General features: G+C 33.5%; 57 protein-coding genes, 1 tRNA gene and 3 riboswitches (2 of these 61 only partly in view). Of the genes, 50 read left to right on the plus strand and 8 right to left on the minus strand.

The genetic code is table 11. The features are described 5' to 3' along the window. A protein-coding gene (gene modA, locus AC0LWJ_RS00875; protein ID WP_474239585.1) for a molybdate ABC transporter substrate-binding protein crosses the window boundary here: on the minus strand, positions 1–576 show its 5' portion. 249 nt of this gene lie to the left of the window's left edge; the window shows 576 of its 825 coding nt (coding positions 1–576); the start codon lies at positions 574–576; its stop codon lies off the left edge, out of view. A gap of 195 nt (positions 577–771) precedes the next feature. Then, positions 772–896, minus strand: a riboswitch (molybdenum cofactor riboswitch). Between the two features lie 33 nt (positions 897–929). After that, positions 930–1,508 carry a 4Fe-4S dicluster domain-containing protein gene (locus AC0LWJ_RS00880; protein ID WP_474239587.1) on the minus strand — a complete coding sequence of 193 codons (579 nt, stop codon included), beginning with the start codon at positions 1,506–1,508 and terminating at the stop codon, positions 930–932. Positions 1,509–1,782: 274 nt separating this feature from the next. Between AC0LWJ_RS00880 and AC0LWJ_RS00885 the strand changes: the two genes are divergently transcribed. Continuing rightward, positions 1,783–2,919 carry a GerMN domain-containing protein gene (locus AC0LWJ_RS00885; RefSeq protein WP_474239589.1) on the plus strand — a complete coding sequence of 379 codons (1,137 nt, stop codon included), beginning with the start codon at positions 1,783–1,785 and terminating at the stop codon, positions 2,917–2,919. 10 nt (positions 2,920–2,929) lie between these two features. On the opposite strand, the gene yyaC is transcribed toward AC0LWJ_RS00885, so the two are convergent. Next, positions 2,930–3,451 (minus strand): spore protease YyaC, encoded by a 522-nt coding sequence (gene yyaC / locus AC0LWJ_RS00890; protein ID WP_474239591.1) that lies wholly within the window; start codon positions 3,449–3,451, stop codon positions 2,930–2,932. Positions 3,452–3,523: 72 nt separating this feature from the next. Here yyaC and AC0LWJ_RS00895 point away from each other — a divergent pair, with 72 nt between their 5' ends. The 8 genes from AC0LWJ_RS00895 (at position 3,524) to AC0LWJ_RS00930 (ending at position 10,394) form a co-directional block, all read left to right on the plus strand. Then, positions 3,524–4,219, plus strand: a complete 696-nt coding sequence (locus AC0LWJ_RS00895; RefSeq protein ID WP_474239593.1) for a hypothetical protein — start codon at positions 3,524–3,526, stop codon at positions 4,217–4,219. Between the two features lie 128 nt (positions 4,220–4,347). After that, a riboswitch (TPP riboswitch) is annotated at positions 4,348–4,450 on the plus strand. A 46-nt stretch (positions 4,451–4,496) separates the two neighbouring features. Then, complete coding sequence (gene thiS / locus AC0LWJ_RS00900; RefSeq protein WP_474239595.1) at positions 4,497–4,697, plus strand: sulfur carrier protein ThiS; 201 nt, start codon at positions 4,497–4,499, stop codon at positions 4,695–4,697. A gap of 2 nt (positions 4,698–4,699) precedes the next feature. After that, positions 4,700–5,470, plus strand: coding sequence for a thiazole synthase (locus tag AC0LWJ_RS00905; protein ID WP_474239597.1), 771 nt, complete (start codon positions 4,700–4,702; stop codon positions 5,468–5,470). A 15-nt stretch (positions 5,471–5,485) separates the two neighbouring features. Next, positions 5,486–6,598, plus strand: a complete 1,113-nt coding sequence (gene thiH, locus AC0LWJ_RS00910) for a 2-iminoacetate synthase ThiH (RefSeq protein ID WP_474239599.1) — start codon at positions 5,486–5,488, stop codon at positions 6,596–6,598. A 15-nt stretch (positions 6,599–6,613) separates the two neighbouring features. Next, positions 6,614–7,246, plus strand: a complete 633-nt coding sequence (gene thiE / locus AC0LWJ_RS00915; protein WP_474239601.1) for a thiamine phosphate synthase — start codon at positions 6,614–6,616, stop codon at positions 7,244–7,246. After that, positions 7,243–8,031, plus strand: coding sequence for a HesA/MoeB/ThiF family protein (locus tag AC0LWJ_RS00920; RefSeq protein WP_474239602.1), 789 nt, complete (start codon positions 7,243–7,245; stop codon positions 8,029–8,031). The genes thiE and AC0LWJ_RS00920 overlap by 4 nt, the downstream gene beginning before the upstream one ends. 19 nt (positions 8,032–8,050) lie before the next feature. Continuing rightward, positions 8,051–9,742 carry a B12-binding domain-containing radical SAM protein gene (locus AC0LWJ_RS00925; protein WP_474239604.1) on the plus strand — a complete coding sequence of 564 codons (1,692 nt, stop codon included), beginning with the start codon at positions 8,051–8,053 and terminating at the stop codon, positions 9,740–9,742. A gap of 127 nt (positions 9,743–9,869) precedes the next feature. Further along, positions 9,870–10,394 carry an O-acetyl-ADP-ribose deacetylase gene (locus AC0LWJ_RS00930; protein ID WP_474239605.1) on the plus strand — a complete coding sequence of 175 codons (525 nt, stop codon included), beginning with the start codon at positions 9,870–9,872 and terminating at the stop codon, positions 10,392–10,394. A gap of 21 nt (positions 10,395–10,415) precedes the next feature. Here AC0LWJ_RS00930 and AC0LWJ_RS00935 read toward each other — a convergent pair whose 3' ends face one another. Further along, the gene (locus AC0LWJ_RS00935) at positions 10,416–11,222 is read right to left on the minus strand and encodes an undecaprenyl-diphosphate phosphatase (RefSeq protein WP_474239607.1); all 807 of its coding nucleotides are present in this window, start codon (positions 11,220–11,222) and stop codon (positions 10,416–10,418) included. Between the two features lie 153 nt (positions 11,223–11,375). Between AC0LWJ_RS00935 and AC0LWJ_RS00940 the strand changes: the two genes are divergently transcribed. After that, positions 11,376–11,645, plus strand: a complete 270-nt coding sequence (locus AC0LWJ_RS00940) for a pro-sigmaK processing inhibitor BofA family protein (protein WP_474239609.1) — start codon at positions 11,376–11,378, stop codon at positions 11,643–11,645. Positions 11,646–11,690: 45 nt separating this feature from the next. Here AC0LWJ_RS00940 and AC0LWJ_RS00945 read toward each other — a convergent pair. Next, positions 11,691–11,766, minus strand: a tRNA-Arg gene (locus tag AC0LWJ_RS00945). A 250-nt stretch (positions 11,767–12,016) separates the two neighbouring features. Between AC0LWJ_RS00945 and rodA (AC0LWJ_RS00950) the strand changes: the two genes are divergently transcribed. Continuing rightward, positions 12,017–13,114 (plus strand): rod shape-determining protein RodA, encoded by a 1,098-nt coding sequence (rodA, locus tag AC0LWJ_RS00950; RefSeq protein WP_474239611.1) that lies wholly within the window; start codon positions 12,017–12,019, stop codon positions 13,112–13,114. A gap of 75 nt (positions 13,115–13,189) precedes the next feature. Then, a complete protein-coding gene (locus AC0LWJ_RS00955) occupies positions 13,190–14,194 on the plus strand; it encodes a potassium channel family protein (protein WP_474239612.1) in 1,005 nt (334 codons plus the stop codon). 48 nt (positions 14,195–14,242) lie between these two features. Here the strand turns inward: AC0LWJ_RS00955 and AC0LWJ_RS00960 are convergent, their stop codons facing one another. Then, entirely contained in the window at positions 14,243–14,665 is a 423-nt protein-coding gene (locus tag AC0LWJ_RS00960) for an Hsp20/alpha crystallin family protein (RefSeq protein WP_474239614.1), read from the minus strand. Between the two features lie 354 nt (positions 14,666–15,019). On the opposite strand from AC0LWJ_RS00960, the gene AC0LWJ_RS00965 reads away from it, so the two are divergent. From AC0LWJ_RS00965 to AC0LWJ_RS00990, 6 genes are all read left to right on the plus strand, one after another. Beyond that, on the plus strand, positions 15,020–16,108 hold the full coding sequence (locus AC0LWJ_RS00965; protein WP_474239616.1) for a zinc-dependent alcohol dehydrogenase family protein: 1,089 nt from the start codon (positions 15,020–15,022) through the stop codon (positions 16,106–16,108). A gap of 44 nt (positions 16,109–16,152) precedes the next feature. Continuing rightward, positions 16,153–17,259 carry a rod shape-determining protein RodA gene (gene rodA, locus AC0LWJ_RS00970; protein WP_474239618.1) on the plus strand — a complete coding sequence of 369 codons (1,107 nt, stop codon included), beginning with the start codon at positions 16,153–16,155 and terminating at the stop codon, positions 17,257–17,259. 131 nt (positions 17,260–17,390) lie between these two features. Next, on the plus strand, positions 17,391–19,064 hold the full coding sequence (locus AC0LWJ_RS00975) for a hydantoinase/oxoprolinase family protein (RefSeq protein WP_474239620.1): 1,674 nt from the start codon (positions 17,391–17,393) through the stop codon (positions 19,062–19,064). Beyond that, on the plus strand, positions 19,057–20,367 hold the full coding sequence (locus AC0LWJ_RS00980; protein WP_474239622.1) for a histone deacetylase family protein: 1,311 nt from the start codon (positions 19,057–19,059) through the stop codon (positions 20,365–20,367). Before AC0LWJ_RS00975 ends, AC0LWJ_RS00980 begins: the two co-directional genes overlap by 8 nt. 65 nt (positions 20,368–20,432) lie before the next feature. Beyond that, a complete protein-coding gene (locus tag AC0LWJ_RS00985) occupies positions 20,433–20,600 on the plus strand; it encodes a hypothetical protein (RefSeq protein WP_474239623.1) in 168 nt (55 codons plus the stop codon). Positions 20,601–20,656: 56 nt separating this feature from the next. After that, positions 20,657–21,022 (plus strand): TSUP family transporter, encoded by a 366-nt coding sequence (locus tag AC0LWJ_RS00990; RefSeq protein WP_474239625.1) that lies wholly within the window; start codon positions 20,657–20,659, stop codon positions 21,020–21,022. A 4-nt stretch (positions 21,023–21,026) separates the two neighbouring features. Here the strand turns inward: AC0LWJ_RS00990 and AC0LWJ_RS00995 are convergent, their stop codons facing one another. Then, positions 21,027–21,665 carry a tetratricopeptide repeat protein gene (locus tag AC0LWJ_RS00995; protein WP_474239626.1) on the minus strand — a complete coding sequence of 213 codons (639 nt, stop codon included), beginning with the start codon at positions 21,663–21,665 and terminating at the stop codon, positions 21,027–21,029. A 145-nt stretch (positions 21,666–21,810) separates the two neighbouring features. Here AC0LWJ_RS00995 and AC0LWJ_RS01000 point away from each other — a divergent pair, with 145 nt between their 5' ends. The 14 genes from AC0LWJ_RS01000 to AC0LWJ_RS01065 all read left to right on the plus strand — a co-directional run bounded on the left by AC0LWJ_RS01000 (position 21,811) and on the right by AC0LWJ_RS01065 (position 32,510). Continuing rightward, positions 21,811–22,548, plus strand: a complete 738-nt coding sequence (locus tag AC0LWJ_RS01000; RefSeq protein ID WP_474239628.1) for a peptidoglycan DD-metalloendopeptidase family protein — start codon at positions 21,811–21,813, stop codon at positions 22,546–22,548. Next, positions 22,545–23,405, plus strand: a complete 861-nt coding sequence (locus tag AC0LWJ_RS01005; protein WP_474239629.1) for a M50 family metallopeptidase — start codon at positions 22,545–22,547, stop codon at positions 23,403–23,405. The genes AC0LWJ_RS01000 and AC0LWJ_RS01005 overlap by 4 nt, the downstream gene beginning before the upstream one ends. Then, a complete protein-coding gene (locus AC0LWJ_RS01010; protein WP_474239631.1) occupies positions 23,406–25,256 on the plus strand; it encodes a TIGR03960 family B12-binding radical SAM protein in 1,851 nt (616 codons plus the stop codon). Beyond that, positions 25,240–25,890: a TIGR03936 family radical SAM-associated protein gene (locus AC0LWJ_RS01015; RefSeq protein ID WP_474239633.1), complete on the plus strand. Its 651-nt coding sequence runs from the start codon at positions 25,240–25,242 to the stop codon at positions 25,888–25,890. The genes AC0LWJ_RS01010 and AC0LWJ_RS01015 overlap by 17 nt, the downstream gene beginning before the upstream one ends. A gap of 9 nt (positions 25,891–25,899) precedes the next feature. Continuing rightward, the gene (locus AC0LWJ_RS01020; RefSeq protein WP_474239635.1) at positions 25,900–27,333 is read left to right on the plus strand and encodes an Rne/Rng family ribonuclease; all 1,434 of its coding nucleotides are present in this window, start codon (positions 25,900–25,902) and stop codon (positions 27,331–27,333) included. 104 nt (positions 27,334–27,437) lie between these two features. After that, a complete protein-coding gene (gene rplU, locus AC0LWJ_RS01025; protein ID WP_474239637.1) occupies positions 27,438–27,749 on the plus strand; it encodes a 50S ribosomal protein L21 in 312 nt (103 codons plus the stop codon). 4 nt (positions 27,750–27,753) lie between these two features. Further along, on the plus strand, positions 27,754–28,086 hold the full coding sequence (locus AC0LWJ_RS01030) for a ribosomal-processing cysteine protease Prp (RefSeq protein ID WP_474239639.1): 333 nt from the start codon (positions 27,754–27,756) through the stop codon (positions 28,084–28,086). 2 nt (positions 28,087–28,088) lie between these two features. Further along, positions 28,089–28,376, plus strand: coding sequence for a 50S ribosomal protein L27 (gene rpmA, locus AC0LWJ_RS01035; protein WP_284679536.1), 288 nt, complete (start codon positions 28,089–28,091; stop codon positions 28,374–28,376). A gap of 60 nt (positions 28,377–28,436) precedes the next feature. Then, entirely contained in the window at positions 28,437–28,670 is a 234-nt protein-coding gene (locus AC0LWJ_RS01040) for a Spo0B domain-containing protein (protein WP_474239642.1), read from the plus strand. Between the two features lie 36 nt (positions 28,671–28,706). Next, on the plus strand, positions 28,707–29,978 hold the full coding sequence (gene obgE, locus AC0LWJ_RS01045; protein ID WP_474239644.1) for a GTPase ObgE: 1,272 nt from the start codon (positions 28,707–28,709) through the stop codon (positions 29,976–29,978). 108 nt (positions 29,979–30,086) lie between these two features. After that, positions 30,087–30,749 carry a nicotinate-nucleotide adenylyltransferase gene (gene nadD / locus AC0LWJ_RS01050; RefSeq protein WP_474239646.1) on the plus strand — a complete coding sequence of 221 codons (663 nt, stop codon included), beginning with the start codon at positions 30,087–30,089 and terminating at the stop codon, positions 30,747–30,749. After that, positions 30,718–31,299 carry a bis(5'-nucleosyl)-tetraphosphatase (symmetrical) YqeK gene (gene yqeK / locus AC0LWJ_RS01055; protein WP_474239648.1) on the plus strand — a complete coding sequence of 194 codons (582 nt, stop codon included), beginning with the start codon at positions 30,718–30,720 and terminating at the stop codon, positions 31,297–31,299. Before nadD ends, yqeK begins: the two co-directional genes overlap by 32 nt. Before the next feature lie 76 nt (positions 31,300–31,375). Beyond that, on the plus strand, positions 31,376–31,717 hold the full coding sequence (rsfS, locus tag AC0LWJ_RS01060; protein ID WP_474239657.1) for a ribosome silencing factor: 342 nt from the start codon (positions 31,376–31,378) through the stop codon (positions 31,715–31,717). 139 nt (positions 31,718–31,856) lie between these two features. Next, on the plus strand, positions 31,857–32,510 hold the full coding sequence (locus AC0LWJ_RS01065) for a helix-turn-helix transcriptional regulator (RefSeq protein WP_474239650.1): 654 nt from the start codon (positions 31,857–31,859) through the stop codon (positions 32,508–32,510). Positions 32,511–32,555: 45 nt separating this feature from the next. Here AC0LWJ_RS01065 and AC0LWJ_RS01070 read toward each other — a convergent pair whose 3' ends face one another. After that, positions 32,556–33,821, minus strand: a complete 1,266-nt coding sequence (locus tag AC0LWJ_RS01070) for a D-alanyl-D-alanine carboxypeptidase family protein (protein ID WP_474239652.1) — start codon at positions 33,819–33,821, stop codon at positions 32,556–32,558. A gap of 123 nt (positions 33,822–33,944) precedes the next feature. On the opposite strand from AC0LWJ_RS01070, the gene AC0LWJ_RS01075 reads away from it, so the two are divergent. From AC0LWJ_RS01075 to AC0LWJ_RS01160, 18 genes are all read left to right on the plus strand, one after another. After that, the gene (locus AC0LWJ_RS01075; protein ID WP_474239654.1) at positions 33,945–34,583 is read left to right on the plus strand and encodes a helix-hairpin-helix domain-containing protein; all 639 of its coding nucleotides are present in this window, start codon (positions 33,945–33,947) and stop codon (positions 34,581–34,583) included. Between the two features lie 10 nt (positions 34,584–34,593). After that, positions 34,594–35,628, plus strand: coding sequence for a selenide, water dikinase SelD (selD, locus tag AC0LWJ_RS01080; protein ID WP_474239655.1), 1,035 nt, complete (start codon positions 34,594–34,596; stop codon positions 35,626–35,628). Positions 35,629–35,767: 139 nt separating this feature from the next. Next, a complete protein-coding gene (locus AC0LWJ_RS01085; protein ID WP_503031452.1) occupies positions 35,768–37,474 on the plus strand; it encodes an SSO2105 N-terminal domain-containing protein in 1,707 nt (568 codons plus the stop codon). A 271-nt stretch (positions 37,475–37,745) separates the two neighbouring features. Next, positions 37,746–39,125: an L-seryl-tRNA(Sec) selenium transferase gene (gene selA / locus AC0LWJ_RS01090; protein ID WP_474237191.1), complete on the plus strand. Its 1,380-nt coding sequence runs from the start codon at positions 37,746–37,748 to the stop codon at positions 39,123–39,125. A gap of 2 nt (positions 39,126–39,127) precedes the next feature. Beyond that, positions 39,128–40,999 (plus strand): selenocysteine-specific translation elongation factor, encoded by a 1,872-nt coding sequence (selB, locus tag AC0LWJ_RS01095; RefSeq protein ID WP_474237190.1) that lies wholly within the window; start codon positions 39,128–39,130, stop codon positions 40,997–40,999. Between the two features lie 81 nt (positions 41,000–41,080). Next, positions 41,081–41,257, plus strand: a riboswitch (cobalamin riboswitch). Between the two features lie 118 nt (positions 41,258–41,375). After that, a complete protein-coding gene (locus AC0LWJ_RS01100; protein WP_474237189.1) occupies positions 41,376–42,776 on the plus strand; it encodes a stalk domain-containing protein in 1,401 nt (466 codons plus the stop codon). A gap of 78 nt (positions 42,777–42,854) precedes the next feature. Continuing rightward, on the plus strand, positions 42,855–43,988 hold the full coding sequence (locus tag AC0LWJ_RS01105) for an ABC transporter substrate-binding protein (protein ID WP_474237188.1): 1,134 nt from the start codon (positions 42,855–42,857) through the stop codon (positions 43,986–43,988). A gap of 21 nt (positions 43,989–44,009) precedes the next feature. Further along, the gene (locus AC0LWJ_RS01110) at positions 44,010–45,101 is read left to right on the plus strand and encodes an adenosylcobinamide amidohydrolase (RefSeq protein WP_474237187.1); all 1,092 of its coding nucleotides are present in this window, start codon (positions 44,010–44,012) and stop codon (positions 45,099–45,101) included. A 15-nt stretch (positions 45,102–45,116) separates the two neighbouring features. Next, positions 45,117–48,872, plus strand: coding sequence for a cobaltochelatase subunit CobN (gene cobN, locus AC0LWJ_RS01115; protein WP_474237186.1), 3,756 nt, complete (start codon positions 45,117–45,119; stop codon positions 48,870–48,872). A gap of 25 nt (positions 48,873–48,897) precedes the next feature. Then, entirely contained in the window at positions 48,898–49,701 is an 804-nt protein-coding gene (locus AC0LWJ_RS01120) for a sirohydrochlorin cobaltochelatase (protein WP_474237185.1), read from the plus strand. A gap of 18 nt (positions 49,702–49,719) precedes the next feature. Beyond that, positions 49,720–50,727, plus strand: a complete 1,008-nt coding sequence (locus AC0LWJ_RS01125) for a FecCD family ABC transporter permease (protein ID WP_474237184.1) — start codon at positions 49,720–49,722, stop codon at positions 50,725–50,727. Between the two features lie 11 nt (positions 50,728–50,738). Next, positions 50,739–51,905, plus strand: coding sequence for an ABC transporter ATP-binding protein (locus AC0LWJ_RS01130; RefSeq protein ID WP_474237183.1), 1,167 nt, complete (start codon positions 50,739–50,741; stop codon positions 51,903–51,905). A gap of 60 nt (positions 51,906–51,965) precedes the next feature. Beyond that, positions 51,966–52,817, plus strand: a complete 852-nt coding sequence (locus AC0LWJ_RS01135) for an ABC transporter ATP-binding protein (protein ID WP_474237182.1) — start codon at positions 51,966–51,968, stop codon at positions 52,815–52,817. A 42-nt stretch (positions 52,818–52,859) separates the two neighbouring features. Next, positions 52,860–53,648 carry an ABC transporter permease gene (locus AC0LWJ_RS01140; protein ID WP_474237181.1) on the plus strand — a complete coding sequence of 263 codons (789 nt, stop codon included), beginning with the start codon at positions 52,860–52,862 and terminating at the stop codon, positions 53,646–53,648. Positions 53,649–53,659: 11 nt separating this feature from the next. Beyond that, complete coding sequence (locus AC0LWJ_RS01145; RefSeq protein ID WP_474237180.1) at positions 53,660–54,598, plus strand: radical SAM protein; 939 nt, start codon at positions 53,660–53,662, stop codon at positions 54,596–54,598. A gap of 110 nt (positions 54,599–54,708) precedes the next feature. After that, positions 54,709–55,767 carry a [FeFe] hydrogenase H-cluster radical SAM maturase HydE gene (hydE, locus tag AC0LWJ_RS01150; protein ID WP_474237179.1) on the plus strand — a complete coding sequence of 353 codons (1,059 nt, stop codon included), beginning with the start codon at positions 54,709–54,711 and terminating at the stop codon, positions 55,765–55,767. Positions 55,768–55,834: 67 nt separating this feature from the next. After that, positions 55,835–57,058 carry an amidohydrolase family protein gene (locus tag AC0LWJ_RS01155; RefSeq protein ID WP_474237178.1) on the plus strand — a complete coding sequence of 408 codons (1,224 nt, stop codon included), beginning with the start codon at positions 55,835–55,837 and terminating at the stop codon, positions 57,056–57,058. 20 nt (positions 57,059–57,078) lie between these two features. Next, positions 57,079–57,671, plus strand: the 5' portion of a protein-coding gene (locus tag AC0LWJ_RS01160; RefSeq protein WP_474237177.1) for an iron-containing alcohol dehydrogenase. Its footprint extends 550 nt past the window's final position; only the first 593 of its 1,143 coding nucleotides appear in the window; the start codon lies at positions 57,079–57,081; its stop codon lies off the right edge, out of view.

Genomic DNA, 57,671 nt, shown 5'->3' on the forward strand with positions numbered 1-57,671 from the left:
TCTGATTTCTTGTATATCCTTTGCAAAAATAAGTTTAGATTTTACTTTATCCCAAAGTCCTAAGCTTATCAAAGCTTTTTTAGCCCATTCACCGCCAGGTACAACAGCAGGATCTCCAATGGCAATTTTATTAACTTCAGGTGAAGTAAGGTCTTCAAAGCTTTTTACTTTCTGGCTGTCTTTTGGCGTAATAAGAACCAGTTTATCAGATAAAATCTTTTTTTCTGTTGCTTTATCAATCAAATTTTCACTTCGTAATATATTCCATTGTTTTTCTCCGGGACCTATAAGTATATCACAATATGCTCCCTGTTCAATTTGCTGTTGTAAGGTACCAAGACCAGCGAAATTGAAGGAAAATTTTACATCGGGATGAATTTGGCTGTATTTTTTTGACACCTCCGGCAGTGCATCTTTAAGTCCAGCTCCTGCAAATACCATGATGCTTTTTGTATTTGAATTTTTCGTTTTATCGGCAGGTGTATTTGTCTTTTTTTGTCCACACCCTCCAAAAAATAATAAAGTCAATAATCCGCATACCAATAAAAATATCCATTTAATTTTAATTTTTCTCATCTTATTTCTCCTCCTTAAAATATTTTAAATATTTTCGGTAACATCTATTGTTTTATATATCTGAATTTCAAGAGATAATATATTTCTCTTAAAAATTCATTCAAGATTTATTAAATAAAAAAGCACCTCAAGAAAGGTGCAAAGCCACTACTAAATAAAAGGTAAAAATACCAAATCAAAGCATTTTCATCTTCTATTAGTGAATCCTTTCTCCTTTCCAAACAGGAGGCATTAACGTTTCCCTTAATACCCTATCGGTTCTTATTTCATAGCAAGATATAACTTACTTTAGAAATAAGGACTCGGAGATTTTAAATTTTTAATTATGACTATAATTAATTTTCGCCTTAAATTTAAATAAAAGGCAAAGCTGTTGTTACTTTTTTCCTTTTTTCTTTAATCGAATTTACCAGCATATTTGGTTTTACTAATCTTAAAGCATTTGTTGGACATACCTCTACACATGCAGGACCATTTTCTCTGTCTATGCACAAATCACATTTATTAGCAATTATTCTTTCTTTGTTGTACATATTTGAATTTTCTACAATCTTTAAATTTTCTTGTATATTTTTTTTACCGTTTACATATTCTGTTATAAAATCTATAGCACCAAAAGGACATGCAAGCAAGCAGTTTTTACAACCAATACAAATTTGGTTATTAATTTGTATTGTATTATTTTTTCTTACAATAGCTCCAACCGGACAGACATTTGCACAGGGGGCGTCCTCACAATGTCGACACTGTATTGGAGAGGTTACTGTTGCTGTTTTAATTACATTTAAACGCTGATTGAATTGAATATCATCTGTTCCTTCAGATAGCGGATTCCCTTCAAGATGTGCTAATGCACATGCTATTTCACATGTTCTGCATCCAATGCATCTATTAGGGTTAGCAATAACAAATGCATTTAAATTATTTTTCATTTTATTTCCTCCTTTTACAAAAGAATAAAATATTCACTATATAATTTGTTTCAATCAATTGTTTGAATTTCTTAAAGCAATGGAAGTACATTTGTTTTTATTATACAATATTTTTTTTTATAAAGCAATTAAGTTAGGGAAAAATTCGATTGAGAAATATATTATGAATTATTTTTTAAAAATAATAATAATATTTCATTATTTTTATAGATTTTTATTTCATTTCTATTCTGTTATAATATTTATATATTAGTTTAATAGGGGGTAGAGTATCGTGAAAAAAAATTTATTGATTATATTTTTTATTATTGTAGTTTTATTTTCGGGATGTTCTTCAAAATCAAATCCCGAGCAAAACACTGCCGTAAGCCCTAATACAGCACAGGAAAGCATAAAAACTGTTTCACTTTATTTCTTAAATGACAAAAGTAATGGTTTAAATATGGAAACGAGGGATATACCGCAAAATTCAGATGTTTTAAAACAGGTATTTAAAGAGCTTGTTAATGGACCAAAAGATGAGTTTTCAAAACCGATAATTCCTGATGGTACAAAACTGATTTCTGCTCAGTTGAAAGATTCGACAGCATATATAAATTTTTCAAAAGATTATGTAACAAATATGCCTGAAAATACGGCAAAATTTAGAATTTGCGCTTTAGTTAATACACTTACAGGTTTGTCAGATATAAATAGGGTTCAGATACTTATTGAAGGGAATAAGGTTAATTCCATTAAAGGTTATACAATAGGTTTAGGTCCTCTAAAAAGGACAGTAATAACAGGAGAAGTGTATAATAATAAATCAAGGGTTAAAAAATTACAGGACAATACGAAACTTGGTAAGGAAACATGGAGGCTTGATCCATTAAAGGTTGTACAAATGGAAGGAGGGATTGTTGGCTTTGATAGCAATGACCAATTTACACTACAATCAAAAGAGAATGGAAAAGCAGTTATAAATGCGATGCATAACAACAAGGCATATGTTATCACATTAATACAGCCTGAGGGTGTTGGTGAAAACAATATATGGGTAATAAGTGATGTTAATGCACAACTTATAAAGATTTCCGAAACAGACCCATCCAAAGGGGAAACATTTATTTATGGTGTAGTAAAGGGAATTAATCCTGATACAAGGGTTTTAACCATTGAAAGGGAATATCAGGATGCACCGGATATGAATAACAAAGTGGGACCTGATGTAAAAGTGCTGCCAGATGCTGTAATACATTTTCAGGAAAAGATAGGTTACGACAGTCAGGGAGGGTATAAATATTCAGAAAAAGATATAAGCTTTGACGATATAAAAATCGGTGATGAACTGGGTATGATATTAACAAAAAATAAGGAGGCAAGAGCTATAATTGTATCTGACAAAAGAAAATTACCTCTTAATTCAAAATAATCTCTTTTTTCTAAAGATGGGGTGTAGTCAAAAATAAGGCTTTTTGCAGGCTTAAAGCAATAACTTCCGCCATTTCAAAGACAAAACCTAATCTTGTATTATATGGTGGAATCATGTCGTACACGTCAATTATTCCTATTATTGAGATATCGCCAACAGGCGGTATTTTTTTGCCTATTCCCTTGCCGGGGTATAAGGGTGATTTTTTTATTGATATTTTGCCGATGCTTTCTTCATCGCCAAGGCATGCATCTATGGCAATTATATTGCTATATGTATAATTCTTTCTTATAAAATTTATATTATCAGCAAGGTTTTTGGCATGAACAGGTTTTTTTAAAGTACCATATACATAAGGACCTTTAATCATCTTAGTGAGCATATTGCCAACAATGGGACCAAGTGAATCGGTGATACATTTGTCTGTTCCAATACATAAAATTACTGAATTTTGATTAATAAATCCGCATAAATATTCTGACAATACATTAATAGCATCTTTATTATTGTATTTAATACGCAATTCATCCATCCTTATGCCTCCAATCCCGTATAAATTAATTTAATTAAGCAATAATATATTTTGACTGAAAGGAGTGATTAAATGAATAAGACATTTGTATATTGTATTATTTTATTAATGTCTACAGCCTTCAGTATTATACTTATGCTAAGTTTTGAAGCAAAAGAACCATTAGTACTTAAAAAAGAAATCGAAAACCCTGATAGTACATATTTTAATTATTATGAAAATGATACTGTTTCTGTATTTGAAAAACAAAAACCTGTCGGCTCATTATCGTCTTCTTCTTTGAAGAAGACGAAGAAAGTAGGACTAAGAGAAGAAAAATCCGGAGAATCATTTAGAGTAAATCAAGATGAAAATGATAGAAAAAAAATTACAGATGAAAAAACAAATGAAATAAAAAAAGAGATGTTACAAAAACTTATCCAAGAAAGAAAAAGGGAAAATTCAAATGATGCTGAGAATGGCATAAAAGAAGATAAAAGCAACAATGATGATAATGCTTTAAGCAGCTTTGTTGTAACACCAGAAAAGATTCAAAAGGCACAGAAAGAAATGGGATTTTTAGAGAAAGCAAAAGTACTAAATCTTATTGTTAAAATAGGACCGCAAGGTGTGTCGGAGATAAGCAAAATATCGCAAAAAGGTATATCACCAGAAAAAAATATCAAGATAATGAATGTTTTAAAAGAACATTTGTCTGATGATGATATCAATTTTGTTATGAATATGGCAAACAAATATTTTAGAAAAGATAATACGGTAAAATATTAAGTATAATCAAGCGTGATTCAAAATAAAGAATTTATGTTGATTTCTAATGAAAGAAGTAATATAATATTATAAAAGCAAAGGCGATGAAAGTTTTTACCATATGTTAAGTTATAGCATTTAAAAACTGAATATTGAGGCTGGGGTGCCGAAAGGCTGAGAAAGGGCTCAGGCTCTTAACCCATAAAACCTGATATAGTTAGTACTATCGTAGGGAGCCATTGTTTTTATGAGAGGTTCACTTACGTGAGCTTTTTGTTTTATCTTAGGAGGGGGTTGTATGAGGTTAAAACTCAATGGTGAAGAAGTATTAATAAATAAGGAAATGACCCTTTTAGAATTTCTCTCATTGAAAGGCATAAATCCTGATACAGTTGTTGTTGAGTACAATTATGATATTGTCAAAAGAGAAAAATGGTCTCAAATAATTTTAAAGGAAAATGACAATTTAGAAGTTGTAAGATTTGTAGGAGGTGGATAGTTATGGAAGATGAATTGATAATCGGTAATAAGAAAATAACAAATAGGTTGTTTATTGGTACAGGTAAATTTCCTGATGACAGCCTTATACCAGATGTAATCAAGAAATCCGGTGCACAGGTTGTCACCGTTGCTGTGAGAAGAGTGGATTTTGGCAAAACTAAAGAAGATATGACAAATTATATACCTGACAACTGTATTCTGATGCCTAATACATCTGGTGCAAGAAATGCTGATGAAGCGGTAAGGATAGCACGTCTTGCAAGAGCTATGGGAGCAGGAAACTGGATAAAAATTGAGGTTATATCTGATAATAAATATTTACTGCCAGATAATATAGAAACAATAAAAGCAACAGAAGTACTTGCTAAGGAAGGGTTTGTTGTTTTGCCTTATGTAAGTCCCGACCTTATGGTGGCGAAAAGGCTTAGAGATGTAGGCGCTGCTGCGGTTATGCCCCTTGGGGCACCTATTGGAACAAATAGAGGGCTTAAAACCAAAGAGCTTGTTCAAATAATGATTGATGAAATAGACCTTCCAATTATTGTTGATGCAGGAATAGGTAGACCTCATGAAGCATGCGAAGCTATGGAAATGGGGGCATCAGCAGTTCTTGTAAATACAGCGATTGCAACGGCTGGTGATCCGGTATTTATGGCAGAGGCTTTCAGTAATGCCGTAAAAGCCGGGAGAATAGCATATATTTCAGGTATTGGTGCTGTAAAGAAGTATGCTGAAGCATCATCGCCATTAACAGGATTTCTAAATTTATAAAAGAAGGTAATAAATATGACTTTTTATGACGAGTATATTAGATACAGGAATTTTAATTTTGAAGGTTTTTTTAATAGTATTTCAGATTATGATATAGAAAAGGTAATATCAAAAGATAAACTGAATATATATGATTTTCTTGCTCTTTTATCACCAAATGCTGAAAAATATCTTGAGATAATGGCACAAAAGGCTCATAGGGTGACGATTCAAAATTTTGGGAGAGTAATACTTTTATATATACCAATGTATCTTGCAAATTATTGTATAAACAAATGTGCTTATTGTGGATATAATGCCGATAATAAGATAAAAAGGAATATTATGTCAATAGAAGATGTAAGACATGAAGCAGAGCTAATAAGTCAAAAAGGTTTTAGACATATATTGATACTGACAGGTGAGTCGAGGGCAAAAACACCGGTTTCATATATAAAGACTTGCGCGGCTGTCTTAAAGGAATACTTTTCGTCCATTTGTATAGAGATTTATCCATTAAAGGAAAAAGAATATGAAGAATTAGTTCATGCAGGTGTTGATTCTATTACGATATATCAGGAAACATATGATGAAAAGACATATGATGAAGTTCACCTATCGGGTCCAAAGAAAAATTACAAATACAGGCTTGAAACACCAGACAGGGCATGCAGGGCAGGAATAAAAAATGTAAATATAGGTGCCTTGCTGGGATTGAATGACTGGAGAAAGGATGTATTCTATACGGCATTGCATGCGAAATATCTGCAAGACAAATATGGTGATGTTGATGTAGGTGTATCTGTACCAAGGATAAAACCGCATATCGGAGCTTTTCAGCCGAAATCAAATGTATCGGATAAAAATCTCGTACAAATCATCCTTTCCTTTAGGATTTTTATGCCAAGACTTGGAATTTCATTATCAACAAGAGAAAATGCAGATTTAAGGAATAATCTTATACCCCTTGGTATAACAAAATTTTCTGCTGAATCTTCAACAAAGGTCGGAGGATATCTTGAAGAGAAGGAATATGAGGACTCAGGTCAATTTGAGGTATCTGACAATAGAAGCCTTGAAGAAATTGTTGAAATGATTCGTAGTTCGGGATATCAACCTATTTTTAAGGATTGGGAAAATGTCATATAAATTTGAGGTGAAATGATGGGGAAAAATGTACTTGATACAGATATTTATTGCATAACAGCCGAAGAATATTCCAAAGGGAGAGATAATATTCAGGTTGTTAAGGATATGATTGAAGCAGGTATTAAAATCATACAGTATCGTGAAAAAGAAAAAAAAATGTTGTATAAATACAATGAATGTGTTGAATTGAGGAAAATGACAAAAGATGCCGGCGTAACATTTATAATAGATGATGATATAGACCTTGCATTAGCAGTCAAGGCAGACGGTGTCCATATTGGGCAGGAAGATATGCCTATTGAGAGGGTAAGAGAGATTGTTGGAAACGATGTAATTATCGGTCTTTCTACACATTCGCCGGAGCAAGCCTTAGAAGCGGTTAAAAGAGGTGCTGATTATATAGGTGTTGGACCTATATTTCCTACAAAGACTAAAAAAGATGTTTGTGATGCGGTTGGTCTTGAATATCTTGATTTTGTTGTAAAAAATATTGATATACCTTTTGTTGCAATAGGCGGTATAAAAGAAGGTAATATCAAAGAAGTAAAAAAACATGGTGCAAAATGTATGGCTTTAGTTACTGAGATAGTAGGTGCTGATGATATAAAAGGGAAAATCAATAAATTGAGAGCTATATTAAAGGAATGATATATGTGGATGAACAAATATTAAGGTATTCCAGGCAGATAATACTTAAGGACATAGGGCTTGAAGGTCAAAAAAAGCTTTTAATGTCAAAAGTGCTGGTTATAGGTGCGGGTGGTCTTGGCTCTCCAGCTATATACTATCTTGCAGCCTGTGGAATCGGAACTATTGGAATTGTGGATTTTGATGTCGTTGGAATATCAAATCTTAACAGGCAAATAATACATTCAACGGATGATCTGGGCAAATATAAGGCAGATTCAGCGGAAGAAAAGGTTAAAAAGCTTAATCCTGACGTGGATATCCTAAAATATAAAACAAGGATTACGCCTGATAATATAGAAGATATAATAAAGGATTATGATGTTATAATAGATGCATCTGATAATTTTCCAACGAGATATCTTATTAATGATGCATGTTTTTTCTTAGATAAGCCTCTTATAGAAGCAGGTGCAATAGAATTTGAGGGGATTGTTATGACCATTATCCCAGGTAAGGGACCTTGTTACCGCTGTTTATACCATGAGGTGCCAAAAGACGACGCAGCAGCAAAACCGGCAGATAGTGGGATACTGGGGATGGTAGCAGGTGTAATAGGTTCTATTCAATCATTAGAAGCTGTGAAAATAATATTAAATATAGGCAGGAATTTATCTGGGCGTGTTTTAACGTTTGATGCACTTAATCTTAAATTTAGGGATATAAATTGGCATAGAAGAGATACTTGCCCACTTTGCGGGAAAAATCCTACTATAAAAAATTTAAAATATGGGAAAAAATTGTAAAATTACAAGAGGGGTCATAATGAATACATTATTGGTTGGTCTTAATGCCAAGTTTTATCATACAAACCTTGCGATAAGAAATATTAAAAAGTATTGCGGCTTTTCAAATATTGATATTTTTGAAGCAACAATTAATGACAATATAGATTATGTATTGGAAAAAACACTTGAAACAGGTGCCGATATTATTGGATTTTCATGTTATATCTGGAATATTGAAATGGTTCTTTATCTATCTGAAAATATTAAAAAGATAAATCCGGAAATTATTATTATATTTGGCGGACCAGAGGTTTCATATGATATATTAAATCTTCTTAAAAACAATTTTGTAGATTATATAGTAATTGGGGAAGGTGAAAGGGCTTTTAAAGAATTATTGTATGGTTTAGAAGGTAAAATTGATATAAATAAAATAAATGGGATTGCATATTGTGTAGATGGGAAGATTATTGTTCAATCATGGGAAGATTACGTAAATTTAGATGAAATACCTATGGCATATGAAAAAGATGAGGATTTAAATAACAGGCTCGTATATTATGAAACATCAAGGGGATGTCCTTTCAGGTGTAGTTATTGTCTTTCATCACTTGATAATAAATTAAGATACGTCAGTATTGACAAGGTTAGACAAGATTTAAAATGGTTTTCAGATAAAAAGGTAAAAATAGTTAAGCTTATAGACCGTTCCTTTAATTCCAACCTTAAAAGAGCTGAAGATATTCTATCTTGTATAAAAGCACTGCCAGAAGGCACTATTTTTCATTTTGAAATAAACCCTGAGCTTGTAAACAGAGAGTTTATAAAAAGCTTAAAAGGATTAGAAGATAGAATTCAATTTGAAGTAGGTGTGCAGACTACAAATCCCCAAAGTTTAGAGGAAATATCCAGAACATCGGATGTTAAAAGGACATTGGAGGGAGTAAAAATGTTGCATGATGCTGGTATTAAGCTTCATGTGGATTTAATAGCGGGGCTTCCTTTTGATAATTTTTTTACCTTCAGCAGTTCTTTTGATGATGTATATAATCTTAATCCAAATGAAATACAGCTGGGATTTTTAAAACTTTTAAAAGGGACTTTGTTAAGGGAAAAAGCTGAGAAATATGGCATTGTATATGATAGTAAACCACCTTATGAGATATTATACAATAAAGATATTAATTATCAGGAGCTTAGAATATTGAAGGGAATAGCATTCCTTGTAAATAAATATTATAATTCGGGAAAGTTTGTAAATACGCTTAAATATTTAACAGATAAATTTAATAGACCTTTTGAATTTTATTTATCATTATATAAATATTGGAAGGATAATGAATTGATATATAAAAACCATTCATTAAAGTCTTTATATGACATTATTTATGAATTTAGTAAAAAGCATATGGATGTTGATATACATCTTTTAAAAGATCTGATTAAATTTGACTTTATGTATTTCAACAAGGATAAAGAATTGCCGGTTCGTTTAAAGGATTCAGATAAAAATATGTTAAATTATATTAAAAATTATATACGGGATGAAGATTGGTTAAAGGATAATTTACCTCAGGTTTTATGTCTTTCAAGCCTTGATAGGGCTAAAAAAATCTCGTATGGATATTTTAAATATGATATAGCTGATGAAAACAAAAAGAAGGATCTTTGCTGTATTTTTTTTCATGACATAAATAAAACTTATTTTACAAAGGTTGATATACATTAAAAAATTTATAAAATCAGAACCAAATAAAGTAAATTTTACCTATCAACTTGATTTGTTCTATTAATTTATGTATACTTAATGTATTGTTTAATATATATATATCTTGTAGGAAATTGGGGTGATTTAAATGAAGGATAAGATAAAGATATTTAAGGGAGATATTGTAGAACAGGATGTTGATGCAATTGTAAATGCAGCTAATTCCGGATTACTCGGCGGCGGAGGTGTTGACGGTGCGATTCACAAAGCCGGGGGTTACATAATTGATGAAGAGTGTAAAGCTATAAGAGAAAAACAAGGGAAGTGTCCAACGGGGAATGCTGTAATAACAAGCGGAGGAAATTTAAAAGCAAAATATGTTATACATGCTGTAGGACCCGTATGGGAAGGTGGGAAAAATAATGAAGATAATTTATTGGCAAGTGCTTATATAGAGAGTCTTAAAATAGCTGATAACTGTAAACTTAAGGTGATTGCTTTTCCATCAATAAGTACAGGAGTATATGGATTTCCGGTTGAAAGAGCTGCAAGGATAGCACTTAGGGCGGTTTCTGATTATCTTGATAAAAGCGATATTAAGGAAGTCAGATTTATTTTGCATAATGATAAGGATTACGATGTATACTTAAAAGTATTTAATGAAATGGATTAAGCAGACCTTAAGCAGTCTGCTTTATTTAATAATGCCTTTTATTATCAAAATAATCATAACGATACCAACTATCAATCTATAATATGCAAATGGTTTTAAAGAATGTTTACTAAGATAGGAAAGAAATTTATCAATAACAATTAATGCTACTATAAATGACATTATAAATCCTACTGCCAGTGCTTCCCATTCTAACATTGTCATGTATGTAATATTTTTCAATAGGTCAAAAGCAGTTGCTGCGAACATTGTAGGTATTGCTAAAAAGAAGGAAAATTCTGCTGCGGTTTTAACAGTCAGACCCACCATCATTCCACCCATTATAGTGGAGGCAGACCTTGACATACCGGGAAATAAAGACATACATTGTGCAACACCGATCCAGAAGGATTTTCTATTGTTTACCATATCTATATCATTTATTTTACTATCTTTGAAGGTATTTTCAACAATTATCATCATTATTGCACCGATTATTAGTGCAATTGATACAGTAAAAGATGAAAAGAGGTATTTATTTATATACTTAACTAAAGTAATACCTAAAATAGCGGATGGTATAAATGCAATAATTATCTTATACCATAATTTATAGCCCCATTTTCCGGGTGCTAAGTTCTTTAAAGAATTCCATATTTTTTCTCTATAATAATATACTACTGCAAGTATTGCACCAAGTTGTATAACTATTTCGAACATTTTTGCGTATTCACCTGTAAAATGAAGAAAATCTCCCATAATTATTAGGTGACCTGTAGAAGAAATCGGAAGAAATTCTGTTAAACCTTCAACGATTCCCATGATAAATGCTTTTAAAATTAGACTCATAAATATCAAAACTCCTTATTCTTAAGATTTAATACTACTTTATTTTATACTAATATGAGTCTTTATTCAACTTAATACCAATATTTTAATCTATTTTTAATTTATATAAATATGTTATAATAATATTCAAGGTATCGAGAAGGGAGTGATTTTATGATAGAAACTGGTATTTTATCATTTATAATGGGGATTATCGTTCTGGCATTTTTAGTATGGTTATTTGGAATATCCTTAAAAATTTTATTCAGATTTATAATTAACTCTATTATAGGTTTTGCATTTTTACTTATTTTTAATTTCTTTGGAGCAATTATAGGGATTCATCTTCCTATAACGATACTAACCTCATTTATTGTGGGTGTTTTTGGTATACCAGGAATATTAATTTTGATAATATTGAAATATGTATTTTGTATAATTTAACAAAAATAAATGTGAGTTGGTTCACGATTAAATTTGTTTAAATACTGGTGCGCCTGACAGGAGTTGAACCTGCGGCCTATTGATCCGGAGTCAATCGCTCTATCCACTGAGCTACAGGCGCATGTTTAATATTGCTGTATTTGCCTTAATTGAGATATTCTGATTGCTTCAAATATTATGCTGCCTATTCTATATAACATATTTTTTGCTTTATGTCAATGCTATTGGGTGGAAATTTTTGCATATTATTATATTGACAAATTTTTTGAGATATAAACATATAATAAATTAAAGGCAATTTTATTGGAACTTACAAACAGCGGTATAATATAATACGATATGTAATAAATATTTAGAAGGAGAAATAAACGGTGTTTAACAGAAGGCTTCTAAAAAATTTTGATTTTGGTTTGTTAATTACAGTAATATTAATCTCTGCATTAAGTATTATTGTCATTTCAAGTGCATCACATGCCGCTATGACGGGTTCTTATAAGAAGGTTGCAGTTCAGTTTGTGGCGATTATAGTAGGATTAATAAGTTTATTTATAGTGAATTTATTTGATTATAATATATATCCCAAATTTGCAACATATATTTATATTGCAAATATATTAGTATTATTGTCTGTTTTGTTTATTGGCAGGGTCAGTCATGGTGCAAGAAGTTGGATTTATATTGGACCAATTTGTATAGAACCAGCTGAATTTTCAAAACTTGCGTTAATAATAACATTGGCAAAAAAATTTAATGATATGGATGAGATAAAATCCTTTAAGGAATTATTAAGCCCTTTGGTACACGTGGGTATTCCATTTATAATTGTAATGCTGCAGCCGAATCTTGGTATGGCATTAGTTTTTTTAGCAATATTTATAGGGATGGTTTTTATTTCTGGCATAAAACCAAGGGTATTTACAGAGCTAATTGCGGCTGGTATTGCCTTTATGCCTATTGCATATGAAATACTAAAGCCGTATCAGCGTAATAGGCTTTTATCGTTTATAAATCCTAATCTTGATCCAATGGGGTCAGGATATCATGTTGTGCAATCAAAAATTGCTGTAGGTTCCGGTATGTTCTGGGGTAAGGGATTATTTAATGGAAGTCAGACCCAACTTTATTTTTTGCCAGAGGCTTGGACGGATTTTATTTTTTCTGTTATTAGTGAGGAACTTGGTTTTATCGGTGCATCTATTATCATTCTGCTCTATGGGATAATATTATATAAAGCATGGAGAATTGCATTTATGGCTAAGGATAAGTTTGGGAGGCTTGTTGCGGTAGGTATTTTATCAATGTTTTCTTTCCATATACTTGAGAATATAGGTATGACGATTGGTATTATGCCAGTTGCAGGAATTACGCTTCCATTTATGAGCTATGGGGGAAGTTCTATGGTTTTAGATATGATTGCAATAGGTATTTTATTGAATATTGGTATGCGTAGGCAAAAGATAAACTTTTAACCATGTTTTATAATAGATATACAATTTTTGATATATAAGGATATTAACTTAAGATAAAAAAGGAAGGTGCAGGGAGTGGAATCTTTAAAAAAGTTAGCAATTGCCTTTCAAGCATTGCTTGTTGTAATAGTTATCGGAATTATTGGGTTTATGTATTTAGAAAAATTCAATTTTTTGCAAGCAGCGTGGCTAACTATTACTACTATTTTTACCTTAGGATATGGGAATATTATCCCAAAGACAGTACCGGGATTGTATTTTAATATATTTTTAATTATAATTGGAGTGGGTTTAGCGGCTTATACCCTCAGTGAATTTGTAGGTGTAATAGTAGAAGGCAGGTTACAGGATGTTTTAGGGAGGAGAGAGATGTATAAAAAAATTATTCAATTAAATGACCATGTTATTATTTGCGGTGCTGGCAGAATTGGAGAAAATGTTATTGAGAGGCTGAAAAGAGAAAAAGTTCTTTTTGTGGTAATAGATAAAGATGAAAAAATAGTACAAAAACTTAGTGGTGATGGAGTATTAGTTATTCAAGGTGATGCTACAGAAGATTCAGTCTTAGAACAAGCAGGGATTAGAAAAGCAAAAGGACTAATTACTGCCTTAGCTACGGATGCTGACAACGTTTTTGTTACTTTAACTGCTAAGGGAATAAACCCCGATTTATTGGTGGTGGCGCGAGCTATACAAAAAGAATCTCAGGGAAAACTAATAAGGGCAGGAGCAGATAAAGTCATTTCTCCAACCATGATTGGAGGCATGAGAATGGCTGCTGCGGTTATAAAGCCTTTTATTGCCGAATTTATTGATACAATTCTTTATGAAAATGAAATGCCGTTGGCAATTGAGGAAATCAAGGTTAATTTCCCTTCTGAGATAATTGGTAGAGAATTAAAAAATTCTGGGATAAAAGAAAAAACCGGCTGCTTAATTATGGCTATCAAAAGAGGAAAAGAAATTTTACATAATCCAAATTCCAATGAAATTATCTTAGAAGGGGATTTGCTAATAGCTATTGGTAGCACTGAACAATTGGAAAAACTCGAGAAATTAGTATTGTTAACAAGAATATAGAAAAACGGGTTTTCTCAAAACCCGTTTTTCTATTATATATTTTTATTTTTAAGTAATAGGAATTTGCTTTTTTATCTGAACCTGTTCTTTTTTGGGAAGCAAAATCTTTAAAATACCATCCTTATATTCTGCATTGATTTTCTCTTGCTCTACATCTCCAATATAAAATCTACGTTCCATCTTTCCTGTATATCTTTCTCTTCTAATATAATTGCCTTTTTCTTCTTTCTTCTCCTCATTTTTTTCAGCTCTGATAATAAGATAATCATTGTCTATACCTAATTGAATATCCTCTTTTTTAAAGCCTGGTAATTCTGATTCGATGATATATTCTTTGTCCGTTTCTTTTATGTCTGTTTTGAAGGTATTAAAATGAACTGGAACCATATTGAATAAATCATTATTAAAGAAATCGTCAAATAGTGAAGGTAGGTCATCAGCCTTTCTTTTAGTTGGTATTAATCCAAACATATATATCACCCTCCTATTAATATTTTACATTTTCATTGTATTTTAATGTTTATAAAAGGTCAAATCTCATTAAGTAACAATAAAATTCGTTTAGTACTATTAAAGGCAAGTACATGAAAATAGAACTTATTTATTTAAAAAAATACAATTTATCTTTTATTTGCTTGTCCTTTCATTTTTTGTAATAAATATATTAATATTTTCATGAAATCAACAAAGTTTTTTAATTTTTTTATTTAAAGATGGCGATATTATTATAATTTTGTAGTATAATTAAATTTAAAGAGTTGGCAATTGACATATTTCAAGATATACTGTTTTGAAAATATATCAAACAAAAGGGGGCTGTTAAAGTTGGAAATAAAAAATTTTATCCCTATCCAATTCATAGAAGATGTCCTAAGGTCTTTGCGTTTAAAAAGGGTTCGAATGAAAGCATTTTTCATTAAAAGAATTGGCAAAGTAGAGGTAGTGCCGTTAGCACTTTTAAATGTACCAGTCCCAGAAATTTCAGAAGATGAAGTTTTAATTAAGGTTTTAGCCTGTGGAGTCTGTCATACTGAATTGGATGAAATTGAGGGCAGGAAAATTCCTAAAATTCCTGTTGTTCCAGGTCATGAAATAATTGGAAGGATTATTAGGATGGGGAGAAATGTTAAAAAATTTAGAATTGGTGACAGGGTTGGGGTTGCATGGATTAATTCTGCCTGTGGAAAATGCAAATTCTGCAAAGAGGGACTTGAAAATCTCTGCAATGAATTCAAAGCCACAGGATGTGATGTTAATGGAGGATATGCTGAATTTACAAAAGCAAAAGAAAATTTTGCGTACAAAATCCCTGATATTTTTACTGACGAGGAAGCTGCGCCCTTATTATGTGCAGGAGCAGTAGGTTTTAGATCGATTAAGCTTGCAGAAATTAAAGATGGTGAAACCGTTGCTCTTTTTGGATTTGGTGGATCAAACCACATTGTTTTTCAAGTTGTTAGGTATCTTTATCCACACTCTAAAATTTTTGTTTTTACAAGAAGAAAAAATGATGAGCCATATAACCTTGCTTTAAAAATGAAAGCAGATTGGGTAGGAGAAACAGGAGAAACACCTCCTCAAAAGTGCAATAAAGCAATTGATACAACTCCAAAAGGGGAAGTTGTAATTGAAGCATTAAAAATTCTTGAAAAAGGTGGAAGGGTTGTCATTAATGCTATTAGAAAAGAAACAAAAATACCGGAAATCAACTATGATACATTGCTCTGGGAAGAACGTGAAATAAAAAGTGTTGCTAATGTTACAAGTAGTGATGTAGAGGAATTCCTTAATATTGCAAAAGAGATACCGATAAAACCGGAGATTGTAAGATTTTCATTTGAAGAAGCAAACAAAGCCTTGGTCATGCTGAAAAGCGGAAAAATCAAAGGCGCAGCAGTTTTAAAAATAAATTAATTTATATATCAATAGGATAAAATACTATAAAGGAGAAATATGTGGTGTATAAGGCATATAATAAGAAGCTTCTGAAAAATTTTGATTATGGTTTGTTGATAACCGCTTTACTAATTTCCATATTAAGTCTTATTGTAATTTTAAGTGCATCTCACACATTAAAAACAGGCTCATATCAAAAGGTAATGATTCAGTTATTTGCGATATTGGCAGGACTTGTAATGATTATAATTATAAATTTATTTGATTATAATATGTTTCAAAAATTTTCTACAGTTATTTACATTGTCAACATATTACTTCTTTTATCAGTTTTGGTTATTGGCAAAACCAGTAATGGAGCACAATCATGGATTCATATAGGTCCGGTTTTTATTCAGCCATCAGAATTTTCTAAAATTGCATTGATTTTAACCTTAGGACAAAAATTTAACAACATGGGGGAAATAAGATGTTTCAAAGAATTAATTGATCCTCTTATTCATGTTGCTATCCCATTTATTATCGTCATGCTACAGCCTGATCTGGGAACGGCACTTGTATTCTTAGCCATATTTTTAGGTATGCTTTTCATATCAGGAGTAAGACCTAAAATTTTTGTTAGTTTAATTATGTCAGGACTTATATTATTGCCTTTTGCATATAAAATATTAAAACCATATCAGCGTAATAGACTTTTATCATTTGTAAATCCAAAACTTGATCCTTTAGGTTCTGGATATCATGTAACACAATCAAAAATTGCTGTTGGTTCAGGTATGTTCTGGGGAAAAGGGCTTTTTAATGGGAGTCAGACACAGCTTTATTATCTTCCTGAGGCATGGACAGATTTTATTTTTTCAGTAATAGGCGAAGAACTAGGCTTTATAGGTGCTTCTTTCTTGCTTATATTGTACGCTATTTTGCTTTATAAATCTTGGAAGATTGCTGTTATGGCAAAAGATAGATTTGGATATCTTGTTGCTACAGGTATAATATCAATGTTGGCTTTTCATATTCTTGAAAATATAGGTATGGCAATTGGGATAATGCCTGTAACAGGCATACCCCTTCCATTTATGAGCTATGGGGGAAGTTCTATGCTTGCTAATATGATTGGGCTGGGATTGCTGTTGAATATCGGAATGAGAAGGCAAAAAATAAATTTTTGATAATTTATAAAATTTAATTTGATATATTTTTTTATTTGATATATTATTAATAAAGAAGGAAAAATATAAAAATTTAACATATAGTGGAAAGAAAAATTTTTAAATGTTTTAATACTAAGGAGGCATTTAAATTGATTGTAGGATTGGATATGGGAGGAACCCATGTGGATGCTGTACTTATTGATAAGGGTAATATTATAGATGTAGCTAAGACTCCTACCGATCATACTAATTTATTTGGATCCATATGGAAAACTTTAAATTATTTGCTTAAAGATAAGGATATTTCAAGTATTGAGCGTATAAATTTAAGCACTACTATATCAACAAATGCCATTGTAGAGGGTAAGATTGCTCCTGTTGGTATGGTTATAGAAAGCGGTCCGGGCATGGATCCCTCTTTTCTGGCATGTGGGAAAGAGAATATTTTTATTACAGGATATGTTGACCATCGCGGTAGAGAAATAAAACCCTTTAACCCAGAGGAAATACAAGAAGCTGTTGTAAAATTTAGGGATAAGGATATAAAAGCATGTGCAGTGGTGGCTAAATTTTCTATTAGAAATCCTATGCATGAAATTAATATTAGCCGGCTTTTAGATGATGAATTTTCTCCTGTAACGATGGGACATATGCTTTCAGGAAAATTAAACTTTCCAAGACGGGTGTATACTTCCTACTTAAATTCTGCAGTATATTATGTTTTCAAATCATTTTGTGAAAGCATAAGGAAGGCTATGAAAAAAGAAAATATCAATGTTCCGGTTAATGTGCTTAAAGCTGATGGCGGAACAATAAGCTTAGATGCAGGACAGCAATATCCGGTAAATACTATATTATCAGGACCTGCTGCAAGCTTAATGGGTGCACTTGCTTTTAATCCAGGAGATAAGGATGCTGTTTTTTTAGATATTGGTGGTACTACAACTGATATTTCTTTTGTGGCAGATGGGGTTTCACTTTTTGAGCCTCTTGGTATTAATATAAGCAATTATAATACACTGGTAAGGGCTATATACAGTGTTTCTATAGGTCTCGGAGGAGATAGCGCAATATATGTTGAAGATGGAGAAATAAAGATAGGACCTCGCCGAGAGGGGTTTCCAATGGCACTTGGAGGTTCTGTGCCTACTCCAAGTGATGCTATGATAGTCTTGGGGCTTCTCGATTTTGGTAATAAAGAGCAGGCTGTTTCAGCAATGAAACAAATAGGAGATAAACTCGGATTAGATGCCAAAGGAACTTCAGAATATATCTATAAAAAGATGGGGACTATGATAAAACAAGAAGTGAATCACATCCTTGATGAAATTAACAGTAAACCTGTATATACGGTTAAAGAACTTTTATACGGGAAAAAATTGAAGCCACAGTATATTTCTGCCATAGGAGGTCCTGCTAAGGCTTTAGCTCCTCTATTGGAAAAAGAATTTAACCTGCCCTGTTATGTTCCAGAAAATTATGAGGTAGCTAATGCAATAGGAGCAGCTCTTGCAAAGACAACTGCTGAAGTAACAGTTTTAGCTGATACTGCTGAAGGTAAACTTTCAGTACCTGAAATGGGGCTATATGAGAAAATTGACAAAAATTTTACTATAAATGAGGCAAAACAAAAGGCATTGCAACTTTTAAAAGAAAAGGCTTCTGCTATAGGAACTATTGATAAGGAATTTGAAGCAGAAATAACAGAAGAATCAAGCTTCAATATGGTGAGGGGATTTTATACTAGTGGCAAAAATATAAGGATAAGAGCCCAGATAAGACCTGGATTATTATATGAACTTGGGGGTGTGAATAATGCTTAAGGCTAAAAACAAATTGGGTCTTGTATTTTTTCCGGCTTTTGATTGGGCAATAAGCCCTACGCATCCTGAAAGAGAAGAAAGGCTTCTTTATACTCAGGATCAGGTATTTGAAGAAGGGATTGAAGATATTAATGGAATAAAATTTTATAATCCTGATATGGCTACTGTTAAGGATGTTGAAAGGGTGCATTTTTGTGTACCTGATGTAATGACAAGGGTAACTCAGTCGCATTTGATATCTGCAGGAGGTGCTATAAAGGCTGCCGAAATGGTTATGGAAAAGGATGTAGATAAAGCTTTTGCTATTGTAAGACCGCCGGGACATCATGCACAGAGGGTGGTATATGGAGATCGAGGCTTTTGTATCATTAATATAGAGGCTGTTATGCTGGAAAATATAAGGCAACGATTTGGGAATAAAAAAATAGCTATCGTGGATACTGATTGTCACCATGGTGATGGTACTCAGGATATTTACTGGAATGATAAGGATACCCTCTATATATCCTTTCATCAGGATGGAAGAACCCTTTATCCCGGTACAGGTTTTATTGATGAATTTGGAGGTCCCTCTGCTATAGGATATAATATAAACATACCGCTTCCTCCTGAAACCGGTGAAGAAGGCTTTTTGTATGTACTTGACAATCTTGTTATTCCTATACTTAGAGAATATAAACCCGATATTATTGTAAATTCCGCAGGTCAGGATAACCACTATACAGATCCTATTACAAATATGAAGTTTACTGCCCACGGCTATGCCGAGTTAAACCATCGATTAAATCCCGATATTGCAGTTTTGGAAGGCGGATATTCAATTGAAGGAGCTCTTCCTTATGTAAACCTCGGTATAATTCTTGCTATGGCAGGGCTTGACTATTCTCGTGTAAAAGAACCGGACTATGATCCTGAAAAACTCAGGCAATCACATAGGATTACGGAATATATAAAAGAACTGTGTGATAAGATTTACAGCCGCTGGCGCAGGAAAGACGATATTCAAAGAGAAACAATTAAAAATAAACAATATATATCGAGGTCAAGAAATATATATTATGACACAGATGGCATTAGGGAAACCCAGACACAGAAATTCAAGGTATGTCCTTCTTGTTCAGGAGTTAATACAATTCACTCCCGTTCAGATTTGGGTTATGAAATATTTGCTGTTTCTATTCCAAGAGATGCATGTAAAGCCTGCATTGACGAAGGATATAAGGTGTATAGAGAAGTGTCAAGGGGGAAATATTCTAAAGTATATCTACAAGATAAAGTTAATGATGTGTTTATGAGTCAATGATATATATTCTAAAATTATTTTTTTAGCTAAAAAATTATGATATTTAAGACTTAACCGTCTTATAAATGGAACTCTTGAAAAAATTTTATTTAATACAACATGCCGCCGAAAAGACGGTTCTTTTTATCCCGCAGAAATACATATTAAATGGAAAAAATACATTCAGTATTGATTTTATGAGAGTAGACAACATGATGTTTGATGCAAAGCGTTCTGGACGTAATTGTGTTTGATATGATAATATATTATAAATTAAAAGAAAATAATACAAGATTGAAGGTGTGGTGAAATGATGGTTAATATAATAATATATATCCTGATTGGGTTGTCAGCAGGGGTTTTGAGCGGACTTTTAGGAATAGGGGGAGGTTTAATAATTGTGCCGGCTCTTATATATATATGTGGTTTTGATCAATTAAAAGCACAAGGGACTTCTTTGACCATTTTGCTGCCACCTGTTGGAATCGCAGCATTTTTAGAATATTATAAACATGGCAATACGGATCTAAAAGCAGGTATTATAATAGCAATAATGCTTGTTATCGGAAGTATATTTGGCGCCAAATTTGCTTGTTATATTCCTGCGGCTTATTTGCGTAAATTTTTCGGTTTTTTTATGCTTATTTTATCTGTTAAAATGTTATTAGGGAAATAATATTTTATTTTATTAAATTTATAAATTCCTTAGAATTTTTTACAGGGGCAAAATCAGGTTCATTTATTGCCTCTTTTTTCACATTTGGGTCAATTTCAATAGAAAGTTTTAAATATTTTATAGTATTTTCAACATCTCCTCTTCTTCCATAAATACTTGCAATACCATAATAACTCCATGCACCCTTTTCTATTTCTATTGCCTTTTTGTACCAATAAATGGCTTCATCATAGTGACCATACAGTTCAAGTGAAAGTGCTTTATTAAACCTTGCGAGATAATCATTTGGATTAATGCTTAAGGCTTTATCAATGTATTTAGACCCTTCTTCATAGTCATGTGAATAGCAAAGGGTTATTCCCTTTACGGAATAAGCCGTATAACAATTTGGATCTTCTTTTAAGACTTCATCTTCTATTGCAATAGCATCATCATATTTTTTATTTAAAAAAGCATTATATCCCTCTTGAGCCTTTTTTCCAAGGGCTTTTCTTTTTTCTTCTTCAATGGATATTTTTTTATTTTCCATGTTATCTATTTTTGTTTCTTTTTTTATTGTTTCTTGTTTTTTTGAAGAGTTACTGCAACCTGCTATAGAAAAAGCAAAAATCAGTAAATAGATAAATATTATAATTTTTTTCAAATTCTACACCTTCCTAATCACAATATAATCTAAATAGATTATACACTTTTTTTCAATAAAAGATAAGATGTAGTTATGAGGTTGTTTTTTATCATAATCGTTCAATGGCAGTAATATAAATATAACATAAGAGGAGGTTGAGCAAATGAAATCAAATAAATGGCCTTCAAATTATTCAGGTATGAAAAAAAGGTTTAATTTTAAAAATTACATAGAACATTTTGAAAACCAGTTTATAATAAGCCTTATTGTGCTTGGCATTATTATGTTGTTTAAAGCGATAAATCTGCCTTTAACGAATTCAATAACAAATGGTACAAAAACATTATTAACTTACGATTCAAATTATGAGAATACAAAAAAGGGGCTAAAACTGGTTATGGAAGAAATGCCTTCTGTAAAAGAAAATGTTATTAAAGTTTTTTCTAACAATAAAGAGGAAAAAAACACCTCATCAGATGCTGCATTACAAATGACAGCTCCGATAGAAGGAACGATAATATCAGGTTTCGGGACAAGGTTAGATTCTATAACGAATAGGGAAATTAAACAAGAAGGAATAGATATAGATGCACCCATAGGAGAGAATGTTAAGGCAGTACTTGATGGGAAAGTTATGATAGCAGACAACAATAATCCGGAGCTTGGAAAAGTAATAGTATTAAAGCATATTAATGATTTGAGAACAGTTTATGCTTATTTATCTGAAATAGATGTAAAAAAAGGTGAACAGGTAAAAAAAGGACAGATTATCGGTAAAACTGGAGATTCCGGCAAAACCAATGTGTCATGTCTTCATTTTGAAGTATGGGAAAATGGTAAGCCTATTGACCCTTTAATAAAGGTAAGAATAGAAAAAAAGTCTGATGGTATGAATAAATGAATATTGATGGTCTAAGAATAAAAATAAACCCATTGACGTGGGTTTTTATATTGTTACTTATTACTACCGGATATTATGTTGAACTTGTCAATATAACATTGTCTGTATTAATTCATGAATTAAGCCATGCATATATAGCTAAAAAATTAAAAATAAATATTTTGCAGATAGAGATTTTTCCTTTTGGAGGTGCAGCAATTCTTGACAGTGTTGTATTTGTAAGACCTGACATAGAAATATTGATTGCATTGGCTGGTCCCCTCTCTAATATTATTTTTGTTTTTATATTATTAATGATAATGCAATTTACGGGTTTAAGCTTTGATTATTTAGTGAAAATAAATATTGCAATGGCTTTGTTTAATCTTCTTCCCGGGATTCCTCTTGATGGGGGAAGGGTACTTAAAAGTATTCTTTCAAGATTTTTAGGATTGACAAGGGCTCTGAATTATTCTATCTATTCTGCATATTTTATATCTTTAGTTATGATATATTATGCTATATATTCAATTAAAGATGGTGGTATAAATTATGTATTAATTATACTGGCAATATTATTATTTTTTTCTTCAAAAAATGAGAAAAAGATGGCAGTTTTCTTTCATTTAAGGGATGTTGCATATAAGAAATCAGAGTTTTTTAAAAAAAGAAGTATGACAGTTAATCATATTGCTGTATTGGAGGATGAGAAAATCGGTAAAATAATTAATTGTTTTTTACCATTGAAATATCATATAATAATTGTGCTGGACAAAAACCTGAGAGAGAAATGCAGGATAACTGAAACACAGCTTTTAGATTATGCAGTAAGTTACGGATTAAATAAATGCATCGGTGATATTTTTGGAGGGTTTTAAATGTATAGTATTAAAGATAAAATCGAAAATATACTTATGAAAGTAGCAAAACCAGCCCGTTATACTGGGGGGGAAATCAACTCTATTATTAAAAATACCAAGGATTTTAAAATAAGGTTTGCTTTTGCATTTCCTGATATATATGAAATCGGCATGTCACATCTTGGCATGAAGATTTTATATAATTTGATAAATGAAAGAAGTGATACATATTGCGAAAGGGTTTTTGCTCCATGGGTTGATATGGAAAACATGATGAGGGAATGTGATATTCCTTTATTTACATTGGAGACAAAAACACCTCTGAGAGAAATGGATATTATTGGTTTCACACTTCAATATGAATTAAGCTATACCAATATATTAAATATGCTTAATCTTTCAGGCATACCAATAAGAAGAATTGAAAGGGATTTTTCACCTTTAATTATAGCAGGTGGACCCTGTGGATATAATCCGGCACCTTTATCTGATGTAGTAGATTTATTTGTTATAGGTGAAGGTGAAGAGGTTATAAATGAAATATTAGATTTGTATGCTGACTGGAAGGATAGAGGTTTCAATAAAGAAAAATTTTTGAAGGAGGCAACTAAAATACAAGGTGTTTATGTACCATCTTTTTATAAAGAAGAGTACAAGGAGGATGGTACTGTAAAGGGGATTTTCCCTTTAGTTGAGGGTGTTCCTTCAGTAATTAAAAAAAGAATCGTAAAAAATTTTGATAAATCTTATTTCCCTGCTAAGCAAATAGTACCATACATTAATATAGTTCATGATAGGATTATGCTTGAGGTTTTTAGGGGTTGTACGAGGGGATGCCGTTTTTGTCAGGCAGGTATGATTTATAGACCTGTAAGGGAAAAATCAAGAGAAGGTTTGTTGGAACTTGCGGATAAATTAATAAAGACAACAGGGTATGAAGAAATATCTTTGACATCTTTAAGTACCTGTGATTATTCGGAAATAGAAGAGCTTATTCATGATTTGATTGAAAAATACAAAGGAAGAGGCATAGGTATTGCTTTACCTTCTACAAGGATCGATGCTTTTTCAGTTAACCTTTTAAAGGAAATTCAAAAGGTAAGGAAAACCGGTCTGACCCTTGCACCTGAGGCAGGTACCCAGAGGCTGAGGGATGTAATAAATAAAGGCGTTTCGGAAGAGGACCTTTTAAATTCAACTAAAGAGGCGTTTAAAGCAGGATGGAACACCGTAAAGTTGTATTTTATGATAGGGCTCCCAACTGAAACAATGGAGGATGTTGCAGGAATTGCGTATCTTGCACATAAAGTTGCCGATGTATATAAAGAAGTTAGAGGTAATACTAAGAACTTAAAAATAACTGTCAGTACATCTACATTTGTGCCAAAACCTTTTACACCTTTTCAATGGTTTGGTCAAGAAAAAATAGATTTAATTATTGAAAAACAGAATTTGTTAAAAAATATGCTTAAAGGAAAAATATTTCGATACAGCTTTCATGAACCTCATATAAGCTTTTTGGAAGCTGTAATTTCAAAAGGAGATAGAAGAGTCGGACAGGCTATAGTGAAAGCATGGGAAAAAGGATGTAAATTTGATAGCTGGAGGGACTACTTTAAATTTGATGTATGGATGGATGCCTTTGAAGAGGAAGGAATCAATCCTTACTTTTATGCAAACAAGGAACGGGATTTCTATGAGACATTTCCATGGGATATTATTGACTGTGGTGTTAAAAAAGATTATCTTATAAGAGAATATAACAAAGCCATGGAAGGCAAGCTTACAAATGATTGCAGACTAAACTGTACAGGCTGTGGAATAAAAGAGCTTGATAAAGGAGTTGTATGTTTTGAAGCTAAGAAATAGGTTTATGAAGGCAGATAATCTGAGATTCATATCACACCTTGACCTTATGCGGGTAATAGAGCGTGCCATGAGGAGAGGGGATATTAAGTTTTCATTGTCGAAGGGTTTTAATCCACATCCGCTTATATCTTTCGGACCTGCCCTTATGCTTGGCGCAACAACACATGGAGATTATTTTGATGTGATAATAGAAAACAATTTATCTCCACAAGAGTTTAAGGATAGAATGAATGCAGTGCTTCCTGAATGTATATATATATCAGATTCATATGAAGTTGGGGAAAAGGATCTGCTGTCGCAACATGTAAAAGAAGCTGAGTATATAGTAAAAGCAAGATTATTTGGTGAATTGAAAGAGATACAGAATCAAATTGAAGCGTTTATGACTAAGGATAAAATTATAATAGAAAAAGAAACCAAAAAAGGGAAAAAGGATATTGATTTAAAACCATATATTCTTAATTTTAATTATATTTCAACTGATGAGGGCTGGATTTTATTATATATTAAATTAACAATTGCTGAGGGCTCGCCTGGACCTCTTTATGTTATAAATGCTTTTAATAAATTCATAGGAGATAAAATTGATACAGAGACGTATAGATTAGATAGGAAAGACTTAATATTGGACTGAGGTGATTTTTTGAGACGAATTTTAATTGATGTAAATGAATATTTTAATCAGGTAGCATATGTAGATGATAATATATTAAGGGAATATCATATTAATAAAAAAAATGACAAGAGCATACTTGGCTATATTTACAAAGGGAAGGTACAGAATGTATTAAAAGGAATGCAAGCTGCATTTATTGATATTGGCAGTGAAAAAAATGTTTTTTTATTTGTCGATGATGCACTTTATATTGATGATACGAAACATGATATTACATCAATAACCCAAATAATAAAACCTGGACAGGAAATAATGGTGCAGATTTCAAAAGAAGCTGTTGGAAGTAAAAGCCCAAGGGCTACGACAAATATTTCTTTGCCTGGAAGATATATGGTTTTTATGCCGGGATTAGATTATATTGCCATATCCCATAGAATAAATGATACAAATGAAAAGAACAGGCTTTATGAGATTGCAAGAGATATAAAACCTGAAAATTCCGGGTTAATTATGAGAACAGCAGCCAAAGGAATAGAAAAAGAAAATTTATTAAATGATATGAATAATCTTTTAGAATTATATGGAGATATTCTAAAAAGGTATAAAGAGGTTTCAGCACCTGCATTGTTATATGAAGAACAAAATTTTATTATCAAATATATCAAGGATATGTATACAATGGATATAGATGAAGTCATAATAAATGACAAAGAACAATATAAGAATATTCTTAAATATATAAAAGATAAGAATTTTAAAAAGGGTATTTTTAAATATGAAGAAGGAGACTTAATAAGTTTATATGGTATTGAAAAACAGATAGATAATCTTTTAAAGAAAAAGATATGGCTTGAAAGTGGTGGGTTTTTAATTATTGATCAGACGGAAGCTTTAACCGTAATAGATGTTAATACAGGAAAATATATTGGCAAATCTTCATTAGAAGAAACGATTTTAAAAACAAATATGGAGGCTGCAAAAGAAATTGCTGTACAGTTGAGATTAAGAGATATAGGAGGGATAATTATAATTGATTTTATAGATATGAAGGATGAACTTGACAAGAAAAAATTGATGGATTTTTTTGCATATCAACTTAAAAATGACAGGACAAAGTGTAATATACTGGGATTTACACAACTGGGGTTATTGGAGATGACAAGAAAAAGGGTAAGGTCACAAGTAAGCACAAATATTATTACAAAATGTCCCTATTGCAAGGGTAATGGATATATACTATCAAATGATTGGATAGTGTATAAAATAAAAAGAAATATTGATAGAATATGCAATAATACAAATGCATCTAAAATTTATATTAAGTGTAATGAGCATATAAATAATCTTATAGAAACTTATAAATTAAAGGAGTTATATAAAATAAGCCATAAGGTTACAATTGTCCCTCTTATTGATAAGATAACAAATGATAGTGATTTTATTATCGAATATGATGTATAATTGACAATTATATATTATTATGATAATATATTTATTGTAGCCGCTCGGAACGGGTTTTAAATTTTACCTTGGTTTCGGCGAGACTGGTTAAGGGGAGGTGCCATATGTACGCAATAATTGAAACAGGCGGAAAACAATACAGGGTTCAAGAAGGAGATGTTCTTGTAATAGAAAAGCTTAATTGTCAAGAAGGTGATGTTTATTCCTTTGACAGGGTATTAGCTGTTGCAAAAGAAGATGGGAATGTTGAATTTGGAAAGCCATTCCTTGAAAATGCAAAAGTGGATGCAAAAGTGCTTGAGCATGGTAAAGGCAAAAAGATTACTGTATTTAAATATAAGCCAAAGAAAAATGAAAGAAAAAAGCAGGGACATCGTCAGCCATATACAAAAGTCAAGATAGAAAAAATAGTTTAGGGTTATGATTAAAGCTAAATTTTTCAGAGATAACAACGATGCCGTTTATAAGTTTGAAATAAAAGGACATGCCGGATATGATGAATATGGGAAAGATATTGTATGTGCCGCTGTTGCGGCAGTGACACAGACAGCTGTCTTAGGGATCGAAAATCTACCAACAGTCGAAATAAGCAAGAAGATTCATGATGGGAATATGGTAGTATATGTAAAGAATAACGGTGATGCAAGAGATTCAATAAAGGTTACGGCAATTATCGAAACGATGATTCTTGGATTGAAGGATATAGAGAGGGTTTATCCTGAATATATAAAGATAAGTGATAGGAGGTGTTAATGATGAATTTGCAGTTATTTGCTCATAAAAAAGGTGTTGGCAGTTCACGAAACGGTCGTGACAGTGAATCAAAACGTCTTGGTGTTAAAAGAGGCGATGGACAGTTTGTGCTGGCAGGCAATATTCTTGTTAGACAGAGGGGAACAAAAATTCACCCCGGTACAAATGTCGGTATAGGTAAGGATGATACATTATTTGCACTTACCAATGGTTATGTGACCTTTGAAAGAAAAGGCCGTGACAAAAAACAGGTAAGCGTTTATGCTGAGAGAAAAGAAATCCTGGCTTAAGTCAGGATTTTTCTTATTATATGGATATACTTTTTAAAAAGTCATGAAGGGGATGAAAGTATGGACAACAGGAATGTTGAAATATTGCTTAAATATATCAGTGAAAAAAGGCATGATTATCTTAATGACCTTCAGGTTATACTGGGTTATGCTCAGCTTGGAAACCCGGATAAAATAATAGATTATGTGCATAAAGTAATAGATGCACTTAAAATTGAAAAGGATATCTTTAAGAGTAATGATTTAGATGAGATTATGGAGTTTATCGAAGGCAAAAATATAAAATATAAATAAGGAAATAATAAAAAAGACGAAATGGCAGGTGATATTATGTTTATAGATACTGCAAAAATATATATAAAATCAGGTAATGGCGGAAATGGTGTTATTTCTTTCAGAAGGGAAAAATATGTAGCATATGGAGGACCAGACGGAGGCGATGGAGGTAAAGGCGGAGATATTATATTTATAGCTGACCCTAATATGTCTACACTTATGGATTTTAAGTATAGGAGAAAATATATTGCAGATAATGGGGAAAATGGTCAAGGAAATAATAAATATGGGAGAAATGCGGAAAATCTTTATATAAAGCTTCCTATTGGTACATCTATAATAAATGATGAAACAGGTGAAATTATTGCAGACCTTGTTAAATCAGGTCAAAAGGCTATTGTATTAAGAGGCGGCAAAGGTGGAAGGGGTAATGCTAAGTTTGCTACATCAACAATGAAAACACCGCGATTTGCTGAAAGTGGTGAAGAAGGGAAAGAACTATGGGTCAGACTGGAATTAAAGCTATTAGCAGATGTTGGACTTGTTGGATTTCCTAATGCAGGTAAATCTACACTGCTTGCTGCATGCACAAGAGCAAAACCTAAAATTGCCAATTATCCTTTTACTACTCTTACTCCTAATTTAGGAGTAGTAGAACATAAAGGAAAATCCTTTGTTATGGCAGATATACCAGGATTGATAGAGGGAGCTCATAGAGGAGAAGGATTGGGCTACGATTTTTTAAGGCATATAGAAAGGACTAAGCTGATACTTCATATAGTAGATATCTCAGGAGCTGATGGGAATAACCCTGTTTCAAATTTTGAAAAGATAAATAACGAACTTGCACTGTATAGTGAAAAATTAACAAAAACACCCCAGATTGTAGTAGCGAATAAAATAGATATTGAAGGGGCACAGGAGAATTGCAAAATATTTACTGAAGCATTAAGCTTAAAAGGTTTAGAAGTTTTCAAGATATCCGCTGTAACAGGTGAAGGGATAGAACCTTTACTTGATAAAGTGATTGAATTCTTAGACAGAATGAAGGAAGAAATAAATCCTGATGTAGAAGATGTGATAATATACGAAATTCCAAAAGAAGCTGAAACTCTTGATATAGAAGTTAAAAATGGCACATATTATTTAAGTGGGGCAAAAATTGACAGGCTATTGAAAAGGGTAAACCTACAAGATGAAAATTCCTTAAGGTATTTCGAGAAAAATTTACGAAAAAGTGGTATTATAGATGAACTTAAAAAATCAGGATTAAAAAATGGTGATGTTATTAATATAAGAAATTTTGAATTTGAGTTTTATGATTAAGATGGTTTAATAAGCCATCATTTTTTTCTGAAGTTACCTTTATATGGTTGTGTATAAAAAGTAATTATAGTATAATACTTATATAATTATTTTGGGGGACATCCGTAGATGCTAAAAGAAAATTTAAAATTGGGAATAATGGGAGGAACTTTTGATCCAATACATTATGGGCATCTTGTAACAGCTGAAGCAGTAAGAGATAGATTCAAATTGGATAAGGTTATTTTTGTGCCTGCTGGAAATCCTCCCCATAAATTTAGACGGAAAGTGACAGATAAAAAAATCAGGTATCTGATGACAATATTAGCTACTGTTACTAATCCATATTTTGAAGTTTCAACAATTGAAATTGATAGGGAAGGCTATACCTATACGATAGATACAATTAGAGAATTAAAAAACGTATATGGAAGCAAATCGAAATTATATTTTATAACAGGAGCAGATGCTATATTGGAGATTTTAACATGGAGGAACTCCGATGAATTGCTGAAGCTGTGTAATTTTGTAGCTGCCACAAGACCGGGATATGGTCAAGATTCAATCAAAAGAAAACTTGATTATATAAAAAAGCTATATAAAAAGGATGTATATGAAGTTACAGTACCTTCACTTGCAATATCATCTACAGATATAAGGAATCGCGTATATGAGAATAGACCCATAAAATATCTTTTACCGGAATCTGTAGAAAGATATATTGAAAAATGCAACTTATATAAAAAAGGTGATTGTTTAAATGGATCAAGCATTGATAAAATACGCAAATAAGCTTAAAAATCTTATAAATACAAATAGATATAAACATTCCCTTGGGGTAATGGAAACAGCATTAAAGCTTGCCAAAAAATATGGAGCAGATGAGAAAAAGGCAGCAATTGCCGGACTTTTACATGACTGTGCAAAGAACTTAACTGATGAAGAACTATTGAAACTTGCAGTAAGGTTTTATATACCGCTTAATGATGTATTAAGGCATTCTGTCTCTTTGTTGCATGGACCTGTAGGTGCCTGCCTTTTAAAAGAGTATTTTGGCATTGATGATGAGGATATAAAAAAAGCTGTTGCACTTCATACAACGGGAGATATCAACATGTCATTATTGGATAAAATCATTTTTTTAGCAGACTACATAGAACCGGGAAGAAATTTTGATGGAGTAGAGGTTTTAAGAAAAGCAGCGGAAGAAGATATCAATAAGGCTGTTATTATGGCTTTAAATAATACAATCATTTCTGTTGTCAAACGAAATATGCTTTTATATGAGAAGACTGTGCAGGCGCGTAATGAAATGATTATTAAATTTGGGGATGGAATTTAATGGAGGTATAACCATACTATTTGAATAAAAAACTAATAAAATGGAGGGTTAAAATTTGGATAAAGAAAATGGCAAAATGGCATTGGAAATTGCTAAAATACTTATTGATAAAAAGGCAATAGACATTAAAATTCTTTATGTAGCGGAATTAACAATTGTTGCGGATTATTTCATTATTGCAAGCGGCACATCTACAGCACATGTAAAGGCTCTTTGTGATGAGATTGAAGAAAAGCTTGCTTTGAAAGGTATAAATGTAAATCATATTGAAGGATATAAGAGTGCAAGATGGATTTTAATGGATTATGGCGGTGTTATTGTACACATTTTCATGAAAGAAGAACGGGAATTTTATTCTCTTGAAAGACTTTGGGGAGATGCAAAAGAAGTGCTGCTTGACAATTTTGTATTAGATTAGTATAATCATGTTAAAGTATAGCCTCTCGAACCTGTAATTATTCTGGTTACGAGGGGTTTTTCATAAGGATACTATTACAAAAATTATTTAATGTTTAAATAATTTTAATCTATATTTTTTATAAGGAAGAGGGATCAAAATGCCGCAGAAAACACATCCTGTATTAAGAGGTATTGTACCAATTGTTAAAGGTATTGCAAAAACTTTTGGAAGAAATTGCGAGGTTATTCTGTATGATTTTTCCAATTTTCAAAATTCGGTTTTAGATGTTGAAAATGGGAATATAACCGGTAAGGAGAAGGGGAGTCCTATTCCAGAGGCAATTTTAAAAGCTTTAAAGGCAAACAATACACAATCGGAGATTAATTTTAAGAGTAAAAGTAAAGATGGCAAGATATTAAAATCCTCTATTATTTACATCTACGATGAGGAAGGAAAAGCAATTGGATGTTTATGTATAAATATAGATATTTCCGAGTATATCATGGTAAAAAATACATTGCAAGAACTTTGTGATATTAACGATAGTGAACAAGAAATAGCTGTTGAATCCTATGGTGGCAATGTTAATGATGTTTTAGAGAATATTGTTAATAATACAATAGAAAATTATGGTAAACCCGTTAATTTTATGACAAAAGAAGAAAAAGTCAATATGGTAAAACTTCTTGATGCAAAAGGTACATTTCTTATAAGAGGTGCTATAGATTATGTTGCAAAAATGTTATGTGTATCCAGATATACAATTTATAATTACCTTGATGAAATAAGGGTAGGAGGCAGTTTAGAATAATTCATAAATATTTAGGAGATAATAAAAAAGAGGGGAAAGCCCTCTTTAATCTTTTGAAAAAATATAATTTCTTTTAGATCTTATTCTTTTTTTTCTCCATATAGCGATTGCAATAAATAAAATTAATAAGCCTGAAATAAATTTCAGGTAATTGATTATATTATCATTGCTATTTAGAACAATTGACCTATCCTTATTGTAATATGTCCCCATTAGATTTTTATAAACATTTTCGCCTGATAATAGTGGAACACGTCCTATTTCACTGCCATATAAACTATATTTTATATATCCAAGGGCAGATCCCTTTTCGATTGGTGTTTTTAGCTGTTTATTTAAGACAATTTCTGATTTTATATTGTTTTCTTCACCCTTCTTAACTATGTAATAAAAAGGCTCTTTAGCAATCAAAGGTACTTTAAAATTTACCTTACCTATTGTTGCATATGTAATTATTTCGTTGTTATCATTTTTTTTAACCAGATTAAAGTTATCAAATCCATAGTTTAATAACTTTATGGTATCTGACCATATATTAGTACCTTCATCACCCATAATGACGGATATTAATCTATGACCATTTCTTGTGGCAGAGGCTATAAGTACCTGTTTTGCAACAACGGTATAGCCAGTTTTTACACCATCTGCGCCATCATAATGGAAATTTGTCGGTTTGATAAGTTTATTGCTGATCCATAAATCTCTTATTTTATTGTATTTATTTGTTGGCGGTATTTGATAATGAACAGTACTGACGATTTGCCTGAAGATATCATTTTGCATAGCATATCTTGCAATTAAAGCCATATCATAGGGTGTTGAATAATGATTATTGTCTGGTAGACCATTTGGATTTACAAAATGGCTATCTTTTGCGCCTATTTCTTTAGCCTTTTGATTCATCATTTCAGCAAAATCTTTAATATTGCCTCCTATATGATCTGCAATAGCAACAGCTGCATCATTATCAGATTCAAGAAGCATGGCATATAAAAGCTGCCTTAAGGTAAGTTGCTCTCCGGGTACAAGGTACATAGAATTACCGTCTATTTTTGTTACATCATCATTTACAGTTACAATATCATCAAGATTACCCTTTTGAATTGCAATAATTGCTGTTAAGGTTTTTGTTGTGCTGGCAGGATACATTCTTTTATGCATATTTTTATCATATAATACCTGCCCATTTGAAAATTCTATTAATACGGCTGTTGGTCCGGATATTTCAGGTTTATTTTCTACAGCATAGACATTGGGTATATTGCTTAATGCAAAAAATAGAATTAAAATTAATATAATGGGTTTTTTCATGTATATACAGCCTCCATTTTACACTTATACTAAAAGTATACCAAAAAATTTTAAAAATAAAAAGGAAATTAAATAATTTTATAGAAATTATTTAATATAAAAATAAATTATTGAGGTGTTGCTATGTTTAATTTTTCTAAAAAGCAGCAATATGCTGTGATTATTTTAATATGTATTGCGTTATGTATTTCAGGATATTTTATAGTTGAAAGGAGTAAAAATCAGCAGGATATTAAAGTACAAACGGCTACGTCTAAAAGTAGTGTATCAAAAAACTCCAAGGGGAATAATGAAACAATAAAAAATTTTGATTCAAAAAAAGAATTAAAGGTTTATATCACAGGTCTTGTAAAATCTCCTGGAGTGTATATAATGAAAGAAGGAGACAGAATTGATGATGCGATTAAATTGGCTGGTGGAGTTATAGAAGGTGCAGACCTTTCAAATATAAATCTTGCTGAAAAAGTAAAGGATGAGCAAATGATAAAAGTAACAAAAATAGGTGAAAATCCAGGGAATCAGAGCTCAAACACAGGTAATTCATCAGTAAATATTGCAGGCAATAATGGTAAAATTAATATAAATACCGCATCAAAAGAACAACTTGATTCATTACCAGGGATTGGTGCGGTTACAGCACAGAAGATAATAGATTTTAGAGAACAGCATGGAAAATTCCAGAAGATTGATGATATAATGAATGTACCAAGGATTGGACAAAAGCTCTTTGAACAGATTAAAGATAAAATTACTGTGGATTGAAGGTGAGGATATGATAGAAAGAGTAAGACTGACACAGATGTCATGTAGTTCAGGGTGAGCGGCAAAAATAGGCCCTGAGGCTTTGGCACAGGTTCTGTGTCATATAGATATCCCGCATGATAAAAATCTATTAGTAGGTCTTGATACAAATGATGACGCGGTTGCTTATAAGGTTGATGAAGATAAAGCTGTGATTGAAACAGTAGACTTTTTCACACCGATTGTAGATGACCCATATGATTTTGGGCAGATAGCTGCTGCAAATGCATTAAGTGATGTATATGCTATGGGGGGCAAACCTGTATTTGCTTTAAATATTGTATGTTTTCCGGTAGAATATCTTGATATATTAAAAGATATTATAAGGGGTGGAAATGATAAGGTAAAAGAGGCAGGTGCTTTTATAGCAGGCGGTCATTCGGTTGAGGATAAAGAACCTAAATATGGACTTTGTGTAACAGGAATTGTACATCCTGACAAGGTAATTACAAATAGCAATGCAAAACCGGGAGATATACTTATATTAACTAAACCTATTGGATGCGGGGTTATAAATACAGCATTTAAAGGAGAAATGTGCCCAGAAGATGTTTTTTCATATACTGTTGATGTAATGAAGTATTTAAATAAGGATGCAGCAGAGATTATGGTTGATGTAGGCGTTAATTCCTGCACAGATATTACAGGTTTTGGACTTATGGGACATTCTTATGAAATGGCACATGGTTCAAATGTAAGTATCGTATTTAATATTGATGCAATACCTATTATAGAAGGAGCTAAGGAAATTGCAGCTATGGGGCTTATACCGGCAGGTGCTTATAGAAACAAAAATTATCTTAAAAACAAGTTTTTTATAAAAAATGCTGATGATGCCATATCGGATTTGCTATTTGACCCGCAAACTTCAGGAGGTCTTTTGATATCAGTAGATAAAAATAAGGCACAGGAACTTTATGAAAGGCTTAATAAAAGGTTAAAATTTGGATGCAAAATAGTTGGAGAGGTTGTTGAAAAAGGAAAATATGATATATATGTAAAATAGTTCCATGTAGAACAAGGAGGTGAGTAACAGCTACCTTATTTCCGACAAACCTTGACAAAATATAATAAATATAATATAACAAACTTATGGAATTATTAACTATAAGGTTTCCGAGAACTGATAACGGAGGTGAAGTCAGATGAAGAAAGGGAAAAAGAACAAAAATAAATCGTACAGCCCTGACGATGGTAAAAATACCGTCTGCGGCGAATTTTTCCCGGATTTTCTTCCTGCTTTCCGTTCTCAAAAGTGGAGCCGTGGGATGGAGGACCCACTAAACACCGAGATGCGGTTGTTCTGCTCCTGCACGCGCTGGGCGTTCAACCGGCTGCAAGAAGATAAATCACGGGAAGAACTAAAAAAAGAAGGTCAGCAGGTATTTGGCTTAAATTCACGATGCTGTGATGACGCCATACTGAAGGCTAAAGCTATAACCGAATCCCAAAAAGAGCTTTTAAAGCTGGAAATAGAAGAAACAAAAACAAAATTAGCCCGTGCAAAAAAGAAACTCAGACAGGCAGAAAAAACCTTAGACGAAGCCATTAAGAAAAATGACTCGGCAAAAATCGGGAAATTCAAGCATACCGTACATGGTCGCAGAGCCAGAGTGAAAAAATTATCTGACAAACTATCTGTGTTGCTCTCTCATCAGGACAACAGCACCATACCAACAGTAGTTTTCGGTGGTCGTTCTTTGTGGAAGAAAGTTTGCAAAGGCAAGGTTTCGATAGAAGAATGGCGTAAGGCACGTCAAGATAGGTTATATTCCCGTGGTGACAAGACCAAAGGCGGCAACCCGAACATCAAGATAAACTTATCCCACAGAGAATTCTTCTTATCAGTGACCATTTCTCATCTGTCTAAGCAAAAAGGTACGGATATTAAAGGCAGACCCATAATGACCAGAGCGCCCCGTGTAGAAGGAAGGCTCTGGTTGCCGGATAAATACCGTTCAAAGGTGTATGAGTTACTTTTATCCGGCGCACCTTATACTGTGGAACTTATCAAAGGCAAGGATGCTAAGTACAGGGTACATATCAGTTTCGTCTTAACACCACCTGATTTAGCAACCAATCCCGACTATGGATATTTAGGTATGGATACCAATCCTGACGGTATAGCACTTGCCAATGTCGGTTATACCGGTCAACCAGAACCATGGACAAAGAATTTTAACGTACCATACCCAAAAGCACTGCACAAGTTTGCTGGAGAGTTTCAGGTAACAGTGCATCCAAATGGTTTTCTTTATATCAAGATACCTGAACTGGCAGAAAGCCGTGGTTTCCGACGTACGTACTTAGTCGGTGTGTTAGCCAAGGTAGTAGTAGACATCGCCAAAGCTTTACGTAAACCCATAGCCCAAGAAAAGCTGGAGTTCGGGAAAGACCGCCTGGATACCAACAAAAAATTCAACCGCATGGCAGCCAATTTCCCTTTTAAGAAGATGGTCGAAGCTGTCATACGCAGGGCTTTCAAGGAAGGAGTAGGTATAAAGCAGGTTTGGCCGGCACACACGTCAACCATAGGTTACTGGAAGTACATGCAGAAGTATGGCATAATAATACACCATGCCGCAGCATTGGTAATAGCCCGTCGTGCAATAGGTTTCAAAGAGCGTATTACCAATGAATTAAAGCAGAAAATTCAAGTTTTTAAAGAGAAGCTGAATCAAAAGGCAAATTCCTTGCCTGGGGAAGGAAGAGGGATGACCCGAAAGGTGAAGCAGCTCTTCAAGAAACTGGACGAAAAGATTCTTACTTACAACGGTCTGACCCGTTTTAAACAGGAATCGTTTCAATCCGTCTGGTGCGACTTGAAGCATCTTGCTTTATCAAGTAGGTGACCCCGTTTAGCCGGAGTACGGAAACAACCGGCAGGTCGCATTTAGCAGATCGCGGGAGGCAGAGCAGTAGCCTCACTTAACGGTCAACGCAAGTTGCGCCCGTAAAGCGCCGTTCTCCCGTCCGGGTGGGACTCCCGGGACTAAGGTCTCCCTGTCGCCCCAGTAAAAATATTTTAAGGAGGTGTAAAGCCTGGTCATGGGGAGGCCGGGTTTACAAAAATTAATTAATTATTGTTAAGTATTGTAAACTTTTTTGAACCAGGAAAAAATATTGAACAATTTATTTAAGAAACTGCCTTCGGTTGATGAAATTTTGAAAGAAAATGATATAATTAAACTTCTTGAAAACTATAAGCATGATTATGTTGTAAAAATAATCAGACAGGTTTTAAGTGATTATAGAGATAAAATATCTCATAATATTGAAGTAACAATAAATAAGCAGGAAATAGTCAAGCGAATCTTGGAATATTTATCAAAAAATACTCATTGTAATTTAAAAAGGGTTATAAATGCAACGGGTGTTGTTATTCATACAAATCTCGGAAGGTCTATCTTTCCTGATGAATTAATAAAAAATTTATGGGAAGTAACAGCACATTATTCTACACTTGAATATAACATTGAAAATGGGAAAAGAGGTTCAAGATATTCTCTTGTTGAGAAGCTTTTATGTGAGGTTACAGGGGCAGAGGCTGCACTTGTTGTTAACAACAATGCTGCAGCAGTTCTTCTTTCTCTTTCAGTAATGTCGAAAGGGAAAGAGGTTATCGTCTCAAGAGGTCAGCTTGTTGAGATAGGTGGTTCTTTCAGAATTCCTGATGTTATGTTGCAAAGCGGAGCAATATTAAAAGAGGTCGGTACGACAAATAAGACACATGATTATGATTATACAAATGCTATTAATGAGAATACCGGTCTTATATTAAAGGTTCATACTAGCAATTTCAGATTAGTAGGTTTTACGGAAGAGGTTTCTACAGAAAAATTGGTAGAGATATCTGAAAAGTATAACATACCGATTATGGAGGATTTGGGGAGCGGTGTATTAGTTGATTTACGCAAATATGGGTTGCCATATGAACCAACAGTGCAGGAAGTAGTTAAAGCAGGTATGGATATAGTTACATTTAGCGGAGATAAGCTTTTAGGTGGTCCGCAGGCAGGTATAATAGTAGGGAAAAAATCTTTTATTGATTTGATGAAAAAACATCCTTTGACAAGAGCAATAAGGGTCGACAAGATGTGTCTTTCCACATTAGAATATATATTGAGAATATATTTATATAATGAGCCTGAGAAGATTATACCTACATTGAAGATGTTAACACTAAATAAGGATATTTTATACGAAAGGGCGGTTAAACTTAAAGATATTCTTTCCAATATAAACAAAGTTAAAACTGATATAATTGAGATATCTTCAATGGCAGGTGGAGGTGCACTGGCTGAACAGGATATTCCTTCATATGGTATAAAAATTGAAATAGATAATTTAAGTTCAAATGATATTGAAAATAAATTTAGAACAGGGGATATACCAATAATATGCAGAATCGTTTCTGATGCAGTAATCCTTGATGTACGGACCCTATTAGAGGATGATTATGATATCATTTTCAAGTCAGTTAAAAAAATAACGGAGGGTTAACATTGAAAAACATAATTATTGGTACTGCAGGGCATGTTGACCATGGTAAAACAGCTTTAATAAAAGCATTAACAGGGCGGGATACTGATAGGTTGCAGGAAGAGAAACAAAGAGGAATGACAATCGATTTGGGATTTACATATTTTGACCTTCCTTCTGGAATAAGAGCTGGAATAATTGATGTTCCCGGTCATGAAAAATTCATAAAAAACATGCTTGCAGGTGCTTATGGAATAGATATTGTACTGCTTGTAATTGCGGCAGATGAAGGTATAATGCCTCAAACAAAAGAGCATATAGATATATTATCATTTTTAGGAATAAAAAACGGAATAGTTGTTATAACAAAGTGTGATATGGTAAATGATGAATGGTTAAATATGATGAAGGATGATATTAAAAAGGGGCTTTCTTATACTTTTTTAAAAGATGCTCCGGTAGCAGTAGTATCATCTCTGACAGGAGAAGGAATAAACCAATTAATTAAACTAATTGATGAAAAAGCTCAAAATTTTAAAAAAGAAATAGGGGAGGGCATATATAGACTCCCAATTGATAGAATTTTTTCTGTAGCAGGTTTTGGAACTGTTGTAACGGGTACATTAGTTTCAGGCATGATTAAAATCGGCGATAAGGTTATGATTTATCCTGATATGCTTGAAAGCAGGGTTAGAAATTTACAGGTACATGATAAGGATGTTAAGGAGGCCTATGCAGGGCAAAGAACTGCTATAAATCTCGCAAATATTAATACCGATAAATTAAAACGAGGCGATGTTATTGCACCGCCCGGCGCAATTGAACCATCAAATATAATCGATGTTAGGTTATCACTATTAAAATCTTCTAAAATAATAGAAAATCGGGACAGAATAAGGTTTTATACAGGTGCTTCCGAAACAATTGGAAGGATTATTCTTCTTGATAAAAGTGAATTAAAAGCCGGAGAAAATGCGTATGCGCAGATTTTGCTTGAAAATTATGTTTCAGTTTTAAATGGAGATTATTTTGTAATAAGAACATATTCACCAATGATAACAATAGGTGGTGGAATAATCCTTGTTTCAAACCCGTTAAAACACAAAAGATTTAAAAATGATGTTATAGAGGAATTGAAAAAAATTGAAAAATTTGGTATGGATTTTTTAATAGAAAAGAAAATTTCAAATTCTATTTTACCTGTGGCTTTCAGTGAAATTGAAAGAATAGCCGGGATTTCAAATCTTGAAAAAATTATAAATAGTAACCCATCAATTATCAAACTTAATAAAAACGGCATTATATATTTATATCATAAGGAAACCTTTAATAAGGTATGTGAAAATGCAAAAAATATTTTAGCACAGTACCATAAAAATAATCCTCTAAGAGAAGGCATGCCAAAAGAGGAATTTAAATCAAAGATTTTTAAAGATTTTAAAAGTAATTTAAACGAATTTATTGTAGAATTAATGGTAGAAGAAAAAATTATAAAAATCAAAGGACAATTTGTTTCCTTATGGGGTTATAATATAGTTCTAACACCTGAACAAGAAACCATTAAAAATGAAATTATGAAGGTATATGAAAATGCAGGATATAATGTGCCAAAACCAACAGAATTTCCGGATTATAAAAAGGTTGCTGCTGTATTTGAGTATTTGACAAATGAAGGTAGACTTATTAAAATAAATGAAGAAATATTTTTAACTGAAAATAATTTCTTGAAGGCAAAAGATATTTTGACAAATTATCTTAAAGAAAATAAAGAGATAACGCTTGCAATATATAGAGACTTATTAAAAACAAGCCGGAAATATGCAGTAGGTATTCTTGAATACTTTGATTCTATAAAACTTACAAAGAAAGTTGGTGATATAAGGATACTGTATTAAAAATAAAAATTTAATGGTACAAAATTGATAACTACTTGACAACACTGTAATTTATAGTTTAAAATTAATTAAAGGCAAAATTAAATAACAAGAGCTTCAGGTGCTTTTAAAGCTTGATAGGGAAAGCGGTGAAAATCCGCTGCAGCCCCTGCTACTGTAATGAAGGACGAAACCGTATTAATTCCACTGGGAAACCGGGAAGGAATGGGAGTAGGATGATATCAGAGCCAGGAGACCTGCCTGAATGCTAAACTGGCCTTCGGAGGGGAGGGAACGGTATATGAGGGAGATTTATGTTTTAAAACTCCGGTTATGACTGTAAAAGGCTGTAACCGGAGTTTGTTAACGTATTATGAAATTTATGGAGGAGTTAATAGTGAAAAAGAAGATTTGCTTTCTAATGATTTTTGTTTTGTTAATGTCATTGTTTCCTGCTTTTGGACTTGCAGATACAGCCAAGTCACAGGAGACACAGGTTTATCTAAACGGTATAAAGATAAATACAGGGGATGTTTCGCCATTTATAGAAAATGGCAGGACAATGGTGCCAGCAAGACTCTTTTCTGAGAATCTCGGTGCAGTTGTAAATTGGGATGATGCTGCACAAACTGTTACAATACAAGGTCAAGATGTCAGTATAAAATTAACCATTGGCAAAAATGAAGCTGTTGTAAATGGCAAAAATAAAACCCTTGATGTTGCACCTGTCGTTTTATCGGGCAGGACAATCGTTCCATTGAGATTTATTGTAGAAGCCTTCGGTGCAGACGTGAAGTGGGATGATACAGCATTTAAGGCAGTAGTGACTTGGAATGTTAAGATAAAAGATTCAACGGGGAATGATGTAACAGTACCTGCATCCGGTTTGAATAAAGTAGTTGTATTAAATACCAATATAGCTGAAGCAATGAGGATATTGCAGGTACCTGACGATTTTATAGTAGGTGTAAGTGATACGATTCAAAAGAAGCCTTATTTAGGTCTTAATAATAAAGTATCTGTTGGTTCTTGGATAAGTCCTGATCTGGAAAAAATAGCAGAGCTTAAGCCTCAGGCAGTTCTAACATATGGTAAATATCCTTCAGAAGATATAAGGAAAAAGATTGAAGCATTAGGAATAAAGGTTATTGGTATTGACTTTTATTATTTAGAAACATATGAGCAAGATTTAAAAAGAACTGCTTTACTTTTTAATCGTGGAGGAAAAGCTATTGAATTTTTGAATTGGAGAAATGAAATTTTGTCGAATATAGAAAATGGTTTAAAAAATATAGATGAAAAAGAAAAACCTAAAATAGCATGTTTGAGTTTAATGGGTGGTTTTAAAGAAGGAAAATATTCAACCTTTCCGCCAGGTTCTTCTTATGCTCAGGTATTAAAATTTGTAGGCGTAAATAACATAGCAGCCGATTTGAAATCTTCTTCAAGTATGCTGAATGTAAGTGGAGAATGGTTAATAGCAAAAAATCCGGAACATATTTTATTTGTGTATTGTGATAAATTAGGTTATACAACAAATGATAATTCTGCTGTTATGAAATTAGCAAATGATATTAAAAAAGATCCTGTTTTGAATAAAACAGATGCAGTTAAGAATAATCATATGTACTTTATAAATATCTCAAATTTAGGTAATTTTATTGAATCAGTTTATCTTGCTAAATGGTTTTATCCTGACCGCTTTAAGGATGTCAATCCCGATCAGGTTTTAAAGGAGTATTTTGAAAAATGGCTTGGTATACCCATGAAAGGCATATGGGCTTATCCGGAACCATAAAAGCATATCAACAGAAGATAAAGATATTTAATCAAAAACTTAAAATTTAATTTATGAAGAGAGGAGTTAAATGTTATAATGAAAAAAACTATTTCAATTATCATGTTGTTTACATTTTTGATAGGCTTATTTTTAACCGGCTGTAAAACACAGGAAAAGACACAAGAGAAAACGGCTTCGAAGTCTGCAATAACTGTTCAGTATGCAAAGGGTTTCAAGATTGAGAGTATATCTGACGGCATAAAAAAGGTTACTGACGGTGACGGAAGAGAAATGCTTCTTGTATCTTCAGGACAAAAGGCTCCTGATAAGTACAAGGATTTACCGGTTATTTATACACCAGTAAAAAAGGTTATTACAGCTTCAACAACACAGGCTGCACTTTTGCGTCCCTTAGGTGTCCTGAATACGGTAGTCGGTGTTACAACACCGGAAAATCAGTGGTATATCGATGAAATAAAACAAGGACTCAAGAATGGAAGCATTAAATATTTGGGTCAGAATTCGGCACCAAACTATGAAGAGATAACAAAGATTTCTCCAGACGTAGTCTTTTTGTATACTCAGTCAGGTATGGCAGGTACAGAGGATTTTCCTAAAAAGCTGAAAGAACTTGGAGTACCTTATGCCGTCGATAATGAATGGCTTGAGAACGATCCAATCGCTAGGCTTGAATGGATAAAGTTCCTTGCGGCTTTTTATAACAAAGATAAAGAAGCATCTGATTTCTTTAACAATGCTGTGAAAAAAATCAATGAAATAAAAGATAAGGTTCCAAAAGAAAATAAGCCGAAGGTAGCATGGGGTCAAATTTATAAAGGGATGGTTTATGTTCCGACAGGAGGTTCATATGTTGCAAAAATGATAGATATGGCTGGAGGAGATAATATTTTCAAAGATGTACAACCTACTAAAACAGGCAATGTTACCATGACTTTGGAAGAGTTTTATGCAAGAGCCAACAATGCGGATATATTAATCTATCCAGCTTCAACAGTTTACATGCCCTCAGTTTCCAAGTTGGTTGAGCAAGCTCCTGTTTTAAAAGATATAAAGCCTATAAAAGAGGGTAAGGTTTGGTGCCTTCAGCCTCAGTACTGGCAAGATTTAGACAAGACTGAACAGGTAATTGCTGATTTAGCGGCAATATTTCATCCTAAGGATTTTACCGGACATAAGTTGCAAGAGTTTGAAAAGCTTCCTGAAAAATAAAAATACAGGAGGGAATGGATTATGATGATATTTGAAACATCATGCGCCGATCAGGTTCATAACTATGCTAAAAGCATTGTAGTGGTATTTAAGGGTAACAGAAAGGTTTTAAGTACTTCATGTATAAATGGAGGATTTAGGGAGGACCTTACATCTATTTTTAACCATGATGGGAAATCAGGAGCAGGCATGGCATGTGTTTTGAGGGCTCCAACCTATGAAGAACACATGATGTTAATAGCGGAAGAGCTTGGTCTCGATAAGGAACATACAGCAGGTATGAGTACAGCAGCCTCAATGGAAAATGTATCAATTAAAGTTAAAAATTTCAATGAAGTTACAGTTACTGCTATTGTAACAGGAGGGGTAGAGGTTAACGGAGGAAGGGCAGGAGATCCTTCCTCCTATTATGAAAAAGACGGAGAAATTTGCAAAATAAACGGGACTATAAATATTATTCTTATAATAGACGCAAACCTTCCTGAATATACCATGGCGAGAGCTCTTATTACCTGTACTGAAGCTAAAACGGCGGCTCTTCAAGAACTAATGGCAGGAAGCAATTATTCTACTGGGATAGCAACAGGTTCAGGTACTGACAACGCTATTATTGTTTGCAATGCTGAATCGCCTGTTTTATTAAAAAATGCGGGTAAACATTCTAAACTTGGAGAATTAATAGGCGTTGTCGTAAAAGATGCGGTAAAGGAGGCTCTGTATAAGCAAACGGGACTTTCTCCTCAATACCAACATAGCATATTGAAACGTTTTAAACGATATGGCGTAAGCGAAGATAGTCTCTGGAATACGTACATGAAAAAAAATAACAAAGCAAAAACAGAAAAAGCCTTGTTTATACATAATCTTCAAATCCTTGAAAAAGAAAATAATCTTGTAACCTTAACATCTCTTTATATTCATTTACTGGACCAGATGGAATGGGGACTTCTAAATGAGGATGAAGCCATATGGGGAGCTTCTATAATTTTAGAAAAGCTTAAAAACATTCTTGATATAGAAGGAGTAGAGATAGAAAATAATGGAGGAAATTCTATGAAGAATATAATAAGGGCTTTTGAAGAGATTATAGCAGAAGCAACAGGCAAAAGATGAAAGGGAGGATTTTATATGGCGATAAAAATATTGTTTTATACTGCCATTGATACGGAATTATCAAACGTGAGTAGTGCTGTAAGAAATATTTATTCAAAATATGGTGATAGCGTTAATTTAGCTGCTAGAAGCAAAAGAGATGTTGATGACTTAAAAAAAGAAAAAGACCTCATAAATTTAGCCTTGGGTTCAGATATGATAATAATTCATCTAATGGGAGGGACTGATTCGCTACCTTCTGTTAATAAGATTTGTGAGATAGGTAGGGAAAAAGGAATAGAAATAGCGGTTTTACCTTCTTCGGGAGAAAACTATCAGGAACTCCTTAAAATGGGAACATTAAATCAAGAAGAATACTTCAAGGTTTATCATTACGTTAGTTATGGCGGTGCTTCAAATTTTGAGAATCTTTTTCTATGGATTTCCAATAGTATTTCAAATACCAGTTTTTCTGTTATAGAACCTAAACCTCTTCCATGGGAAGGAATATATCATCCTGATTATCGAGATGAAATTAAACCTGAAACTTTTATACAGGAAAAATTAAATGAGAAAAAGCCAGTCATAGGAATCCTTTTTTATCAAAGCTACTGGAATGCAGAAAATTTGGAATTTATGGATAATTTAATAAAAGAGATAGAAAATCAAGGTGGTGCAGTTATTCCTGTCTTTTTAACTGCATCAAAAAATGACGAGCTTGGCAGTAAAGGGATTGAATGGGTAATTGATAATTACTTTATGCAAAACGGTATAGCAGTTGTTGATGCTGTTATAAACACTCTTATGTTTTCACAGACTGTTGCCACACCGACATTTAGCAGGGTACCAGGGGGGAATTTTTATCAAAGGCTTGGCAAACCTATCATAAAGGCTATTCTTACCATGACACCTTATTCTGATTGGAAAAATAGTTTACAAGGATTCGGACCTCTGGATGTAGTTATGAGCATGGCGCTTCCTGAATTTGACGGTGATATTATTACTGTTCCTATTGCAACGAGAGAGGAGCTTGAAAGGGATCCTCTAACAGGAGCAGTTATGACCAAATATGTTCCGATAAAAGACAGAATAAAAAAGGTTGTTTCTCTTTCACTTAATTGGGCAAAGCTAAGTCATAAACCAAATTGCGATAAAAAAATCGCTATTATATTTCATAATTATCCGCCGAGAAATGACAGGATTGGATGTGCTTTTGGACTTGACTCACCTGTTAGTGTGCACAAATTACTTGTGGAGATGAAAAACGAGGGCTGTAAGGTAGAAGATATTCCCGAAAGCGGAAAGGCATTAATGGAGAGAATGTTATCAGGATTGACAAATGAAAGAGGGTGGCTGAGTTCAGAAGAGATGAATAAAAGGGCTATAGGGAAGGTGCATAATAAGGAATATGAAATGTGGTTTGATAATTTTCCTTTATTACCGCAACAACAATTGGAAAAAAGCTGGGGCAAACCACCCGGAGAGATTTTTTCCTGTGGTGAAAATATTTTGATTCCAGGTATACTATTAGGTAATGTTTTTATAGGGGTTCAGCCTACAAGAGGTTTCTTAGAGGACCCGGCAAGTATCTATCATAGTCCTGATTTGCCTCCACCGCATCATTATCTGGCGTATTACAGATGGATCAGGGATGTTTTTAAAGCCGATATTGTCTACCATATTGGAAAGCATGGTTCCTTGGAATGGCTTCCTGGCAAAGGGAACGGTCTTTCGGAAGAATGTTATCCGGATTTAATTCTTATGGACCTTCCCAACGTTTATCCTTACATTATAAACAATCCGGGAGAAGGAACACAGGCTAAACGCCGTTCTCATGCCTGCATCATTGACCACCTTATACCAGTTATGACCAGAGCTGACACTTATGAAGAAATGGCGGATGTCGAGGTGCTCATCAAAGAATATAATGAAGCTAAAAGCATGGATCCCGGGAAACTTACGATTTTACGCAGTCTGATATGGGAAAAAGTTGAGGTTTCAAAGCTTGATAGCGATTTAAAAATAACAAAAGAAGAAGCGGAAAAAGACTGGGAGGAATTTTTGGAAAAGATTCATTCTTATCTCTATGATATTAAGGATTGCTTGATTCGGGACGGGTTGCATATACTGGGTCAGCCTCCCGAGGGAGAACCCCTCGTAGAGATGATATCTGCCTTAACGCGCCTTTCTAATGGATCAGTTCCATCATTAAGAGAAACACTTGCCGAATTTTTAGGTTATGATTATGAGGAATTAATAAAGAACCCCGGGTTTTATTCTCCTGAGATTTCTGCTACATATGCGGAGATACTTGATGTTATCGATGAAAAGAGTAAAAAGCTTATAAAAGCTTTTTATGAAGAAGGTTTTGATAGGAATAAAATTAAAGATATTTTAACAAATATTCTTGGTAAAAATACGGCAAAATTGGAGCAGGTTATGGAGTTTATAAGTGATAATGTCGTACCGGCTCTTAAAGGCACTACACAAGAGGTTGAAAATTGTATTAAAACCCTTGGGGGAGATTTTGTACCGCCCGGACCCTCGGGTGCTCCAACAAGGGGGAGGGTGGATATTCTTCCTACCGGACGAAATTTCTATTCTATAGACCCACAAGCGATGCCCACACGTTCATCCTGGAGAATTGGTGTCGAGCTTACCAATTCGCTCTTGCAAAAATATATGGAAGAAACGAATGCTTATCCGGAAATGATAGGGATTATCGTATGGTGCACTTCCAACATGAGAACAGGAGGAGACGATGTTTCAGAAGCCCTTTATCTCATGGGTGTAAGACCGGTGTGGGATGAAAAAAGCGGAAGGGTTAAAGATATATCTGTCATTCCTCTTGAAGAACTTGGAAGACCCCGAATTGATGTTACCTTCAGGGTAAGCGGAATGTTCAGAGATGCCATGCTGAATGTTATGCACCTTTTAGACAAAGCAGTGGAGATGGTAGCATCACTTGATGAACCCGATGATATGAATTATGTTGCGAAACATGTAAGAGAAGAAATCAATGATAAGGTTTCAAAGGGGCTTGACTCTAATAAAGCAAAAGAAGAAGCATTATGGCGTATATTTAGTGATAAACCGGGAACTTACGGAGCTGGTGTAAGCGACCTTGTTACATCTAAAAATTGGAAAGATGAAAAAGACATGTGCAATGTTTATGTTAAATGGGGTGGTTATGTATATACAAGAGATACCTATGGTCTTGAAGCGAAAGATGTTTTTTCCGACAGATTGGCTTCTGTGGATGCCACTGTTAAAAATGAAGATACCAGAGAACTAGATATGTTTGACTGCGATGATTTCTATTCATATCACGGAGGTATGGTGGCAGCAGTAAAAGCTCTCAAAGGCTCTTTGCCGCATTCGTATAGCGGAGATAGTTCGGACCCTGATAGGGTTAAAGTGAGAACACTCGAAGAAGAAACGCGTCATATATTCCGTGCACGTATACTTAATCCAAAATGGATAGAAAGCATGAAACGGCATGGATATAAAGGAGCGGGAGATTTCTCGCATATGGTGGAAACTGCCTTTGGCTGGGATGTAACGGCAGAGGTATTGGATGACTGGCTTTATGAGGAATTGGCAAAAAAATATGCGTTGGACGAGGATATGCAGGAATGGTTTAAGGAAGAAAATCCTTGGGCTTTGAAGAACATTGTGGAAAACCTTCTTGAAGCCATTGAAAGAGACATGTGGCAGCCTTCTGAGGAACTTAAAAATGAACTGAGAGAAGTTTACTTAGATATTGAAGGTGAATTGGAGGAACGTACTTAAAAAACTAATGTGAGGAGAGAAAGAAATGGGAAAAAATGCGATACTTCTTGTGGCTTTTGGTACAACTGTAAAAGGTGGATTTACCTCTTATGATTTCATAGAAAATAAAATCAGGGATACTTTTCCGGGAATCGAGATTCGATGGGCTTATACCTCTGACTTTGTAAGAAGAAAACTTGCCAAGAGAGATGGGATTTACGTCGACAATCCTCAGCTTGCTTTGGCAAAACTTCAGGATGAAGGCTATGAACATGTGGTTGTTCAATCGCTTCATATTTTTCCAGGAAGCGAATACAACGATCTAAAAGAGATTATATGCGGGTTTGGCATGATGAAAGGAGCCAAGGGGGACCTTGGGTTTAAAAAGTTGAAGATAGGATATCCTCTTCTTTATGGTATGGAAAGTTATGAAAAAGTTGCTGATATATTTAAACAGCAGCTTGCAGAGGAAAAAGAAGATGTATTCCTTGTACTTATGGGACATGGCTCGAATCATCCTGCGACATGTTCATATGGTTGTTTGAATGATATTTTCAGGCATAGATGTTTAAGAGTTATATTGGGAACGGTGGAAGGTTATCCATCCTTTGATGAGGTTAAGGAGGATTTAAAAAGTGTAAAAGCCAAAAAGGTTAAATTAATGCCTTTTATGATTGTTGCAGGGGACCATGCCGTAAATGATCTGGCTGGTGATGATGTGGATTCATGGAAATCACAGCTTTTAAATGAAGGTTATGAGGTGGAGGTTTCGCTTGTTGGGTTGGGTGAAAATGAAAAGATAGTAAATATTTATATAGACAATATAAAAAAGGCTTATGAAGAGTTTTGAGGGGGTAAATAAGGTATTATGATGCAGATGGCAAAAAGAAGATATATGGTTTTCGGGTTTTTGATTTTGCTTCTTCCATCAGTAGTTATATTTGGTATAATGGTAGGGTCAGTCAAGATATCACCTGGAGAGGTAATAACCCAGTTAATAACCTGGGGAAATGCCAAAACAGTTATGAGTAAAATAATATGGAATTTGAGAATACCGCGCATATTTGGAGCAGTTTTAGGTGGTGCGGCTCTTACTGCTTCCGGTATCTTGCTACAGGCGTTGTTTAGGAACCCTCTTGCCGAACCGTATATACTTGGTATTTCTTCAGGAGCAACCCTCGGCATGGCTCTTAGTATCTTAGCAGGAATAGGTTTTAGTCAGTCGCCATATGGATATATGACTCTTGCTATTTTAGGAGCCTTTTTTGTCACAATTATGATTCTTTCTGTGGCAAGGTTTGCTAAAAGTTCTGTAGTCTTGTTGCTTGTAGGGCTTATGTTTGCATATATTTTTTCTTCTATCGTAAACATCTTAATAACATTTGCTCCTGATGAGAAGGTTAAGAATTTTACCCTATGGACACTTGGAAGTTTTTCCGGACTTACATGGACTCAGTTAAAGGTGCTTTTTTTTCCTACAACAATAGGACTTGTACTTGCTTTTTTATGTTCTAAGCAGCTTAATGCTTCTCTTTTGGGAGAGGAATATGCAAAAAATCTAGGAATAAATCCTAAGCGATTCCGCTTTTACACTGTTGCTGTTGCGAGCATTTTAACAGCTAGTATTACAGCTTTTGCCGGACCGATTTCCTTTGTAGGTTTAGCAGTGCCACATATAACACGATTAATGCTTGGAAGTTCTGACCATCGCTATTTGCTTCCAGCTGGTATGCTGTTAGGGGCAAGTTTTACAGTGCTTGCTGATACCGGAGCACGTACATTGGCGGCACCGGTAGAACTGCCGATAAGTGTCCTTACATCGATTGTTGGCGCACCTATTGTTATTATTCTGCTTTTGAAAAAAGGAATAAAATAGAGGTGATAAATATGCTTAAGGCAATAGGTATTGATATAGGCTATAAGAATAAGACCGTTCTTCATGATATCAATATTGAAATGAATCCCGGACAGCTTATATGCCTTTTGGGTCCTAATGGGGTTGGGAAAACAACGTTTATGAAATGCCTTGGTGGATTTTTAAAACCTCAAAAAGGCGAGATATTCATAGATACACAAAATATACACAAAATGACAGATTCTCAATTGGCATGCAAGATATCTGTTGTATTAACAGGGCGTATAACTGCAAGCAACATGACTGTTTTTGATATTGTTAGTATGGGGCGTTATCCTTATACAGGTTTGATGGGAATTTTAAGTCAGAATGATAAGAATATTGTGATGGATTCTCTAAAGTCTGTTGGAATAGAACATCTAAAAGACAGATTTATTACAGAAACCAGTGACGGAGAATATCAAAAGGTCATGATTGCCAAAGCATTGGCTCAGCAACCGGAGGTAATGCTCTTGGATGAAGCTGTTGGTCATTTGGATGCTAAAAATAGATTTGAAATACTTTTACTTTTAAGAAATTTGGCACATGAAAAAAATGTTACGGTTGTAATGATACTCCATGAGGTAGATTTAGCTTTACGTCTTTGTGATATGGTTGTTCTTGTTGAAAAGGGAGGCATGAAGGCATATGGTCCTCCGGAGGATGTTTTAACGGAAAAAGCCGTTAAAGAACTTTATAATGTTGATAAAGCCGGTTTTTGCCGCTCTATGGGAACACTTGAATTAAAATGTGATAGTAATAAAAGCTTAAAGGTTCATGTACTTTCAGGAAAAGGAAAGGGTGCTCCCATTATTAGAGCTTTGACAAGACATGGATATAAAATTTCCATAGGACCCTTGGCTGAGAATGATGTAGATTATTTTGTTTCAAAAACAGCGGATACAATTGTTTATGAATTAAATGATATGCCGGCATTAATAGAGAATCTTAAGGAATCAGATGCAATTATTGATGTGGATTTTTCTTTTAATGGAGATAGTTCAATTATTCTTAATGAGCTAAAAAATTTAAATATTCCCATATATAGCTTTAGAAATCAAAAAGAGGTACAATATGTTTATGGGAGTCAAGATATAAAAACTTTAAATAGTGTTGAAGAAATGTTGAGGTCTTTGAACTTGCAACAAGGGATTTATTGAGAAAGGAGGAGGCGTTTTATTTCCTCTCTTCATGTATGGGAATAAAACACCGAAAAGCGGATGATTAAAGTAGAAAACTTGGTAAAAGTATTTGGTAAAGTTAGGGCTGTTGGGGGAATAAGCTTTGAAATTTCTTCCGGAGAAATATTTGCACTACTTGGACCTAACGGAGCTGGTAAAACAACAACTATTCGGATGCTTATCACGCTGACGCGTCCAACTTTTGGAACAGCATATATAAATGGCTATGATGTAAGAAAAAATGCTTTAGAAGTAAAAAAACAGATTGGGGTTGTGCCACAGCAATTAAATCTTGAAAAAGAGCTAACGGCATGGGAAAATTTAGAGCTTAACGGTATGCTTTACGGGATGGAAAAAGAGGAAAGAAGGAAGCGAATACAGGAGCTTCTTGAATATGTTGGACTTATGGACAAGGCGAATATCAATGTAGAAAAATTTTCCGGAGGTATGATGCGCAGGCTTATGATTGCCAGAGCACTAATGCATAGACCGAGGGTACTCTTTCTTGATGAACCAACAGTAGGACTTGACCCTCAGACAAGGAGAAAGATATGGGATTTAATAAAAACAATGAATCAAAACGGCATGACGGTTCTTCTTACAACACATTATATTGAAGAAGCAGAGAATCTTTGTAACAGGGTTGCTATAATTGATAAAGGAAAACTGATAGCGATTGGCAGTCCTGACGAATTAAAAAAGGAGGTAGGAAGTGTTGTTCTGGAATATCTTGAAAATGATAACACCGTAAGACATTTTTTTTCCTCAAGGGCAGATGCACTAAAATATGCAGAATCTTTGGATAAGGATATAAACATAAGAGAATCAAATCTTGAAGATATTTTTGTTAAACTTACAGGCGGAGAATTAATTGAGAGCAACAAGCTATAAAGTAATTTATAATTAAGATTAATGTGCGAAAGGAGGGAAACCTTGAATAGACGTTTTTGCATCATTCAAGGTGAAGAGATTATGAAGGAATTTTTAAAATTTTATCCTATATTTTGGAGAGAAATGATATACTGGAAAAAACGTTTCAAGAAAATATTTGCAGGTAGTCTTATAAGTCCTTTGCTATTTTTAACAACGTTTGGCTTGGGGCTGGGGAAAAATATGTCTGTAAATGGAGGCAATTATTTAGATTTTGTATTACCCGGTATTATAGCACTATCATCCTTGAACAATAGCTATAATTCCATCGGAGCTGATTTAAATATAAGGAGGACGATATTTAAAACCTTTGACCAATATGTGCTGGCACCTATCAAAACCTCATCTGTTGTGCTGGGAGAAGTCTTGGCAGGAGCTCTTCAAGGTCTAACTTCATGTCTTATTTTATTGTTACTTGGATTGCTTTTTGGCGCTCATATAAAATTAACACCTGTTTTTTTTCTTGTACTTATTGCATCTTGTTTTACTTTTGCTTCTCTTGGAGTTTTGGCGGCGATGGTAGCCGATTCCCATGCTGATATGGCAAACTTTGGAACGTTTTTCGTACTTCCTATGACATTTTTAGCTGGAACCTTTTTCTCTGTTGATACAATGCCTCTTCTTGTCAAAGTTTTCATCTGGATGCTCCCTCTGACTCCTATTAGCCATTCATTAAGAAGTATAGCTTTAAATAAGCCGATTTCACCTCTTCCATTTGTTGCTGTTTTTATTTGGGTTATATTTATGTATTATTTTGCAGTAGTAGCAGCTAATAAAAAATCAGCTGATTAGGATGGTAAATCATGGTTAAAACTTTTATTGTTGCTGTAACAGGGAGGTGTAATCTTTCCTGTCGTTATTGTTACGCTTCAAAAAATACAGGGAAGAATGGTGATATGTCATGGGATACAGCAAAAAGTATATTGGAATTTATAAAGAAGCAAAACAAGGATGATTCTCAAATGTTTTTGGTTCAATTTACAGGCGGAGAACCTCTTTTAAATCTTCCTTTGATTGAGAGATTTGTGCAAGAATTACGTAAGGAAGGTCTTTCTTGCATTTTTCAGCTTCAGACAAATGGCACCCTTTTGAATCATATGAATATATCTAAACTTAAAGATTTGGATATAGGTATAGGAGTGAGTATCGATAGTATACCCGAGGTAAATGATATCATGCGACCTTATCGCAATGAGATTTCTCATTCTTCTACTGTTGATGTTTTGAAAGGTATCCAGCTTTTGAAAGAAGCGGGAATTTGCATAAATGTAACATCAGTTTTAACAAAAGAAAGTCTTTCAAGCATAGATAAATTTATTGACTTAGTTTATTACTTGGGAAATATAAGAGGTATAAGTTTCAATGTATTGAGACTTACAGGAAGTGCTTTTGATATGTCTGTTCCTATGGAAGAGGAAATTACTTTAAATATAAAAGCTGCCATAGAAAGAGCTGAATTACATAATAAAATTACAAATCGTACTATAACTTTTAAATTTCTTGAAAGGCTTATGAATTATGGATACAAGGAAGAATGTAGGACATTTAATGGTAGCGGTATATTTGTGAATCCCGATGGAGAGGTTTATCCATGTCCTTCACTTTCTGAAAAAAAAGATTATTATATGGGGAATATAATGAATAAAGATTTTAAACAGAAAACCTTTAGGGGGAATTGCCCTTATTTAAAGCAGTGCCGTATGCTTGAAAGGCTCTTTGAGAGGTATTATGAAATAAAATAAATTTATAAACTTTTATGGATTTATATGGAATCATATCTTGATTTTTTATACTGAGTATAATATAATGCAATCAAATAGTTTTAAAAAGTGAAGAAGGGAAGGATTTTCCCATGACAACCAAAATTGAAAAGGTTATAACAAAAGCATTAAAAACTCATGAACTTAACAAAGAAGAAATAATCATGTTACTTGAAGCAGAAGGTAAAGATAAGGAGTTGTTATTTCAGGAAGCCGATAAACTTAGAAAAAATAATTTTGGGGATGAGGTACATCTTCGGGGGATTATTGAATTTTCTAATTACTGCAGCAGAGAGTGTTTTTATTGTGGTTTAAGATGTCAAAATCATGTTGTGAATAGAAACAGGATGACAATAGATGAGATATATGAAGCAGCAAAGGAAGCAAGAAATCAGGGATATATGACGATTGTGCTTCAATCAGGAGAAGATTCTTGGTATAAAGTTGATATATTGGCTGAATTGATTAAGAAGATGAAGGATAATCTTGACCTTGCAATCACTATGTCGGTGGGAGAAAACTCAAAAAATTTCTATAAGATTTTAAGAGAAGCTGGTGCTGACAGGTATCTATTAAAACATGAAACATCAGATAAAGAGCTTTTCGAAAAATTACGACCTGGCACTACTCTTCAAGGGAGATTGAATAGACTTAAAGATTTAAGGGAACTTGGATATCAAATAGGAGGAGGATTTATGGTAGGATTGCCCGGGCAGAGTATAGAGACTTTAGCGGATGATATTCTGCTAACGAAAGAATTGGATGTAGAAATGGCTGGAATCGGACCTTTTATTCCACATCCTGAGACCCCTCTTCGTGGGTATCCTGTTGGGTCTGTTTCTATGGTTTTGAAAGCAATTGCAATAACAAGGCTCTTGCTTCCTTTAACACATCTTCCTGCTACCACCGCACTGGCAAATTTATCACCTGAGGGGCGTTTTAAGGCTTTATCATGTGGTGCAAATGTAATTATGCCTGATCTAACTCCTATGATTTACAAAACCAACTATGAAATTTACCCAAAATCTTCAGAGCTTTTAAATTTTGATAATTCTTTTGCATCTTGGGAAAAAGAATTATTACAGCATGGCAGAAGGGTATCTAAGGACTATGGGCATACTCCTAAACCTGGATTTTTTGCCAAGCTATGATGTATGGAATTATTGAGATAGGCAGCTTGAGAATGAGAGTCATTTAAATAAGATAGGGGAAGACGTTTTGAAAAAGGTTATAAAAATAATGAAGGAAGATAAAAGGGTTTTGTTTGCAGGTAAACTTATAGAGAGTTCATATAAGCCTCCTTGTGAAAATGCTGCTGTTGTGATAGAAAATGGTATAATTAACAAGATAATTTATAATACAGATTTCAATAATTTAAAAAGAAATTTTAATGATTATAGGATTATTGACCTTTCAAATTTGACGCTTATGGCTGGATTTATCGATTGTCATGTTCATCTAGCACTTGATGGCATTAATTTTCAAAAAGCAGTGGAACAATGGGATTGTGATGAGTTGCTTTTTAAACGTTTAAAAAGAGAATTTAAAAATTATCTTGAAAAAGGTATCCTTGCCATACGAGATGGCGGTGACAGAAGGTTAATAAATATTACTGCAAAAGAAAAATGTAAAAGGGAAAGACTTGATGCACCTATTATACTTGCATCTGGTTTTGCCCTTAATAAAAAAGGAATGTACGGCAGTTTCTTAGGTGAAGGGATATTAAATAATGAAGATATAAAAAATTCTGTTGAAATCCTTTATCAAAAGGGGGTTGATCAGATAAAAGTCCTTATGTCAGGGATTGTAAGCTTTAAAGAATATGGAAGGGTTGGCTCATTACAGTTTTCTCTTGAAGAAGCAAAGGAGATTGTAAATGAAGCTCGAAGGCATAACCTCAAGGTTATGGCACATGCAAGTTCTGCAAAAGCAGTTGACATGGCAATAAAAGCTGATATGGATTCTATTGAACATGGCTATTTTCTTAGTGAAGAAGCTCTTGATATTATGGCTAAAAAGGAAATACCATGGATACCGACACTTGTTCCTGTTGCAAATCAATTAAAGGAAGATACTCGTAAATTTTATACAGAAAAAGAAATTGAAAATATTGAGAAAACTTTAGATTCTCAGCTTATAAGAGTCAAACAAGCTCAGGAAAAGGGAGTTATCCTTGGTATCGGTACAGATGCAGGTGCCAGTGGAACATATCACGCCATATCGTATTTTGAAGAGCTTAGGCTTTTTGAAAAAGCAGGTCTTTCTCCAACAGAGATTTTTAAGGCTGCAACTGAAAATTCTGCAAAGATTGTTGGTCTTGAAGATAAAATGGGAGGAATTGAGAAGGGTAAACTTCCCAATTTAATGGCATTAGAAGGAAATCCTTTGAGGGATATATCTTCATATGAGAAAATAAAATATGTTTTCATCACAGAAATATAAAATTATAGGGAGGTGTTTTTTTGAGTTTTGATGTGTTACTTCCAACCCGTATTATTTTTGGCAGAGGTAAAATAGAACAAATATCAGAATGTAGAACATATGGTGATAAGGCTTTAATTGTTACAGGAAAATATAGTTCAAAAAAAAGCGGGCTTTTGGGAAAAGTACTGGAAATATTAGATAATTGTACTATTCCGTATGTTATTTATGATGAGGTTATTTCAAACCCTGATTGTATTTCTGTTGATAAGGGTGTTAAGGTTTCAACTGAAAATAGATGTAATATGGTTATTGCACTTGGAGGCGGAAGTGCTATAGATACTGCAAAAGGAATTGCTGTTGGAAGTGTGGAACTATCCCCTATTTGGGATTTTTTGAGACCTGATTCAAGGAAAAGGTCTGTAAGAGGGGCATTGCCGATAATTGCAGTTCCAACTACTTCAGGCACAGGTTCAGAGGTAAACGGAGCTGCTGTAATACAAAACAATGAAATAGGTTTTAAACCATCCTTTAAAAGTATATATACCTTTCCAAGCTTATCAATAATCGATCCGGAGTTTATGACGACAATGGATAGAAGCGTAACTGCATCAACCGGTGTTGACGCATTCTG

Source organism: Aceticella sp. 75b-Ac (assembly GCF_056032965.2).

Coding starts and splice junctions, on each gene's coding strand:
- AC0LWJ_RS01000 (WP_474239628.1), top strand. CDS start 21,811: ATGAAATCAAATAAATGGCCTTCAAATTATTCAGGTATGAAAAAAAGG.
- AC0LWJ_RS01065 (WP_474239650.1), top strand. CDS start 31,857: ATGCCGCAGAAAACACATCCTGTATTAAGAGGTATTGTACCAATTGTT.
- AC0LWJ_RS01070 (WP_474239652.1), bottom strand. CDS start 33,821: ATGAAAAAACCCATTATATTAATTTTAATTCTATTTTTTGCATTAAGC.
- obgE (WP_474239644.1), top strand. CDS start 28,707: ATGTTTATAGATACTGCAAAAATATATATAAAATCAGGTAATGGCGGA.
- hydE (WP_474237179.1), top strand. CDS start 54,709: ATGACAACCAAAATTGAAAAGGTTATAACAAAAGCATTAAAAACTCAT.
- AC0LWJ_RS00940 (WP_474239609.1), top strand. CDS start 11,376: ATGATAGAAACTGGTATTTTATCATTTATAATGGGGATTATCGTTCTG.
- AC0LWJ_RS01085 (WP_503031452.1), top strand. CDS start 35,768: ATGAAGAAAGGGAAAAAGAACAAAAATAAATCGTACAGCCCTGACGAT.
- rpmA (WP_284679536.1), top strand. CDS start 28,089: ATGAATTTGCAGTTATTTGCTCATAAAAAAGGTGTTGGCAGTTCACGA.
- AC0LWJ_RS00925 (WP_474239604.1), top strand. CDS start 8,051: ATGAATACATTATTGGTTGGTCTTAATGCCAAGTTTTATCATACAAAC.
- nadD (WP_474239646.1), top strand. CDS start 30,087: ATGCTAAAAGAAAATTTAAAATTGGGAATAATGGGAGGAACTTTTGAT.
- AC0LWJ_RS00960 (WP_474239614.1), bottom strand. CDS start 14,665: ATGTTTGGATTAATACCAACTAAAAGAAAGGCTGATGACCTACCTTCA.
- AC0LWJ_RS01075 (WP_474239654.1), top strand. CDS start 33,945: ATGTTTAATTTTTCTAAAAAGCAGCAATATGCTGTGATTATTTTAATA.
- thiE (WP_474239601.1), top strand. CDS start 6,614: ATGGGGAAAAATGTACTTGATACAGATATTTATTGCATAACAGCCGAA.
- AC0LWJ_RS00880 (WP_474239587.1), bottom strand. CDS start 1,508: ATGAAAAATAATTTAAATGCATTTGTTATTGCTAACCCTAATAGATGC.
- AC0LWJ_RS01010 (WP_474239631.1), top strand. CDS start 23,406: ATGTATAGTATTAAAGATAAAATCGAAAATATACTTATGAAAGTAGCA.
- AC0LWJ_RS01125 (WP_474237184.1), top strand. CDS start 49,720: ATGATGCAGATGGCAAAAAGAAGATATATGGTTTTCGGGTTTTTGATT.
- AC0LWJ_RS00930 (WP_474239605.1), top strand. CDS start 9,870: ATGAAGGATAAGATAAAGATATTTAAGGGAGATATTGTAGAACAGGAT.
- yqeK (WP_474239648.1), top strand. CDS start 30,718: ATGGATCAAGCATTGATAAAATACGCAAATAAGCTTAAAAATCTTATA.
- yyaC (WP_474239591.1), bottom strand. CDS start 3,451: ATGGATGAATTGCGTATTAAATACAATAATAAAGATGCTATTAATGTA.
- AC0LWJ_RS01120 (WP_474237185.1), top strand. CDS start 48,898: ATGGGAAAAAATGCGATACTTCTTGTGGCTTTTGGTACAACTGTAAAA.
- AC0LWJ_RS01145 (WP_474237180.1), top strand. CDS start 53,660: ATGGTTAAAACTTTTATTGTTGCTGTAACAGGGAGGTGTAATCTTTCC.
- AC0LWJ_RS00920 (WP_474239602.1), top strand. CDS start 7,243: ATGATATATGTGGATGAACAAATATTAAGGTATTCCAGGCAGATAATA.
- AC0LWJ_RS01030 (WP_474239639.1), top strand. CDS start 27,754: ATGATTAAAGCTAAATTTTTCAGAGATAACAACGATGCCGTTTATAAG.
- AC0LWJ_RS01135 (WP_474237182.1), top strand. CDS start 51,966: ATGATTAAAGTAGAAAACTTGGTAAAAGTATTTGGTAAAGTTAGGGCT.
- rplU (WP_474239637.1), top strand. CDS start 27,438: ATGTACGCAATAATTGAAACAGGCGGAAAACAATACAGGGTTCAAGAA.
- AC0LWJ_RS00935 (WP_474239607.1), bottom strand. CDS start 11,222: ATGAGTCTAATTTTAAAAGCATTTATCATGGGAATCGTTGAAGGTTTA.
- AC0LWJ_RS01040 (WP_474239642.1), top strand. CDS start 28,437: ATGGACAACAGGAATGTTGAAATATTGCTTAAATATATCAGTGAAAAA.
- thiS (WP_474239595.1), top strand. CDS start 4,497: ATGAGGTTAAAACTCAATGGTGAAGAAGTATTAATAAATAAGGAAATG.
- cobN (WP_474237186.1), top strand. CDS start 45,117: ATGGCGATAAAAATATTGTTTTATACTGCCATTGATACGGAATTATCA.
- AC0LWJ_RS00905 (WP_474239597.1), top strand. CDS start 4,700: ATGGAAGATGAATTGATAATCGGTAATAAGAAAATAACAAATAGGTTG.
- thiH (WP_474239599.1), top strand. CDS start 5,486: ATGACTTTTTATGACGAGTATATTAGATACAGGAATTTTAATTTTGAA.
- AC0LWJ_RS00895 (WP_474239593.1), top strand. CDS start 3,524: ATGAATAAGACATTTGTATATTGTATTATTTTATTAATGTCTACAGCC.
- AC0LWJ_RS00985 (WP_474239623.1), top strand. CDS start 20,433: ATGGAACTCTTGAAAAAATTTTATTTAATACAACATGCCGCCGAAAAG.
- AC0LWJ_RS01110 (WP_474237187.1), top strand. CDS start 44,010: ATGATGATATTTGAAACATCATGCGCCGATCAGGTTCATAACTATGCT.
- AC0LWJ_RS01005 (WP_474239629.1), top strand. CDS start 22,545: ATGAATATTGATGGTCTAAGAATAAAAATAAACCCATTGACGTGGGTT.
- AC0LWJ_RS01105 (WP_474237188.1), top strand. CDS start 42,855: ATGAAAAAAACTATTTCAATTATCATGTTGTTTACATTTTTGATAGGC.
- rsfS (WP_474239657.1), top strand. CDS start 31,376: ATGGCATTGGAAATTGCTAAAATACTTATTGATAAAAAGGCAATAGAC.
- AC0LWJ_RS00980 (WP_474239622.1), top strand. CDS start 19,057: ATGCTTAAGGCTAAAAACAAATTGGGTCTTGTATTTTTTCCGGCTTTT.
- AC0LWJ_RS00990 (WP_474239625.1), top strand. CDS start 20,657: ATGATGGTTAATATAATAATATATATCCTGATTGGGTTGTCAGCAGGG.
- AC0LWJ_RS01130 (WP_474237183.1), top strand. CDS start 50,739: ATGCTTAAGGCAATAGGTATTGATATAGGCTATAAGAATAAGACCGTT.